General features: G+C 45.5%; 41 protein-coding genes and 3 pseudogenes. 35 read left to right on the top strand and 9 right to left on the bottom strand.

Features of this window, described 5'->3' with window-relative positions; all coding sequences use genetic code 11:
* Positions 1–633: 633 nt before the first annotated feature.
* From G519_RS49125 to G519_RS53080, 6 genes are all read left to right on the top strand, one after another.
* Positions 634–834, top strand: coding sequence for a DUF1272 domain-containing protein (locus tag G519_RS49125; protein ID WP_084160268.1), 201 nt, complete (start codon positions 634–636; stop codon positions 832–834).
* Positions 835–1,059: 225 nt separating this feature from the next.
* Complete coding sequence (locus G519_RS0122190) at positions 1,060–1,275, top strand: hypothetical protein (protein WP_029196574.1); 216 nt, start codon at positions 1,060–1,062, stop codon at positions 1,273–1,275.
* 206 nt (positions 1,276–1,481) lie between these two features.
* Positions 1,482–1,763 (top strand): hypothetical protein, encoded by a 282-nt coding sequence (locus G519_RS0122185; RefSeq protein WP_127527986.1) that lies wholly within the window; start codon positions 1,482–1,484, stop codon positions 1,761–1,763.
* 702 nt (positions 1,764–2,465) lie between these two features.
* Positions 2,466–2,954 carry a GNAT family N-acetyltransferase gene (locus G519_RS0122180; RefSeq protein ID WP_084160267.1) on the top strand — a complete coding sequence of 163 codons (489 nt, stop codon included), beginning with the start codon at positions 2,466–2,468 and terminating at the stop codon, positions 2,952–2,954.
* Between the two features lie 105 nt (positions 2,955–3,059).
* Positions 3,060–3,542 carry an HIT family protein gene (locus G519_RS0122175; RefSeq protein WP_029196571.1) on the top strand — a complete coding sequence of 161 codons (483 nt, stop codon included), beginning with the start codon at positions 3,060–3,062 and terminating at the stop codon, positions 3,540–3,542.
* A gap of 488 nt (positions 3,543–4,030) precedes the next feature.
* Positions 4,031–4,165 carry a hypothetical protein gene (locus G519_RS53080; RefSeq protein ID WP_268633695.1) on the top strand — a complete coding sequence of 45 codons (135 nt, stop codon included), beginning with the start codon at positions 4,031–4,033 and terminating at the stop codon, positions 4,163–4,165.
* Between the two features lie 564 nt (positions 4,166–4,729).
* Here G519_RS53080 and G519_RS53610 read toward each other — a convergent pair.
* Complete coding sequence (locus G519_RS53610; RefSeq protein ID WP_051253579.1) at positions 4,730–4,960, bottom strand: RNA polymerase sigma factor; 231 nt, start codon at positions 4,958–4,960, stop codon at positions 4,730–4,732.
* A gap of 22 nt (positions 4,961–4,982) precedes the next feature.
* Positions 4,983–5,723, bottom strand: a pseudogene (locus G519_RS44000) (SDR family NAD(P)-dependent oxidoreductase).
* A 125-nt stretch (positions 5,724–5,848) separates the two neighbouring features.
* On the opposite strand from G519_RS44000, the gene G519_RS0122155 reads away from it, so the two are divergent.
* Positions 5,849–6,742, top strand: a complete 894-nt coding sequence (locus G519_RS0122155; RefSeq protein ID WP_029196570.1) for a LysR family transcriptional regulator — start codon at positions 5,849–5,851, stop codon at positions 6,740–6,742.
* Between the two features lie 162 nt (positions 6,743–6,904).
* Complete coding sequence (locus G519_RS47730; protein WP_051253578.1) at positions 6,905–11,026, top strand: carbohydrate-binding protein; 4,122 nt, start codon at positions 6,905–6,907, stop codon at positions 11,024–11,026.
* 113 nt (positions 11,027–11,139) lie between these two features.
* On the opposite strand, the gene G519_RS0122145 is transcribed toward G519_RS47730, so the two are convergent.
* Positions 11,140–12,894, bottom strand: a complete 1,755-nt coding sequence (locus tag G519_RS0122145) for a sensor histidine kinase (RefSeq protein ID WP_036633594.1) — start codon at positions 12,892–12,894, stop codon at positions 11,140–11,142.
* Positions 12,895–12,911: 17 nt separating this feature from the next.
* Complete coding sequence (locus G519_RS0122140; protein ID WP_029196568.1) at positions 12,912–14,450, bottom strand: response regulator transcription factor; 1,539 nt, start codon at positions 14,448–14,450, stop codon at positions 12,912–12,914.
* 229 nt (positions 14,451–14,679) lie between these two features.
* Here G519_RS0122140 and G519_RS0122135 point away from each other — a divergent pair, with 229 nt between their 5' ends.
* The 4 genes from G519_RS0122135 to G519_RS43990 all read left to right on the top strand — a co-directional run bounded on the left by G519_RS0122135 (position 14,680) and on the right by G519_RS43990 (position 20,390).
* Positions 14,680–15,603 carry an ABC transporter permease gene (locus tag G519_RS0122135; RefSeq protein ID WP_036633587.1) on the top strand — a complete coding sequence of 308 codons (924 nt, stop codon included), beginning with the start codon at positions 14,680–14,682 and terminating at the stop codon, positions 15,601–15,603.
* 29 nt (positions 15,604–15,632) lie between these two features.
* Positions 15,633–16,523 carry a carbohydrate ABC transporter permease gene (locus G519_RS0122130; RefSeq protein ID WP_036633586.1) on the top strand — a complete coding sequence of 297 codons (891 nt, stop codon included), beginning with the start codon at positions 15,633–15,635 and terminating at the stop codon, positions 16,521–16,523.
* A 122-nt stretch (positions 16,524–16,645) separates the two neighbouring features.
* Positions 16,646–18,265 (top strand): extracellular solute-binding protein, encoded by a 1,620-nt coding sequence (locus tag G519_RS0122125; RefSeq protein ID WP_029196565.1) that lies wholly within the window; start codon positions 16,646–16,648, stop codon positions 18,263–18,265.
* A 76-nt stretch (positions 18,266–18,341) separates the two neighbouring features.
* A complete protein-coding gene (locus tag G519_RS43990) occupies positions 18,342–20,390 on the top strand; it encodes an alpha-galactosidase (protein ID WP_036633584.1) in 2,049 nt (682 codons plus the stop codon).
* A 300-nt stretch (positions 20,391–20,690) separates the two neighbouring features.
* Here G519_RS43990 and G519_RS0122115 read toward each other — a convergent pair whose 3' ends face one another.
* A complete protein-coding gene (locus tag G519_RS0122115) occupies positions 20,691–21,542 on the bottom strand; it encodes a sugar phosphate isomerase/epimerase family protein (RefSeq protein WP_036633583.1) in 852 nt (283 codons plus the stop codon).
* 263 nt (positions 21,543–21,805) lie between these two features.
* On the opposite strand from G519_RS0122115, the gene G519_RS43985 reads away from it, so the two are divergent.
* The 8 genes and pseudogenes from G519_RS43985 to G519_RS43975 form a co-directional block, all read left to right on the top strand.
* Entirely contained in the window at positions 21,806–22,711 is a 906-nt protein-coding gene (locus G519_RS43985; RefSeq protein WP_051253576.1) for an aldo/keto reductase, read from the top strand.
* Between the two features lie 17 nt (positions 22,712–22,728).
* Entirely contained in the window at positions 22,729–23,874 is a 1,146-nt protein-coding gene (locus G519_RS0122100) for a glycoside hydrolase family 88 protein (RefSeq protein WP_036633581.1), read from the top strand.
* A 13-nt stretch (positions 23,875–23,887) separates the two neighbouring features.
* Entirely contained in the window at positions 23,888–25,816 is a 1,929-nt protein-coding gene (locus G519_RS0122095) for a hypothetical protein (RefSeq protein WP_029196562.1), read from the top strand.
* Between the two features lie 29 nt (positions 25,817–25,845).
* Positions 25,846–26,730 (top strand): amidohydrolase family protein, encoded by an 885-nt coding sequence (locus G519_RS0122090; protein ID WP_051253575.1) that lies wholly within the window; start codon positions 25,846–25,848, stop codon positions 26,728–26,730.
* The gene (locus G519_RS47725; protein ID WP_051253574.1) at positions 26,727–27,398 is read left to right on the top strand and encodes a hypothetical protein; all 672 of its coding nucleotides are present in this window, start codon (positions 26,727–26,729) and stop codon (positions 27,396–27,398) included. The genes G519_RS0122090 and G519_RS47725 overlap by 4 nt, the downstream gene beginning before the upstream one ends.
* A gap of 39 nt (positions 27,399–27,437) precedes the next feature.
* Entirely contained in the window at positions 27,438–29,507 is a 2,070-nt protein-coding gene (locus G519_RS0122080; protein WP_029196560.1) for a hypothetical protein, read from the top strand.
* A pseudogene (locus G519_RS50385) lies at positions 29,504–29,611 on the top strand (Fe-S oxidoreductase); the annotation flags it as partial. The gene G519_RS0122080 and the pseudogene G519_RS50385, both read left to right, overlap by 4 nt.
* A 7-nt stretch (positions 29,612–29,618) precedes the next feature.
* Positions 29,619–29,915, top strand: a pseudogene (locus G519_RS43975) (LutC/YkgG family protein); the annotation flags it as partial.
* A gap of 72 nt (positions 29,916–29,987) precedes the next feature.
* Here the strand turns inward: G519_RS43975 and G519_RS0122065 are convergent.
* The gene (locus G519_RS0122065) at positions 29,988–30,860 is read right to left on the bottom strand and encodes an AraC family transcriptional regulator (protein WP_029196558.1); all 873 of its coding nucleotides are present in this window, start codon (positions 30,858–30,860) and stop codon (positions 29,988–29,990) included.
* Between the two features lie 100 nt (positions 30,861–30,960).
* Entirely contained in the window at positions 30,961–31,851 is an 891-nt protein-coding gene (locus tag G519_RS0122060; RefSeq protein ID WP_029196557.1) for an AraC family transcriptional regulator, read from the bottom strand.
* A gap of 117 nt (positions 31,852–31,968) precedes the next feature.
* On the opposite strand from G519_RS0122060, the gene G519_RS0122055 reads away from it, so the two are divergent.
* Both G519_RS0122055 and G519_RS0122050 read left to right on the top strand, forming a co-directional pair.
* Positions 31,969–35,334, top strand: a complete 3,366-nt coding sequence (locus tag G519_RS0122055; RefSeq protein WP_244280173.1) for a DUF5107 domain-containing protein — start codon at positions 31,969–31,971, stop codon at positions 35,332–35,334.
* Between the two features lie 56 nt (positions 35,335–35,390).
* A complete protein-coding gene (locus G519_RS0122050; protein ID WP_036633579.1) occupies positions 35,391–36,329 on the top strand; it encodes an aldose epimerase family protein in 939 nt (312 codons plus the stop codon).
* A 294-nt stretch (positions 36,330–36,623) separates the two neighbouring features.
* On the opposite strand, the gene G519_RS0122045 is transcribed toward G519_RS0122050, so the two are convergent.
* Positions 36,624–38,201: a HEAT repeat domain-containing protein gene (locus G519_RS0122045; protein WP_029196554.1), complete on the bottom strand. Its 1,578-nt coding sequence runs from the start codon at positions 38,199–38,201 to the stop codon at positions 36,624–36,626.
* 143 nt (positions 38,202–38,344) lie between these two features.
* Between G519_RS0122045 and G519_RS0122040 the strand changes: the two genes are divergently transcribed.
* Entirely contained in the window at positions 38,345–39,217 is an 873-nt protein-coding gene (locus G519_RS0122040) for a helix-turn-helix domain-containing protein (protein WP_029196553.1), read from the top strand.
* Positions 39,218–39,423: 206 nt separating this feature from the next.
* Positions 39,424–41,430: a glutaminase family protein gene (locus G519_RS0122035; RefSeq protein WP_029196552.1), complete on the top strand. Its 2,007-nt coding sequence runs from the start codon at positions 39,424–39,426 to the stop codon at positions 41,428–41,430.
* Between the two features lie 13 nt (positions 41,431–41,443).
* On the opposite strand, the gene G519_RS43970 is transcribed toward G519_RS0122035, so the two are convergent.
* Positions 41,444–42,079, bottom strand: a complete 636-nt coding sequence (locus G519_RS43970) for a hypothetical protein (protein ID WP_064743506.1) — start codon at positions 42,077–42,079, stop codon at positions 41,444–41,446.
* 681 nt (positions 42,080–42,760) lie between these two features.
* Between G519_RS43970 and G519_RS0122025 the strand changes: the two genes are divergently transcribed.
* The 11 genes from G519_RS0122025 (at position 42,761) to G519_RS0121975 (ending at position 56,519) form a co-directional block, all read left to right on the top strand.
* Positions 42,761–44,092 carry an MFS transporter gene (locus tag G519_RS0122025; RefSeq protein ID WP_029196551.1) on the top strand — a complete coding sequence of 444 codons (1,332 nt, stop codon included), beginning with the start codon at positions 42,761–42,763 and terminating at the stop codon, positions 44,090–44,092.
* Between the two features lie 97 nt (positions 44,093–44,189).
* Complete coding sequence (gene hutH / locus G519_RS0122020) at positions 44,190–45,749, top strand: histidine ammonia-lyase (protein ID WP_029196550.1); 1,560 nt, start codon at positions 44,190–44,192, stop codon at positions 45,747–45,749.
* A gap of 78 nt (positions 45,750–45,827) precedes the next feature.
* Positions 45,828–47,021 carry a helix-turn-helix domain-containing protein gene (locus tag G519_RS0122015; protein WP_029196549.1) on the top strand — a complete coding sequence of 398 codons (1,194 nt, stop codon included), beginning with the start codon at positions 45,828–45,830 and terminating at the stop codon, positions 47,019–47,021.
* A 205-nt stretch (positions 47,022–47,226) separates the two neighbouring features.
* Complete coding sequence (locus tag G519_RS0122010) at positions 47,227–48,195, top strand: agmatinase family protein (RefSeq protein WP_029196548.1); 969 nt, start codon at positions 47,227–47,229, stop codon at positions 48,193–48,195.
* A 30-nt stretch (positions 48,196–48,225) separates the two neighbouring features.
* Entirely contained in the window at positions 48,226–49,890 is a 1,665-nt protein-coding gene (gene hutU / locus G519_RS0122005; RefSeq protein WP_029196547.1) for a urocanate hydratase, read from the top strand.
* An 82-nt stretch (positions 49,891–49,972) separates the two neighbouring features.
* Positions 49,973–51,256 (top strand): imidazolonepropionase, encoded by a 1,284-nt coding sequence (gene hutI / locus G519_RS0122000; RefSeq protein WP_029196546.1) that lies wholly within the window; start codon positions 49,973–49,975, stop codon positions 51,254–51,256.
* 31 nt (positions 51,257–51,287) lie between these two features.
* On the top strand, positions 51,288–52,568 hold the full coding sequence (locus G519_RS0121995; protein ID WP_029196545.1) for a Glu/Leu/Phe/Val family dehydrogenase: 1,281 nt from the start codon (positions 51,288–51,290) through the stop codon (positions 52,566–52,568).
* 39 nt (positions 52,569–52,607) lie between these two features.
* Positions 52,608–53,891, top strand: a complete 1,284-nt coding sequence (locus tag G519_RS43965) for an NAD(P)-dependent malic enzyme (RefSeq protein WP_051253573.1) — start codon at positions 52,608–52,610, stop codon at positions 53,889–53,891.
* A gap of 85 nt (positions 53,892–53,976) precedes the next feature.
* Positions 53,977–54,600: a HutD family protein gene (locus G519_RS0121985; protein ID WP_029196544.1), complete on the top strand. Its 624-nt coding sequence runs from the start codon at positions 53,977–53,979 to the stop codon at positions 54,598–54,600.
* A gap of 25 nt (positions 54,601–54,625) precedes the next feature.
* Complete coding sequence (gene solA, locus G519_RS0121980) at positions 54,626–55,759, top strand: N-methyl-L-tryptophan oxidase (RefSeq protein WP_036633578.1); 1,134 nt, start codon at positions 54,626–54,628, stop codon at positions 55,757–55,759.
* 157 nt (positions 55,760–55,916) lie between these two features.
* Positions 55,917–56,519, top strand: coding sequence for a reverse transcriptase domain-containing protein (locus G519_RS0121975; protein WP_084160265.1), 603 nt, complete (start codon positions 55,917–55,919; stop codon positions 56,517–56,519).
* Positions 56,520–56,760: the final 241 nt, after the last annotated feature.

Genomic DNA, 56,760 nt, shown 5'->3' with positions numbered 1-56,760 from the left:
GATGAATACCTTAACTTCTCCAGTCGCATTCCTACAGATTCGCCTTCGACTACCAATAACCTTAAGTCCTTCGCCACAACAGGGGCAAGGCACGATTTCCACACACCTAACAAAAAACGCCGGTGACCTTCTCAACCAGCTCATAATTTGATACAATGACCATGTTATTTTTTGTGAGAGGATGTCTCCGGTGTACCTGCGCTAACAGGTACACGTTTTATGGAGGCGTCCTTTTCCTTTACTGTGATACGGTCATTATATTCGTCAATCCCTGGACAGGCAATTCCGTCAGCTTTTGGGCATTATGATTCAGCGGCAACAGTCATAGATCTAAAATTTACGAACTGGTATTACAGGGAAGCATATAATGAACCAGATGATAGATAATTAAATGAAGCTATAGATGTTGAGAAAACAACAATGGCTAATATCTTAGTAAAGGAGATGTTGATAGCGTAGGGGAAATAGTAAGTAAAGCGCTAACGGACACGGAAATAAAAGCATTTATTAATATAATAAAAAAGTGACTCTTTTCTGATCGTTGATTTATTGTTACAAGCACAGGTACTTAGTGTTATCTGGGGTTACGGATGAACAAAATAATAAAGTAGTAGTTAAGGGGAGGAATTATTTTTGGCTATAGAAATGAGAGGTAACTGTGAAAACTGTACAAAAGAACTTCATAAAAATTCGGTAGCTTATATTTGTACACATGAATGTACATTTTGTCATGAATGTACGGAAAGTACGAATTATGTATGTCCTAATTGTCGAGGAGAACTTGTGAAGAGGCCTAGAAGTAGGGAATCGTCAAGTTGTCCGATAAAATCGTAAAAATTTAGGGAATCTCTTCTATTATTCTTAACTACTAGAAGCACACAACGATAATCAAAGCAAAGGAAGGACAGCACGACTAATTAAATCATCACACCGGTTAGTATAAATGAGAATTTTTGATTATTTTAAAGCAAAGTTTAGTTAGAAGAAAACGTTAAGCCAATATGCACATTCGCGGCTTTTTTCAATAAGTTGGTTAAGGAAGCGAGTCCCGAAGAATCAATGGCAGACTGTCACAACCAGATGCCGATGGAGATTGTCCGGCTGATCAAAAAAGATTGGAAAAAATTGAACGAGTTGTATAGGACGGTTTCTTCGGATCTCAAAAAAGATGGCGTGTGCCAGTGGGACTGGTTCTATCCGAACCGTTTCGTCATCGGAGGCGACGTGAAGCGAGGAACCGTGTATGGTATTCGTGATTCGGGCCTGATTATTTGAACGGTCGTCGTTGACCGTTGCCAGAGTGGGAGAAACGAAAAAGGATTAAAACAAGCAGGTGAGCTTGTAGGCGTACATATTCATCCACATCAACTAAGAAATAATTTTGCTAAATATTACATACAAAACGATATTTTTCAACGTACATAATACAATACCGACAGTCGGTATTGTAAATACGATATTTGGAAGGATTTGATACTCAGGTGAAACAAAATATGATTTTTCTGTTGAACGGATTTCTATTATTGCTGACAACTGGTATAGTCACTGGATTAGGCTTTGGTGTGTTTATTTTTATTGCCAAAATCATCATGCCACTCTTATCAGGGATTTTTCATACTACGAACAATGGATATAACCTCCCAATGTCTATCATGTTTGTTACATTAGTGATTGTACTTGCATTGGCTCAAATGTGGTTAAGTGGTAAGTATATCCTTCCTTATTTAAGCAAAAGTTCAGTTCCACAAAACAACAACCTATAAGCAAATATATCGTTTTCAATATAACTTACAACAAAAAGATCTATCTGGGTCATGTCCCAGGGATGTCGTATGTCGGATTTATTACGTTTGTTTTTGCAACAAAGTTCCCGACAACCATCGGTAAGGGATATCAGATCAATGAAACTTTGAGAAGCCAATTCATTATGGGCATGCAGAATCCTTTGCCAAAAATATACTTCCAAGTAACATGAAGGATGATGAACTGAAAGCCATTTAATGCCTGATTCTCCTGCAGATCGGAGATCAAAATATTCAGTATAATCCTCAAAAACGATAGCCAGAGCCAATCACTTAGTTCCGAACGACCGGCGCTATAAATTCATTGATGATTTCGTTTTTTCAGTACCTCGGTAAATCAATAGGGAGATGTAGAATGACTGCTACATTATCCGAACATTTAGGCGGATTATCATTGTCATATCCGGTGTGCTACTTTTTCTAGCTCATATTCTGAATCTTGAAGCACAGCAATGGATACCTAACGCAAATCATCATCTTTTGTTAATGGAACAAGCGGACCTGGTTAACCGTTATATGATTTACTTTTTGATAAAATAGTATAGAAGAATGTGGGAGCGCTTCTGCGATTGACTTCAACTACCGGAAAACGAGAACACAAGAATACAAATCACAGGTAGGATTTTACTTTTATTAATAATAACATGAGGAGCCCTATCAATAATGGAGATATTGGCATGGTCTTACCGGCGTATCGCCCTTTTAGATGTTCCCGTCATGCTGGACTGGTATAATAACCGCGAGTTGCATGAAACTGCGAACGCCAAAACGTTTCACCCCTACACGATCAAAGAATTGACCAAATACTGGCAAAAAAAGATTAACCGTACCGACGCTAGTTATTACGCCATAATTATAAACGAGCGGATGATTGGCCGTGTGAGTCTGAAAGGCATGGACTCGACAGGTGAGGGTATTGAATACGCCATCGTGATAGGCGATCCATCCCTGTACTCACGTGGGCTTGGTACCGAGATTACGATATGTATGTTGGAGAAAGCCTTTTCCGATCCGCGAGTGCGATATGTACAGCTTGACGTGCGGCTGGATAATAAAAGGGCCATCCGCTGCTACGAAAAAACGGGCTTTCGCAACATAGATTCCTTTCTGGAAAATGGCGTTTCTATGCGCCGAATGAGAGTTACAAAGTAGAAAGATTAAAGAATCGTTAGGATGTTTCGGAATTAGCTATATTGGGATTAAAGAGCATATGGATGTTAAAATGAACAAAAACTTATGTTTCAAAAGGAGAAAGAGATGAGAGAAATTACACTTGCCAATGGGATGACAGTAGAAGTTGAATGCTTAAGTTGTGCTTTAACTGGTGGATTAGTTGAACTAACTGGTGGTGTAGTTTATGAAGATGAGTTCTTCCATGCTCATCAGGATGTGGCGTATCCTATCCCTGGATTAGTTATCCTTGCGTCTAAAAGGCATTTTTATTGTATGGATGAACTAACTGATGATGAATCTTTTCGTTATATAGAGTTGGTAAAAAAGATTCGTGATGCCCAAAGAAAAGAGTTAGGGATTGATTATGTTTATTATTTTTACAATGAAGATACTACACATCATTTTCACCTTTGGATAGTCCCAAGATTTGAGTGGATGAAACAATTCGGGAAGTCTGTTGAATCGTTAAGACCAGCACTGTTATATGCAAGAAATGAAATGAATAATGAAGAGAATATGAAATATGTAATCGAAAGTATAAACAAATTAAGAAAAGTTTTAACCTAACGGAGACCGGTGCACTGGGGAGAGGGCTGTCAGCGACCGTACGTGGCAGGTTGTCTCTCGGATCTTCCTGCTAACGTAAGATGAGTACGTCCAAATCCAAGTTAGTTATCCTTTGGGGGGACAAAAGAGAATCTCGACTTTCTGCATGCATCACGAAAAATTCCAAAATAGTATAAGGGAGTAGAACGTTATATCTTGCGCAGCTACCCCTCGAATACGGCTTTTAATATGAGGAGCTTGGTGCAACAACTAAAATAGGATAGTTTGATGTACCGTGGTCGGTGGAGTCAGACTAAACAGATGGGCTCTAAGGGCAACATAGTTGATCGACTTTCAAGCTTTCTCACCCAGCCGTAGTAGAAGTATTGAGGGATTTCATTATTTTCATCCTCTGTGGTGCAGCGCTGTGACGAAAAGAACTGTCCGTATATTGCGCCATGGATCTTTTAGAGACATAAACAGGCACTGGACGCGAGGATACGCTGCATTTGATTATCGAAGTTGCAAGAGGTTTACGCGTCGGTTTTGCCATTGTGCTAGGAACGGCGTCTTCCCATGACACAGTCGACCTGTTACGCCTCGTCTTAACGGATAAAGGGAAAGGATTCGGGAAATGGACGTGACACGTCAAGCGTTTTGTCGCCCCGGCGTATAACAGGAACGCAAATGCGGTTTCGCGAACTGGATCCATGGTTGTTGTTGGAGTGTGATCGAGAGTTGCTTGCTCAAGATGTTCTGTTAGCGTTGTACGCTAGAATTGCAACATGTCTTAAACACGGGATGGACATAACCGAATATATACGAGTATGGATGTATTGGAAGTTAGTTACGGACTTACGGTAATTTACAAATAGTCAAATAGAATGTTGAAGTCCGCTGTGAAGCCGTCTAGAGGATTAACCGATGCTAAATTTAACTGTATAGCCTAAGAAATGAGCTTTGTCAAAAAGGAGCGCCTCAGTATGTTTTTCCACGGGTTCGATGCCCCCGATGCATCCTTAAGAGATACAACAGTTGTCGAATCAAGTTTGTCATATAATCAGGATCTTTTTGCAAATTCCCTTTAGGTTGAAATTGGCGGTCCGGAGAATAGTCTTGAGGAAGACTACCGAGCTGTAGGTATTTTTAGTGTATTAGCCGATATTATTCAAAAACTAAGTAAAGAGAGGTCGTTGACTGCTGAACAGTCATTCGATCTCTCTTTTTAAATTATGCTTCCGAAGAAAATTTCTGCACGTATTCATTGCAATGTTTAACATCCAGGGCTTTAGGTTAGCAATTGTTTGATAATCCTGTTGAAAGATTTTGATAAAAACTTCTTGGCAGACATCTTCAGCATCATGTTGGTTTTTAAGCATATAGTAACACGTTCGATAAACATCCATGTGGAATTGTTCAAACAGTTCTTTATCTGTCATTGATCAAACTATATGAATCTCATTATAACGTTTGTCCACTATCAATCGTAATGATTTGACCTGTCATAGCTTCTTGTTCCAAGGCGGCACAGATAAATTTAGCAATATCTTCAGGTGTTGAAATACGCTGCAGCAGAAGGTTAGGAGCTAATCTCTGCATTTATTCTTCCCTTCCAGCCCACCATCTTGTCGCGACGGCTCCCGGTACAACGCAGTTGACTCTAATATCCGGTGCTAAGGCACGGGCTAACGATTTCGTAAGACCGTTAACTGCTGCTTTGGATACGGCGTATGGAAGCGAGGAGCCTAATCCTGTTTGTCCCGCTATACTGCCGAGATTGACGATTGCTCCTTGTTTATTCATTTTCATGAAAGGTGCAACAGCTCGCGCGCAGTAGTACATGCCTTTGACATTTACATCAAAAAGTTCGTCCCAAACTTCTTCTGTTGCCGCTTCCAGATCATCAAGTGGGATATGCCGGGTAATGCTGGCATTATTCACAAGCAAATCTATCGTTCCGAATTGTTGTACCAATGTATCAACCATTTCCCTGACTTCCTTGTCTTGAGAGACATCAGCTTGCACGGCAATTGCGCGTCCGCCATTTACATTAATGATTTGTGCTGTTTCCTCCGCATCGGCTTTGGAGCGCGAATAGTTCACGGCGACGGTTGCCCCCCGCTCGGCTAGTGTCAGGCAAGTAGCCCTTCCGATCCCAGTACCACCTCCAGTAACAAGAGCCACTTTGTCTTTTAAATCCATAATGAGTCATCTCCTTTTGCTGTACAATGATATTAATGATTGTATATTGCTATTTGCAATTTGTATAATTGAATTAATTGAACATTGAGTTCAAAAAAAATGAACTTGTAGCTAGGGGCAATGTGATGGATCTTAAAACATTAAAAACGTTTCAACTGATCGTAAAGTACGGTAGTTTTAACCGTGCAGCGGATGAAATGAATTATGTACAATCGACCGTTACGATGCAAATTCAAAAGCTTGAATCCGAATTGGGCGTTCAGCTTATCGAAAGAGGAAAGAAAATCCGGTTAACAGAAGCCGGAAAACTATTCTACGAACAGAGTTTGCAAATTGTAAAGAATGTAGATCAATTACAAACGAACTTGTCGGATTTTCAACTAGGCGAGAGGGGGAATATCCGTTTAGGTGTGACGGAGCCAACTGCCAGTTATCGATTACCGGTTATCTTAGAGAGGTTTTTATCACAATTTCCGAAAATTCGCATCTCTTTGGAATTTGGCAACACGCCAACATTGAGCGAGCGGCTTCTGAAAGGGGATATTGACTTAGCTCTTTGTTCGGCGCCTGATCTCGGTTCTGAGCTTTATTTTGAACCCTTATTTAGGGAAAAGTTTGAGGTCTTGATGCCGGAGAACCATCCACTTGCCCAAAAAGCGGTTATTGCGCCAGAGGATATATGTGGACATCGTCTGTTAATCACGTCAGCAACCTGTCCGTACCGTAGAAAACTTGAGATGGTATTGCAGGAATCGGGGAACATTCCGATCGATACGATGGAGATTGGCAGTATGACTGCTCTAAAACATTATGTCGAAAGCGGATTAGGTATTGCCCTGGTGCCAGAGATTATTTTAAAACCAATGCCTTTAGGTACTACGACTCGGCCAATGAGCGGCAGTCTGATAGACATGCCTTTCGGTATTCTCTCCAAGCCAGCGGAATATCCGTTGAAGCTGGCTAGCTCAAAGCTTTACCCATTTCTCAAGCAAGAACTTCTTGAACATGTCCCCAATTGACTCAAAACGTAGACCCGCAGCCCGCTGCTGTGGGTTTTTTGCTTGTGAATTACAAAGATCGTTAATTATTGTTATATTTCTGAAAATTATCGTGTAGAGATCTCTTTGATTTCATTCCTATAATGGACATGAATGTAATTACATTGTACAAGGAGAGATTTTATGCGAGAAAGGATTGCGAAATGGGTAGCTTTGTTCATGCTTTTGTTTATGGCGGTCCCATCCAACGCGGGTATTGGCATTCAAACCGCGTATGCGGAAAGTCAAACCTATGAAGCCGAAGCCTCGGTTAATGTTTTAAGTGGTAACGCATCCGTGACCGATTGCACCGTATGCTCGGGAGGAAAGAAGGTAGGCGGCCTCTATCAAGGAAGCTCACTGCAATTCAACGGAGTTACCGTGAACGAAGCTGGAAGCTACAAGGTGTCGGTTTCTTACATATCCGGCGATCCTCGTTCGGTGAACATCCGTGTAAATGGAGGGAGTGCGGAAAATTTCGATTTTCCCAAAACGGCTGATTGGAGCACGGTTGGCACTTTTGATGTCACGCTGCAATTAAATGCCGGTACGAATACAATCGTGTTCGACGACGGTAACTGGTATTCACCCGACATTGACAAGATCGTTATAGCGCCGACAACAACTCCCGGTGGTGGAGGCGGAAGCGAACCGCAGCCGACATTTGCACAATATTACGAGGCTGAGTCTGCTGTAAATATGCTCACTGGCAAAGCTTCCGTGTCCAATTGCGGCACGTGTTCAGGAGGCAAGAAAGTCGGCAATTTGTATCAAGGAAGCTCGTTGCGATTCAATCAAATCCAAGTGAATGCACCCGGTATCTACACAGTGAAACTGTCCTATATTTCCGGCGATCCCAGGTCTGTTCAAGTCAGCGCGAACGGAGGAGCGTCAGAGCTCTTTGATTTACCGAAAACGACGGATTGGAGTACGGTCGGCACGTTTGACGTTGATCTTTCTTTAGCAGCGGGCAGCAACACGATTCTCTTGTCTGACGGCAATGGTTACTCCCCTGATATCGATAAGATCGCAGTATCGCCTAAAATTGTTACGTATGAAGCGGAATCTTCTTCTAACACACTGGCCGGCAAGGCAAGCATTTCGAGTTGCAGCAGCTGTTCCGGGGGCAAAATAGTCGGCAATTTATATCAAGGCAGCTCCTTGCAATTTAATGGGGTTGAGGCGGGTTCAACCGGAAATTATCAAGTAACGGTTTCTTATATATCCGGTGATCCTCGTTCCGTGCAAGTCAGTGTAAACGGCGGAGCTGCTGAAACCTTTGACTTTCCGAAAACACCTGACTGGAACACGGTGAATACGTACGTTATTCCTTTAGCTTTAGTAGCTGGAAGCAATACGATCCAGTTTGCTGACGGCAATGGCTACTCACCGGATTTGGATAAAATCGTGGTCGGTCCGAAGATTGAACCGAATCCTAGCGAAGATGATAACGTCGGCGGCAGCCTTGGCGATCCCGTCCAGTTGAAACAGTACGGTTCCATTACCGTAACGCATTATACGTATGGCGCGACTTTTTCGAACGGTGAAACGACCATTTCGTACCATACAGACAGCGGTCTGGCGGATTATTCCTGGAAGGACGCCAAAATTGTAAAAGGCGTATACGGCAGCTTACAATTGGGCGAGCTCGTCACCAGCAAAAGTTACACCCGTCATACCCTATCGGATGCTGCGATTGTCCCGGTTCATGACGGTTTCGGTACTGGGCTTCGGTTTACTGTCATCAACGAAACGCCTGGTAAACCTGCGCTTCATCAAATCTATACCTTATATGAAGGAAAAAGCTTTTTCCTAACTCAATTAAAAGCGGTTAACGCTTCACCTATGACCACCAATAATATGGCTCCTGTTGTTGTGAAGAATAGCAGCGGCGTTGATCTTGGAAGCTATACGGATAACAGAGCGCTTTTCGTCCCATTTGATAACGATAATTGGATTCGGTATAAGGCCCAATCGATCAACACTTCGAACACGGGTTATGAAGTAACAGCTATTTATGATAACGCGAATCGGAATGGTCTCGTGATCGGCTCTGTCACTCATGATACGTGGAAGACGGGTATTTCCTGGAACGGGTTTAATAATAAAATGAATAGCCTCACAGTGTATGGCGGAGCATCCTCCAACATAACGCACGACGCCGAGCTTCATGGAAGCATTTCTGGTACTGAATTAACATCACCAACCGTTTTTGTCGGCTATTTTGCGGATTACCGTGCCGGTCTCGAGGAATATGGACGTGCGAACGCTGTGTTCACTCCGCCTTTAAGCTTTCATGGCTCTGTAGCCCAAGAAGTTCCGGTAGGATGGAACAGTTGGGGGGCCTTCGGCAGCAATCTCACCTATCAAGATGTTATAGATACGTCGAATTACTTCAAGACGCATCTTCAAAACAATAATTTTAACAACAAAGGTGCACTCTACATTAACTTGGACTCCTATTGGGACAATTTAACGGATACCCAGCTGCAAAGTGCGGTGGCAACCATCCGTCAAAATGGTCAACAAGCCGGTATTTATTGGGGACCCTTCGTTTACTGGGGCAATAATATGAGTCAAACTGTCGAGGGTACGAACAATCAATATACGTACGGAGACATTGTATTGAAGGATAGCACGGGAAAAATTTTGCCTACGCTGGACGGCGCCTATGCGCTTGATCCGACTCATCCGGGTACGAAGGCACGAATGGATTATTATTTGGGCAAATTTAAGGCATTAGGTTTCACTTATATCAAATTAGATTTCTTAACACATGGTTCTTTGGAAGGAAAGCATGCGGACCCAGCTGTGACCACCGGTATTCAAGCTTATAATCAAGGGATGGCTTATGTGAACAGAGTCATTGACGGCAGCATGTTCATTAGTGAATCGATTGCGCCGTTATTCCCCAGCCAATATGCACACAGCCGTCGAATCTCTTGCGATGTGTATGGCAAAATCAGTGAAACCGAATATGAGCTGAACGCGCTTACTTATGGTTGGTGGCAGAATGGTACGATTTACCCGTACACCGACCCAGATCATATGGCATTGTCGAGGGCAAGTTCCTTGGACGAAGCGCGCAGCAGAGTGAATTCTGCCGTTATTTCCGGCACAGTTTTCTTGGATTCCGATGACGTTCATAATGCGAGTGCCCAAGCCTACATGAACGAATTGTTGACGAACAAGGAAGTCAACCGAGTTGCTTTACTAAGTAAAGCTTTCCAAGCGGTGGAAGGGAACACCGGTGCGGGTGCGGCCGATACGTTCGTACTGAATGACAATGGAACTTATTATTTGGCTGTCTTCAATTACAACGGTGCTTCCGCTTCTACTAAGTCCGTCGATCTGGCCCGTGCGGGATTGAATGGCATCAGCAATTATCTACGAACGGATATATGGTCGGGAGCTGAGGATAAAGTGAGCGGTAAGCTGGACGTAACCCTGAAACCAGCCGAGTCTAAACTGTTTAAGCTTCAGTTTGATTCAATTGCCCCTACGACGAGTGTCGTCTTCGATGGGATTAGCGGTTCCGGAACCTTTACCAACAAAGACATTACTATGACGTTCAAAGCAGTGGATCAACCGGGAGGCACAGGCATACTGTTGACTGAATATCAGCTGAACGGCGGAAATTGGGTAACGGTTAACGGACCTGTAACGCTATCCGAGGAAGGTGTTTTCAACATTCATTATCGTTCGAAGGATCGGTACGGTAATGTGGAGGCAGCTAAACAAGTAACTGTAGGTATCGATCGCACAGCACCCGTTGTCCGAATAACCGATCCATTAACCATCTGGCAAACAGATTCGTTGAGCCTGCCTGTTCAGATCACGGATGCACTAAGCGGCGTAAGCAATAGCACCGTCCAACTGGATAAGAAAATTGTGGGCAATCCAATCAAAGCTGCCCCTGCAACATTAGCCATTGGAAACCACGCGATCGAGATCACGGGGACGGATCTGGCTGGCAATGTAACGGCCAATACGTATACGCTTCAGGTACAGATCGATGCCAATCATTTCATTGATCTCATCAACATCGGTGTTGCGAACGGTTCGATCACGATTTCAGACAAAGGCAAAGAGTTGCTTGCCAAAGTGGAAGCGATTATTCGTAGCAACAATAAAGAAGCGACTGTCCACCAATTAAAGGCACTGCGCATCTTTGTGGAAGCTCTAACCGGCAAAAAGATCACCAAAGAATTCTCAGTGATCCTCATCGCCGACATCGATTACTTGATCCAAAATGCCAGTAAATAGCTGTAAGGCAAAGGGGCTCTTGCAAGAGCCCCTTTGGCGTCGTTCAGCAGTCATGGAGGTAGAGAGGCTATCGTGGTAGCGGACGGCGTAAGCCATTTATTTTCAAATCATACCTATGAACTAATACCATGCAGCGGAATTCGAATTTGCGCCTTCGTCCCGATGCCGAATTTACTATAAAGCGTAACACCGTATTCATCGCCAAAGGCTAATTTGATCCGCTGGTCCACATTGGTGATCCCATACCCCGAGACGTTGTCGGTTTTATTCAGAGCACGTTCCAGTGTTTCCGTCCGCATGCCCATCCCGTCGTCGATCACTTCGAGATAAATATCGCGATCATCTTTGTACACCTTGATGATGATATTAATTCCTACTTCATCGTCCCAAACAGCATGATTGATCGCATTTTCGACAAATGGCTGTAATGCCAGCTTGACCGTCTGATAGACGAGTACAGAATCGTCAATCGCATAATGGAGTCGAAGCAGTCCCTCGAACCGGTGCTGTTGGATGGCAATATAATACTTGGTGAGTTTGATTTCTTCACTAATGGGCAATATCATTTTTCCTTTATTTAAGGAGATCCGATAAAACTTGGCAAGGTGTGAAACCATTTCATTAATGGTGTTATCTCTGTGCTTAACGGCTAATGCGGAGATGGACGCCAACGTGTTATATAAAAAATGCGGATTAATTTGGGCTTGCAGCATGTTCATTTCCGCTTCTTTCTTCGATATTTCCTTCTTGTAGACCTCATTGATCAGTTCTTTCAGGCGACCTGTCATTTTTTTGAAGGCAAAGGATAATTGGCCGATTTCGTCATTCCCCATAAACGTCATATTGGTATTAAAATCTTCCCTTTCAATCCGCCGGATGACTTGAAGCAGAGACTCGATCCGTTTGGTGAAGAACCGTGCGGTGATATAAATCAAAACAACGGAGATCGCTATACTGCTCAAAGCCAAGATTAGAATTCGCTTCGAGGTGATTTGAGCGTTCGTAATAAAGCTCTTGTAGGGGATGACGGAAATCGTTTTCCAGCCATTCTTGATTGTGTTGTAAACGACGAGTGATTTCTCGCCGTTGTACATGCTGTCGAAACTTCCTGAGTTGTTCTCGCCGAAAGTACCGGGGATCAATGTGCCGATATTTTGGTTCAGAAGCGCTTTGTTGCGGTTAGATAAGATATTTCCGTTTTCGTTAACGATATAAATATCTTTTTGCTTATCTTCCTTTTCCATGAGCCGATAAATGTCGGCTTCGGCGATATCGAACGTTAGAATTCCGTAAGGAAAGTTAAGGCTATTGTTATTGAGCAAACGTGCCAGCTTGAAGACAGGTTCTGTGACAGCCGAAGATGAGGATACGCTGTAAGTCACATTTCCGTAAGAGTGGGCGATCGACTCGTACCAATTGGTTGATTTTGCCGCATCATCAATTCGCTTAATATATACGCTGTCCGCAGGAAATGTCGTATTGCTCGTGTAGATGGATACCGCCCGAATGTCGGGATTCGTGGCCAGTACATTATTAATTACATTATTGAAATAAATGTACGAATCCAGGTAATCTGTACTGTTTTCGGTGTAATCTTTGGTCAGCAGCAGGCGCAGCGTATTATCCAAATAAATGGATGCGGATATTTGCGAATAGGAATCCAGCTTCGTTTCCAAATTGGCGTTAATTTGATCTGTCGTTGCAATCATGTTGGTATAGATTTGTCTGGTTAGCTCCCGAGTCGTCGTATCATAAGAATATTTCACAAAAAACAACAACGGTAAGATCGAAACGATACAAAAGACGGCGAACAGCTTGCTGCGCAAACTTAGGTTAAGAAACGTTTTGACTACAAACCGGAGTGGCATGGGCAATCGTCCTTGTATCATAAAAGTTTTTTCCGGTATTCGTTGGGTGTCGTTCCTTTGAACTTCTGAAACACAGAGCAAAAATAAGAAACGTTTTCGTAGCCAACGGATGCAGCGATCTCATGGATTTTTTTGGATTTGTCTTTCAACAGTTCAGCAGCATGATGGATGCGAACACGTGTCAAATATTCCAATATCGTTTCTCCAGTTTTGTCCTTAAAAATGGTTCGCACGTAATTGGGTGACAGATACACCTGTTTAGCGATATCCTCAATGGTCAATTGTCTGCTGAAGCTGCGGTCGATGAGACTAGCGATTTGATGAATAATATGAAGATTCTTGTCCTTGTTCTTTTCCTTCATAAGGGAGAGGATGGCACGACAGACATCCAGAATGTGATCTTCGATTTCATTTATGGTTGAATAATTGGCGATACGCTTCCAATCGTCGACATACATCGAATTGACGGAGTCATCCCCGATTAAATGGGCAAAATGTTGCTCTATGGCCGTAATAAGGCGCAAAGAGCTTGAGCATACCAGATCCCTGTCGACCTTCGAGGTGCGCATAGTGTCAAAGAAGTCTTGAATCACGGTAATAGCTGCAGATTCCTGCAGGTGGGAAATGGCATGACAAAGTGAGGCAATTGCCGGCTCAGGGTTCACTTCTATGTAGGCCGGATCGACGGCTTGATCGGCCTTTGTACACAATCCCAAGCCGAAATAAAATTTGCTTTCATTCGCTCGTTTAGCGCCTGCGCATAAATCGTATAAGCTTTCGAGGCCCATGCCAACGTCGGATACACCGATGGAAATGATGGCGTCGTTTCTGTCGTTGACATACCGAATCAGCTGCTCCGCTGCATGGCTAAGCTCTATCGACGGAGTATCAAGCTTGTGATAGAGAAGAACGAAGGTTCCTTCTTTGATTTGACAGAGAAAGGAACGAGGTATTTCCGTCAGCGCGAAATTGCGGATAGTTGTCACGATCTCTACACCATAATGGCTGACAGGGTCAACCGTTAAATATAAAATTTGATAAAAACCGTTAGAAGGCATCATGGATGGAAGCAGTAACAATTTCTCAATCCATTGTGATCTAACCAGGGGACTGCTTTCCGAGATCAGCTCCCTCAGATAGGTTTCCTTTAGTACTTCCGAGGTTTGGGAAGAAATCCGGAATTCCTCGCATTTCTGTTTGACTTTCTCCATTAAATGCTGAAGTTCCCCCATGTCGAGGGGCTTTAACAAATAGCCGATTGCTTCGACGGAAAGTGCCGCTTTAATATATTGAAACTCATCGTGACCGCTTAGGAATACGATCTGGACATTGCGATTGATCTGTTTGGCCCTTCTGCTGAATTCCAGTCCATCCATAATCGGCATACGGACGTCCGTTAATATGATATCGGGACGAAGCTCTTCCATGCGCTGTAGCGCTTCTCTGCCGTTCTTCGCTGTTCCAGCGACACGAATACCCATGTCTCCCCAACGAACGTAATCGGCTAGCATTTCGAGTTCCATTTTTTCATCGTCTACAAGCAGTATACTGTACATTGAAAGCGCTGCCACCTTTCCGGACGCTTGATATAACCAATTTTATTGTAAAACGTATACCTCAAATAAACAATGACTTCGCAAAAGGATCGTTCATTTGGAATATGTTTCTGAAAATGCTTGTATAGAATTGTTTACTGCTCATTCCTATAATGAGAATATACAAAATGATTATGGTTGTGACTGAGCGGCATCAGCCGCCGCAGCCTGGAAAAGGCGGGTTATACATATGGAAGCGCGACTCAGAAGGATGAAAGGACAAAAATATTTATACTTAATGATCCTGCCCGCCTTCATCTCTACCATCTTATTTTCCTATGGTCCGATGTTCGGTTTGTACATGGCGTTCATCAACTACTCGCCCGGCGGAGGTTCCTTTATCCACCAATTTTTTGCGAGCAAGTTTGTCGGTTTCGAGTGGTTTCGATACTTCTTTACCAGTGGTGATTTTTATATCATCATGCGCAATACGATTGCGCAAAGCTTCTTATCGCTGTTGATTGGATTTCCGGCTCCGATTGTGCTGGCCTTAATGATCAATGAGGTGAAGAGCGGCTTATTCAAAAAAGTGGTACAAACGGTATCGTATCTGCCTCACTTTATATCTTGGGTCATAGCGGCAAACATCATCATAACGCTGCTATCCTCGCAGGGGCTGATCAACAAATTACTGATGCTTTTGCACATCACGGAGGAACCGGTACAATTTTTCCAAAATGGCCGTTACTTCTGGGGGATCATTGCTGTCTCCAATATGTGGAAGGATATGGGATTTAACGCAATCATGTATTTGGCTGCAATTGCCGCTATTAATCCCGAACTATATGAAGCAGCAAGAGTTGACGGTGCCAGCCGATTGCGCCAAATGTTTCACGTCACACTTCCGTCTTTACGCCCAACGATCGTAATTCTGGCTATTTTGTCAATTGGCGGTATCTTGAACGCAGGTTTCGATCAGCAGTATTTGTTGCAAAACAACACCATCTTGAAATATTCGGACGTCATCGATACCTATACATACCGATACGGACTGCAGAACGGCATGTTCTCTTATGGCGCTGCGGTTGGGTTGTTCAAATCGGTCATTGCCTTCATTTTGGTTATCAGCGTTAATACATTGTCCAAGCGAATGAATCAACAATCTTTGTTCTAAAACGAAAAGATAGGAAAGGGTGGGTATTAATGAGAACAAGATCGCGTGGCGATATCGTCTTCGCCGGGTTCGTTTATGTGTTCCTCCTTCTGGTATTTATCGCAACGTTCTACCCCTTCTGGAACATTCTCGTGCTGTCTGTAAACAGTGCAGATGATACGATCCGTGGTGGCATTTATTTCTGGCCGAGGGAGTTTTCCTTTACAAGCTATACGCAAATATTATCCGATCAAGAAATCCTCAATGGGGTCAAAGTGACATTAGCACGCACACTGATCGGCACACCCCTCGCCGTTCTGGTAATCAGTCTGCTTTCTTACCCGCTCAGCAAGCGTGATTTGGTCGGCGGGAAGTTCATCACACTTTTCTTCATCTTTACGATGTATTTCGGCGGCGGCTTAATCCCTTACTATATGATCTTAAAGAGTCTTCACCTGATAGATACCTTCTGGGTGTATATTGCGCCAGGTCTTATGAATGTGTTTTTTATGATATTGGTACGTACATTTATTCAGCAACTTCCTGGGGAATTAGATGAATCTGCAAAGATGGACGGCGCGAACGATCTGCAAATTTTCATCAAGATCGTATTGCCGCTGACGACTCCGGTACTTGCTACGATTGGGTTGTTTACGGCGATCGGCCATTGGAATTCTTGGTTCGATTCCTATGTATTCACCTATAAGCCTGAACTTAAGACGCTGCAGGCCGTTCTCGTCAAAATTTTGAATCAGTATCAGACGTCAAATATGGTGTCAGATGCGCAGCAGATGGCGAATTCTGCCAAACGACTCTCCGTATCGTCGGATTCGATCCGCATGGCTGCAACGATCGTCGCAACGCTGCCTATTGTCATTGTGTATCCGTTCCTGCAAAAGTATTTTGTCAAAGGCATGACCGTGGGAGCAGTTAAATCCTAGTCCAGTATTCTCATTCTTGAAAGGCGGTGGTAGGAGCACAATCCACAGCGGATAGGACGAAATCACATCAAGCAATGCAATCAGCTGTTATCCATACAATTAGTCAAGGGGGAATGTATGCCATGTTCACGACCAAGAAAACGTTCAAGGTGTTGCTTTCAACGGTTCTTATGGGTTCCGTCATCGCCGGTTGCTCTACGAAGGAAAATACGGCTTCGCCAAGCGATAAGCCGGCTGCTACAACCGATAGCAAAGCTAACGATATGACTCCTATTAAAATGACGTTCTTTGATAAAAATACAGGTGATGCCTTCACGAACGAGGTTGCCAAGGAAATTACGAAACGGACAGGCGTTACGATTGAAATTCAGCAACCAACGGGCAATCCTTCAGAAAAGTTGAATCTGATGCTCGCCAGCAGCGATCTACCGGATATTGTGCTAATGGACCGCGGGGGAGATATCGTCAACAAGTACATCGCTGCAGGGGCGATTATTCCGCTGGATGATCTGATTGCGAAATATGGTCCCAATGTGAAGAAAATGTACGGGGACACTCTGAAAAAGACACGGTACACCGACGGGAAAAACTACTATCTTTCTAACTGGTACGGCCCTGGGAACGAACCCGTATTCGGCATGAATATGCGCATGGATTGGCTTAAACAGCTTGCTCCGGACAAAGTTGAAGGCGGAAAGCCGTTCTCAGCAGATGAATTCGAAGCGCTGCTGAAGGACTTCAAAGCAAAGTTTGGCAAAGCGGACGGCAAAGACGTATTTCCGATGACTTTCAATGGTGAAAATATCGGCGCTGTGCTCGGAACATTCAAAGGCATGTGGGGGATGAAGTCCTTCTTTGAAGATAACGGAACGCTGAAGTACGATGTGAAGGACCCGAAATACAAGGACATGCTGTTGTACTTGAACAAGCTGTACCGTGAGGGCTTGATCGATCCGGAATGGCCGGTCAATAAGAAGCAAACGTGGGAGCAAAAGATTTCTAATGGGCTCGTATTTGCAACGCCAGGTGCTTACTGGGATCTCGGGACTTCTAACGGCGTGCTCAAGAAGGCAGGCGGACCTGAAAAGCAGCTGTACTCTTATAAGCTTGTAGGACCAGGAGTTGATCCGGCCAAGACGACATTAGGGCCGAGTAGCACGCTCGGTTGGGATGCGATTGCGATCACGAAGACGAACAAAAATCCAGAAAGAACAATGAAGCTCATCGATTTCTTGGCTAGCGAAGAAGGTCAATATCTGCTCATGTGGGGCATAGAGGGCGTGCACTGGGATATGAAGGACGGCAAGCATGTGCCGCGTCCGGAAGTGCTCCAAGGCTTTAAAGACGACTGGGATAACTACGTGAAGAAAACCGGTATTCGCAAATGGACTTGGTTCATCAAGAGCGGCAAAGGCTCCGACGGTACGGTGTACGATATGCCGGTCCGTTACCAGCGCGGCGAGATCGACCAAATGGCGCTGAAGAACTTGTCCGATTCGACGTGGGATACAACGGTATATGATAACCTCGGCCCTGCCGGCGGCACCCCGGATGCGCTCGTCAGCCAGAAGGTTTCAGATATTATGAGCCAAACGATTACGAAAGTAATTATCTCCAAGACCGATACGGATGCATCCGCTCTGTTCGATAAAATGCTTGCCGATATGAAGGCGGCAGGTGACGAGAAGGTAGAGAAAATCATTAACGACAACTACAAGAAACGTTTGGATCTTTGGAAATAAGAGATGATCAGATCAGGAAGCCGAGGCACTGTTCCGGCTTCCTTCTTCATTTAAAAGGCATGAAGGGAGCAGGATAATGATGACATCTAATACGGTGATCTTTCGAGAGTTTAATGGGCAAGTGGTTGGAGAAAATGGGTTATGCCGAATTATCGTCGATCTGACGAGCGGATTAACCAATTACGAATGGTTCACCGGCGGTCGCTTGAACGGTGCTTACAGCACAGCGCGGATTGGAGGAGTCGAAGGAGGCAAATACGTTGCTTCGACCGAATATTCGGAGCACAAACTGGCCGCTGGAGGCGCTCAAATGATCCGTGATGATTTCGGCACGGGCTGCCGTTTCTCTGTGATTCATTCAGGTGAGTCGCTTCCGGTTATGACGCAGACGTTTTGGCTGTATGAAAAAGTGCCATACTTTTTCGTTCAAGTCGAGTTGGAAGGCGAATCGGAAGCATTGGAGACCAACTATATTTCGCCATTAACGGTGAATGCAGTTAAGGGAACATCAGCTTTGGAAATGGCGGCAGAGGAACTGCGCGCGTTGTTGGTGCCTTTCGATAACGACAAGTGGGTACGTTACGAATCAACCGCCATGCCGAATCAGCTTGAAAGCTATGAGGTAACGGCTATTTTCGAACCTGTATCGAGAAAAGGGCTAGTAGTTGGTTCGGTTACACATGATACTTGGAAAACGGGTTTGAAAGTAGTCGGACACGAAGGAGCGGCTGTTTACCAGCTTGAGGTATACGGTGGAGCAGCAGGCGAGTATACACGCGATACGATTCCTCACGGTACGCTGATCGGCAAAAGGATTGCTTCACCCCGTATCTTTGTGGGCATGTATGCGGATTACAGGACCGGACTGGAGGAATACGGAAAGGCCAATGCTGTAATAGCTCCGCCTCTCCAATGGGAACTTGGCGTTCCGTTCGGATGGAATAGCTGGTCGGCGGCAGGGGGAGAGCTCGACTACGAGCTTTACACTCATACGTCGGACTTCTTAAAGAGCTTGCGCGATGGCGGGTTTCATCATCAGGGGACGGTCTATATAAATTTTGATTCCTTCTGGACGAATCTAACGCAGGAACAGCTCGAAGACGCCGTTCGTCACGTTCGTGACAATGGCCAAAAGCCTGGCATTTATTGGACACCGTTTGCCTTTTGGGGGAACGATTTCGATCGGGTTGTGGAAGGCACGGACGGCAAGTATACGTACCGAGATCTCCTGCTACGCGATGAGCAGGGGCAAATTTTACCCGATTTGGACGGCGGATTTGCGATTGACCCTTCGCACCCTGGCAATCTAATGCGGACGGAGTGGCATCTTGAACGTTTTGTCAGGTGGGGCTTCGAGTACATTAAACTCGACTTCCTTGGACACGGTGCTTTGGAAGGCGTGCACTTCAATAAGGAAGTGCGTACAGGGCTTCAAGCTTACAACCTTGGCATGGCGTTGATCAAGAATAGGCTTGATCCCAAGGTTATCGGACGTCCATTCTTTATCAACTTGTCCATCGCGCCAATGTTTCCACATCAATACGCCCATAGCAGGCGCATCTCTTGTGATGCTTTCGGTACACTGAAAGATACGGAGTACATGTTGAATTCACTCACATATGGTTGGTGGATGAATGGGACTATTTATCCTTTCAATGACCCTGACCATACCGTTCTGTATAAGAGTTTTAACCAAGAACCGACGATGCCGCAGGAAGGTAGGAGTCGTTTAAACGCCTCCCTTATTGCTGGAACAGTTCTTCTCATGGGTGACGATTTCCGTAAAGAGGAAGCAAGGACCAGAGCAGAGGACTGGTTGGCCCGACCGGAGCTGTTGAAAATTGCACAGACAGGAAAAAGCTTTATTCCGCTTGAGGGTAATACCGATGCTGCGTCTGATGATGTGTTTTTCTTAATATCAGAAGACGACTGCTACATAGCCGTTTTTAACTATAATCAAGATGAAACCGTTGAGAAACGTATAGCCTTTGAGCGTTTGGGTCTGCCCCAAAATGCGACGTACGAGCTGCATGATCTTTGGGAGAAAACCGCCCATCAGTCGTCAGGAGACATCAGCGTTCGCTTGGAGCCGGCTGAGTCGAAGATTTTTAAGTTGATTTTTTAGAGGGAAGAGCTGCTTCGGCAGCTCTTTTTTAACCATAAGAACGTATAAGTTTTCGGATTCCGAAAACCACGCCCAACCAGTCCCATATCTTAAACCGCTCAACCGTCCATTTCGTATCGATTCTCCAATATAGCCGCTCTTTCTGCCAAGTAGCCAAATAATTAATGTTCACCCACCTGTGAACATATTCTTGATAATCTACCTGCACTCGTACCAAACTTTTAACTGTACACTCCAATAACGGCACGTCACATGGTTAACGAAAAACAAGAACTCCTTTTATCAATTTTTACTTCAAAATTAGGGTGTGATCGTGCTCCAAAGTTCTTTTACTACACGTTTTAAATACAGAGACTGCTGCCATCGGTCACTAATCTCTTTGTTCCTCCCGCTTGCTTCATTCGTTGTTATTGCATAAGGGGGAGGACCTAGTTCAATTACGACCGGGAAAACATCATTTGTATTAGCCTGAAGCTGCCAATTTGTCATTCCCAATTGCCACCATTTCTTAAAATGGGAGAACATAGGATGATTTTGATCTTCGCCTGGGTCAATCTGTATCTGCTCTCCGTTCGATATTCGTGTGTGTATGCTAGAAGTGTTCGAAAGTAATGCAAGCAGTAGCTCGTCCGCTTCTTGAGAAACCGTATGCATTTCCCCAGCTACGATATAATGGGAAAAGTCAATTGTTAAAGGCAGAGACTTTAGTTCTCTAACGTATTCAACGGCACGTATCAAATCTTGGGTAATCGTGCCCCTATGTGTTTCAACGAAAACAGGAATTCCTGCATCCTTTGACAGTTGCTGTATGCCCTTTAAGAGCTGAATGGCAGATTCTCCCGTCATGAACGGTTGCATGACTTGTGCATTAATAAATCCAATACCACCAAAGGCTCTTGCTCTTTCTAGGAAATCAGCCAAATCCTCAACCGATTTTGGGTAAGCGTTTACACTGAACGAAAGGTGATATTTGTCTAATAGATGCTTCCAATGATCAGCTTTCTCGGGTGAAGGAAGGAATCCATTAATACCGTCATAACCATTGCTAGCGATCAAGGCTATCTTCTCTTCGTCAGACAATGTGTTTCCTTCAAAAACATCCAGATTATCCATCGCCCACCATGACATTTGAACTTCTAATTGATTGTTCATGTTTCTCACCCCTTATCTAGAAGTAATGGGATGGTAAGTGACATCCATCTCACAATCTTTAGTGTAAGTTGAATTTTAAATAGGATGAAGTAATTATCTTGCTTTTTTATCATGTAATCCTGCTATTATGAACATTATTTTTGGTGCTAATTGTAAGGTTGTGCAAAATAACAACATTTCGGTGTCAACCAGCAAAACTAAAAGCTGAGTTTGTGCAATATAATAGGGGTATCTCTTACGAAAAAAATAAGGATGTGAACATAGTGGAATATACTACATTTGGCAAAACGGGAGTTCGGGTTTCGAAGCTAGGTCTCGGGGGCGCTCCGCTTGGCGGGGATTACGGTCCAGTCACAGATGAGCAAGTAACAGAGGTGATCGATCAGGCCTTGGAGCTCGGGATCAACTTTATCGATACAGCACCGTTATATGGAAGAGGAGAAAGCGAACGCCGAATTGGGAAAGCGCTTCATGGCAAAAGGGATCAAGTATTTCTTGCGAGTAAGGCTGTTATGCGGGGTGAGCCTTATACGTACGACAATACGATTCGTTCTGTTGAGGACAGTCTTAAGCGCCTAGGGACGGATTATTTGGATCTCATTCAAATGCACGAACTTAGTGATTCAAACTCGGAAATAGGTATGAAAGAAACCATTCCCGCCTTTCTGAAGCTGAAGGAGCAGGGAAAGGTACGAGCCATAGGAGTAAATGCTTTTAATCCATCGCTGCTGCTGCCTTTTATTCGGTCAGGACATATCGACTCCGTGCAGACGTTCTGTCGTTATATGCTCATCGACTATTCGGCCATGGATGAACTTTTACCGACGGCCAGAGAGCATGGCGTTTCTGTCATTAATGGAAGCGTTCTCGGAATGGGCCTGCTTGCTGAGGCTCCAGCGCCATTTATGAATCAGGATTCACCCATGTTTACCGAAGCGCAGCGTCGAATCCAAGAGATAGCCTTCCTTCGTAAGTCGGAACCCAAAGGGTTGATTGAGCCTGCTATGCGGTTTAGCCTTTCTAGTCCGGACATTACAGTAACATTAACTGGAACGACTTCGTTACGCTCACTTGCCCTTAATGCAAGCTATAGTGATGGAGTTGGCTTACCTCAGGATGAATTGGATCGGCTGCTTACTTTATTTCCAGGTCAGCCAATAACATGGTAATAGGGGGATGTTGAAGAATGTCTAACGTAAATGCAAGCATTGAAACGGATGCATCGCGTGCACCGTGGGTAGACGAAGTTTGGGATAAAATCATCGGCAAAGTGGAACGAATGAGCCAGTCCACTGGCGATGATTTTCCATATATATCATATAATGGAAAATATAAAAGTGAGGAAGCAGATTGGTGGACGAATGGGTTCTGGCCGGGCTTGATGTGGCTGGTGTATCGTGAGAATAAGGTTGAAGAACTCAAAGATACAGCTGCACAGATCGAGGCCTTAATGGACCCGGTACTTACCGACTTTTACCCGCTGCATCATGACGTAGGCTTTATGTGGAGCTTATCTTCCGTGGCGCAGTACAAGCTGCTTGGTGGTGAAATTTCGAAACGGCGGGCCATGACGGCAGCCAGTCATCTGGTTGGGCGTTACAATGCGAGAGGCCAGTTTATTCGCGCCTGGAACCAGCCGGAGCGGGTTGGTTGGGCGATCATTGACTGCATGATGAATCTGCCGCTGCTATATTGGGCTAGTGAGGAATCTGGCGATCCACGTTTTAAACACGTGGCGGCTCTTCATGCGGATACGACGTTGCGTGAATTTCTTCGTCCGGATGGCTCTTCTCACCATATTGTGTGCTTCGATCCTGAGACTGGAGAGAGACAAGAAGCGCTGGGGGGACAAGGCTACTCGCCGGATTCAGCATGGTCGCGCGGTACCGCGTGGGCGTTATATGGCATGGCACTTAGCGCTCGCTACACGGGAGATCAACGCTATATCGATGCAGCCAAACGGGCAGCGCATTTTTTCCTGGCCAATGTTCCTGAAGATGGTTTACCGCCATGGGATTTCCGAGCCCCTTGGGAAGAAGGAATGGCAATGGACTCAAGCGCGTCAGCTTGCGCAGCCAGCGGCATGCTGGAGTTGAGTTTATTGGTGCCGAAGAGCGAGTCTGAGCTATATCGAAGTGCTGCTGAGAAGCTGATTTTTAAATTAAATGAAAAATACACAGCTTGGGATGATCCGAACGAGGAAGCGATTCTACGGATGGGAACTGCCAACCGTCCGAAACAAGCACATGTTAACAACCCAATGATCTATGGCGACTATTTCTTCGCAGAAGCAGTCTGCAAGCTGCGCGGCGTACATGACACGTTCTGGTAGGAGGAAGCATCCAATGACACCAACTAACAAAACCACAAGCGCTGCCATCTATGCGCGGGAATCCTGGACAGCGCCAACTTGGGCGCTCACGGAGCGGAAGTTAATCGATACACTGAACGAGGCCGCGGTGGAATATGTGCGTCGCTATACGCGGGAGGACGGAACGATCGTATGGAGAGACGAGTGGCCAGGTATGGATGGCTCGGATGATCCTTATGAGGCGTTCATGAATTTATCCCTCCTTTACGTACTCGGGGGCAATGAGGAGATTCTACGCTTGTCCCGCCTTATGTATGATGCGATTACTTGGCAATGGACGGAATATGGTCAGATTCATAACGAATTTGATGCTTACTATGACTGGATGCACCATGGCGAGGGCTCCTTATTTCTCTATTTCCTTGGCTTGTCCGATCCGCATTTGCTAAAGAATAGTCAGCGAGCAGTCAAGTTTGCCGAGCTATATACCGGTAAGAATCCGGAAATACCGAACTATGATGCAGAACGAAAGCTGATGCGCTCGCCAATTACGGGGAGTAAGGGACCACGCTTCCAAATGACGGAAGAGGACTGGGTAACACATCGAGGTGTGCTCGATGATTATTTGGCACCATTCGAGGATATTCCTGGTGTTGACTTCGCCAGCGGTAAGTGTAAGTGGTCAGACGATGCCATTTACGGAGAAATCATAAGCAGAATGAATGAACGGAAAGCTAAGGGAGATGTCCCGCTGAATTTGAACGCAACGGGGTTGATCACGAATGCGTTTATGTACACGGGCGATGAATCCTATCGGCAGTGGGTATTAGACTATTTGAACGCTTGGGAAGAGCGTACGCTTCGTAACGGCGGGTTAATTCCAGACAACGTTGGATTAAACGATATCATTGGTGAGTACAACGATGGCAAATGGTGGGGTGGTTACTACGGCTACCGTTGGCCGCACGGTTTCATGTCCATCATTGAACCGCTAACCAATGCTGGCATGAACGCTGTGCTCCTTTCTGGTGATAGGAGCAAATTAGATTTGGCACGTTCGCAATTGGACCGAAACTGGGATCTAGGTAAAGAAATCAATGGGAAATGGCACGTTCCGAATAAGCATTTTGATGCCGGGTGGACGGACTACCGAATCCAAGTTCCAACCTACCCCATTTATTTATGGACGATCTCGATGGCTGAGGAAGATGCGGCACGTGTAGACCGGATTCCCTATGAAGATCATTTCCGATTGATCGATATGCCCACTATTTCTGGCAGAAATCCTGTAACTCGTAAGGAAACCAAGCATTATATTGCAAATACGGTGCCATGGTATTTATATATGCGAGGTCAATTCCCTGACTATCCAGAGCGTATTTTACAGCAAAATCTGGATCTAATCGCTAACCAATTGGAAAAGCTTCGCTCTCCTAAGGGAGATCCAACCAGCTGGGATTGGGATCATCCCTACAGTATTCATGAGTGGCAGGAATATTCGCCTGTCTATTTTGAAGGATTACTGCAAATGATGCTAGGCGCCCCTATGCACATCTCCCATGGCGGGTTACAGCATGCGAGAGTACGTTATTTCGACGCAGACCGTAAACGATGCGGCCTTCCAGAGGACATCGGTGCTTTGGTAGAAGCGCTGGGTGATGAGTTTGTAACCCTAACACTTGTGAACCTATCAGCGTTCAAAGAACGTGAGTTGATCGTACAAGCGGGCAGTTTCGGTGAGCACCAGTTTACTTATATGGAGAGCTTTAATCAAAGTGGTCAGAAGGTTGGCGATGGAGAGCTCGATGGCAAATGGTTACCGGTTACACTTGCTCCAGGAGCAGGAATTCAATTGAAGCTTCATATGAAACGCTACGTGAATCAACCGACCTATGAGACGCCATGGAGTGCAGAAGTGGCAGGAGGAACGGCGAAACTTATCCGAGGTCGTAACCAAGTATAGGGAGTAAGAATGAGGAGAGTATGTAATCCATGACATCTATTCGTCAATCATTTACTAGAAATGTTAGCCATGCCTATCTCGATAGCCATGTCCACTTCTGGAAGCTGGAGCGTGGCGATTATCATTGGCTTACACCTAGCAATCCAGTTCTTTACCAAAATTATGTGCCATCAGATCTGTTTGGTCTTGAAGATGCTAATGCTTTACGAGGAATTATCGCCGTACAGGCGGCACCGACAATTGCTGAGACGGAATATTTACTTGAGCTAGCAGGTAAAAATGAGCGAATCCTCGGTGTTGTTGGTTGGCTTGATCCTTTTGCAGATTCATTCGCTGACGAATATAGTCGTTTACGTAACAACCCACAATTCGTTGGGATTAGGCTGGACCGTTCCGTCTTCGTGCCGAACACAGAGCAAGTGTCGGATCGCTTGCTAAAGCATCTTCGTCTATTGGAGGAAGATGCTTTTCCCATCGACCTGCTGATCGGACCGGAAAATATGCCAACCGTAATTAAATGCTTAAAGTCCGTACCTAACTTAAAGGCGGTTATTAACCATCTAGGCGGTCCGCCTATTCGTACTGGTGAAATCGAGCCTTGGTCGGCATACATCGGTGAGTTATCCGCATTTCCTAATTTGTATTGTAAATGGTCGGGTATGATCACACCGGCTGGCGGAATGAATCCACATCTGTTAGCACCTTATATCCGTCACACTGCGGAACGATTTGGGCCAAATCGCATCATGTTTGGTAGTGATTGGCCGGTAGCTTTGATGGCAGGTACCTATAACGATGTTGTTCAATTATTCGAGCAACTGCTGCCTGAAGAGTGGAACGACATGGCGCGTGCAAGCGTACGCATTCACAATGCCAGGGCATTTTATTTGAGGATTGGGGATAGCGAAGCATGATACATAGACTCCTCTACTACTCTCAACTTCGCAAAGGGATAGTAAGCGAATTTCAGCAAATCGTTAAAGAAGATGCAAACGCGCTTCGTGAAGAATGGGCAGCGTTAGGGCTATCGAATGTCTCCGTGTTTTCTTGTGATCTATACGTTTGTGTGTATGCCGAGGTATCAGGTGATCAGAGTGTTCCAATCTGGGATTGGCCGATATCTTTTGAGCGATACTTAGAGAAGTGGCCAACCGAACCTGATCTTGACGTCAATTCTAGTGGGACGCTGCACAGGCTTGCGATCCCAATGATAGACGTTTTTCACGACGGGTTGCCAGAAAACACGGATTTCTGGAACGGCAGCCGATCGGTCGAGGAGCGAGTAGGCTCAATAGCAAGATTGAAACCAGATAAGGTTTCGAGCTATATCTATTATCATTATCAGAAGCAGGAAGAGTCACCAGACAGCTTTAATTCAACTTATTTGATTGGCTCTATTGGCAGGTTGTTATTCTCCTATCATGAGTTACCATCTAGAGTCAGCACAAGGAAACGCCAAGGATTATTAGCAACCAAGCATTCTCCGGACAATTGGCATGAGGTGATGCTGCCGCATTTCGAGCTATGGGAAGAAGCACCAGAAGGGCAGCGGCTGTGGCGTAAAATGGAGTGTTTAATGTAACAACAACCGGTTGACAGGACATATAATCGGAGGTACAGCATGTTTACAGCAAACGAACTGGACTATTTAGAAAGCTTATCCGGGGTAAACCCTATTCAGCAAGATATCGACGCGTTTAAACAAAAAGGCAAGTTAGATGATCTTGAAGAAACCGGGTTAAATCGTGACAAATATTTGGACTTTTCCGAAGCGCGAGTTCGTCAATTCGCCCCATGTTTAAGTGAATACGGGGGGATTCTGGATCCAGACGATGGGAAAGAGCACGAATATGCAACCGCTGTATTTGTAAAAGCCGGAGCTATTCTACTTGCAAATGATCGCTGCAAGGATCTCAAAAATCAGATTTTACTCGCGATGGATTGGGCTAGTACCTGTTTGGGGGAGAATAAAGTCCCTGACGATCATGCCGATTTCACGACGCACATGCTGGTTCGGGCGTATCAGCTTTTGGCGCCGATTGTAGATAAGGAGCGGAGCGATAGCTGGAAAGCGAGTTTGTCCAACGTTGAGCCTGAGGTAACGTATTGCCAAACGGTTCGAAGTTTTCCAGATATTCGTACCATCCGTAACTGGGCTACTTATGCCATGCATGGCGAAATGATGAGGCTAAATGAAGGGTTCACGGACTCTATGGCTTTCATTGATAAGTATTTGAAACCGCAAATGCCGCGTTTTACGCGTGAAGGGCTATACCGCGATCCGAATATTCCGGTCGCCTATGATTTGGCTGCGCGTCAACAGCTTAGCGGGTTAATAGATGCTGGATATAACGGCGAATGGAAGACATTTCTAGAAAAGCAGCTTCGCAAAGGTGCCCAAACGATGCTGTTTATGCAGTCTACCACCGGGGGAACGAGCTGCGGAGGCAGGAGTAACCAGATTATTTGGAATGAACTGACCTTTGCCAATCTATGTGAACGGGAAGCCTCGCTTTATGCTAAAGAAGGAGATCAAGAATGGGCAGGTATATTTAAACGAGCTGCACGCAAAGCACTACAATCCATTCTGCGCTGGATAGAGGATCCCACCCAATTTCGGTTGTTGAAAAATAGGTTTGATAGCGGGCTACGAAACGGTTGGGAGTTCTATGCCTATTATTCGACATACAGCTTGTATGCTGCTCAAATTGCTGCTTCGTGCTTTGAAAGTGCTGACGATAGCATTTCCGAAAAGGCAACACCGGCCGATTTGGGCGGATATGTAGTGCCAATTAAATCCTTCAATCGTATCTATGCCACTTCGAGACCTCAGCAAGGTGGTTATCACCTCATGATGGATACGGCAGCGCAAATGGGTCATGACGCAACTGGCTGGGTGCGGCTCCATAAAGCAGATTATCTAGAGGAAACGGCGCTCTCGATGGGGATTGGTGGGCTCAACGGCAATATTTACTTGAATTATTTTGTGGCCAAACAAATCATTCCGCGTCCCCATACGCCAGCAGCTATTGGCTTGACATGGAGGGATGCACACGGTACGTGGCACAGGTTAGCTAACTATGGCAGAAGAAAGCACGAAACGTTTCATTCCTTGAATGAGGACGGGGCGCCAACCCATCCTGAAAAGCTGCATTGGCATGCTTTGCTTGAAAGTGGGGAGGAAAATGGCGATGCGCTATCTTTCAAACTACGCTACGAGTCTACGGGACTTCAGCTAATAAACGACATGGATTTGCGTTCACCGGATGAGGATCAACACCCAGCTATTTTACGAGCTATCGGTGATTTGATGCCAAGGCCTGGCATCGAGGGTGTAGCGGCGATCACAGAATCTTATCGCATTGCACACGATGGCGTGACAACGGCATGGTCGGTGGAGGCTGCAGAGGATACGGAATTATCCGCAATTGGTGTAACGGTTCCGGTGCTCGTGACGAACGGAACCGATGAGACGGTCATCCGTGTGGATGGGAATAAGCTTTTCGTCTTGTATTCGAATGCCATCTATGCTATTCAGCCTGAAGGTGAAACTGGCGATGTCGAACTTGAGCTTCTTCCTGGGTTGATGCCGAATCGAAATGGCAACTATCGTCTCGCGCAATGGATTAGAAAGGATGCTCAGAAGGAAATCAAGCTTCATTTCTCATTAGAGCAGGCAGAGATCTTATGAAAGTTTCTTTATTCATCACATGTTTAAGCGACCTTGTATATCCAGTTGTCGGTGAATCCATGGTTCAGCTGTTGGCTAGATACGGAGTGAAATTGGATTTTCCTGGGGATTGGTGTTATAGCGGCTGAGCATGCAATTGCTTATACAGGTTCGCTTGTTATTACTTCAGCCCCGACTAGGGGAAGAAGTGTCAGCTTGCTGCTCACAACGCTTATCGCTATCATTCCTGTGGAACGACTAAAGACAAGTTTGGGTGAAGTGCTGCGGCCTTTCGATGATTTGGAAATGGCGGACATGCCCGCAGGTATTCATTTTATCTCTGGTCCCAGTCGTTCCGCTGATATTGAGAATGATTTAACCATCGGAGTTCATGGTCCAGGTATTGTATATGCACTTATAATTGAATAGTAGGGGGCACAAAATAAACGGAGTCACGCGAATTTGCGGGCTCCGTTTTACATTTATTTATGAAACTTCGTATTACTTTTTCAAAATCGGTATCCATATTTCACTTTTAAAAGTTGGTGAGGTTACATCTTTGTTCTCATTCCACAGGATTTCTGGACCTTCTATGGCTTCATAGTTTGAGGATGGAAACCATTCGGAATAAATGCGTCCCCATACATTTTGCAGTGTATCAGGGAAGGGTCCGATTGCTTCGAATACAGCCCATGTTGAGGCAGATACATCAAGCTGTGTTAGGTGATCTGGACACTCCGTCGTTGTTGCGACGCCAATATAGTGATCGAGCTTCCCTTTTTCCTCCATCCTGCCCTCAGAAAAGTTTGTAGATGCACTAAGTAGTCCCATAGGCTCGACATTAGAAAGATTTTTAAGGTTATTGATCGTTTCGCCATCTAAACTTTTCCACATAGAAGCAATCTCCGGATTTACCCCGTTGAATTGGATAGGAATTCGTATCTTAATGCCAACAATGCGAAATGCCTCTTTTTCCTCAATTCGGTAGATCATTTCATTTCCTCCTTTGATGGATAACTGGAAGGTCATTGGTGGGTAGGCTTTAAGTGAATGGCCATTATTTCTGGCTTCTGACGGTGTTATGCCATGCAAACTTTGAAAAGCTCTTGCAAAAGAATCGGATGAGTTATACCCGTATTTCACAGCTACATCAATTACCTTTACCTTGCTGGCTTTAAGCTCAAATGCTGCAAGAGTAAGGCGTCTCCGGCGGATGTATTCGGACAGCGAAATACCTGCAAGGAAGGAGAACATCCTTTTAAAATGGTATTCAGAACAGAAAGCGCATCTTGCTACTTCTTTAAAATCAATATCGTTTGCAAGATTATCTTCAATGTACCTTAAAGCACCATTCATGTTTGTAAGCAAATCCATTTATCTGACCTCCTTTATCCAAAGAATAGCAAGAATTGCATGTATCCATCCGACTATTTCGTGCACAATTATGCAGGGTCTATTCTTAGGTGAATCATCGCTACCCTTTCGGAATTTTGCGATATTCGGTTGGGGAAACTCCCATCATTTTCTTAAAAAGTCTGGAGAAGTAGTAGGCATCGGATATGCCGATCGCGCTTCCGATTTCCTTGATCGTGAGGGCGGTCAGGTCGAGCATTTGGCTCGCTTTTTGTATTTTGAGACGTAAAAAGTACTCCACTGGCGGAAAGCCGGTTTCCTTCTTGAATAAAAAAATCAAATGCTGTTTCGATACCCCAGTATGCTTGGCTAGATCGGAGAGTGTAATGGAAACCTCCAAATGGTCGTTCATGTACTGGATGGCGCTTTCCATAAAGTTCTCCCTTTTTTTGTCTTGCGAAGACCCCGCTGAACTCATGCCAATATCGCTCAAAAGCTCCCGAAACACATTAGAAACATGTACTTGTATCGCCATGGAATATGCCTTGTTCGAAAGCAATTCATAGCAGTGTTCGAATTCCGTCAGAAACTTGGTGTTAATGCTATGCGGAAGATAAATGGAGCCTTCGTACAAATTGTACATTTTGAATAATGGAGCGGCATGATCACCGTGTAAATGAAACCAGTGAATACTCCAGGGTAAATGGGAAGATGCCCCGTAACGGTGCGGAATGCCTGCAGGTATTACGGTCAAATGCCGTGCGGTTAATTGCAGTGGCTTCCGATTTTCAAGCTCGATCCATCCTTCGCCATCTGTGCAATAGATAACAATATGGGCGTTGCAGCCGTCGGAACGTTCCCGATAATGGTACTGGGCTCGCGGAAATACGCCGATATCGCTGATATATAGGTGCTTGGTCAATTCCGATTGCTCTAATTCTTTCACAATATATTCGGGCATGACATGAAGCAATTCCTCTTGGAAGCCCTCCGGCTTCATAATCGTTTCCATAAATCTCACACCTCTAGTTGAAATAAGAATATCATCCATCATAAACCGCATTTCGTCAATTGGCAGAACGAAATCCTAGAAGTAAATTAGAGATATCATCTAGCAGGAGGTCATCCAATGAGAAATGAAAAGACAGATACAATGGATCAACAAAACGCTCAAGCGGTTCGAGTATGGGAAGAAGCAGTGGAAATTCCCACCTACGGAATTGGATTGCCCAATCCAAATCCAATGTTTTTGGAAAAACGGGTGTATCAAGGCAGCTCCGGCCGCGTCTATCCGCATCCTGTCATTGATAAAATAGAAGACGAGAAAGTGATGAAAAGCTATCGACTGGTTATTCTTGAAAACGAATATGTTCGAATTGAAATGATGCCGGAGCTCGGAGGACGGATCTATCGCGCGCTGGACAAAACGAATGATTACGATTTCGTTTATTACAACAGAGTGATCAAGCCTGCGCTTGTTGGTCTCGCCGGACCGTGGATATCAGGAGGGATCGAGTTCAACTGGCCGCAGCATCACCGTCCCAACACGTTCGGCCCCGTAGAATATCGTTATGCGGTGAATGAGGATGGCAGCGCAACTGCATGGGTGAGCGAAATTGATCGCATGTACGGCACGAAGGTAACCGCCGGTTTTACGCTGTATCCAGGCAAAGCGTACTTGGAGATCTCGGCGCAGCTCTACAACCGTACGCCAGAACCACAAACCTTCCTGTGGTGGGCGAATCCGGCGGTTGCCGTAAACGAACATACGCAATCCGTATTTCCGCAGGACGTGACGGCCGTATTCGATCACGGCAAGCGGGATGTGTCCCGATTCCCGATTGCAACCGGCACCTACTACAAAATGGACTATTCCGCCGGCGTTGATATCTCACGGTACAAGAATATTCCAGTTCCAACTTCTTATATGGCGTACAAATCGGATTACAACTTTGTTGGCGGTTATGATCACGGCGTACAGGCAGGGCTTTTGCACGTCGCTAACCACCACATCTCCCCGGGGAAAAAGCAGTGGACTTGGGGGAATGGCGAGTTCGGGCAAGCATGGGACCGCAATTTGACCGATGAAGACGGGCCGTATATCGAATTGATGACCGGCGTATATACCGACAATCAACCGGATTTTACTTGGCTGCAGCCCTATGAAGAGAAATCCTTTAAGCAGTACTTTATGCCGTACAAAAATATTGGGGTCGTTAAAAATGCGACGATTGATGCCACAGTTAATCTAGAAGTCGACGAAGCAACCCGTGAAGCTGTTGTGCATGTTTATGCAACTTCAATTTTCCCGGATGCCGTTGTGGAGCTTAAAAGCCGTCAGCGCACCTATCTAAAGGAAAAGCTTGAATTATCGCCAGTCTCCACGTATAAATCGGTGATTATACTTGATGAAGCCGATAAACCGCATGATTTGCTCGTGCAAGTTTGGGATCAAAAAGGCAATTTGCTTGTATCCTATCGTCCAGTTAAACACTCGATTGAGCAAGCGCCAGATGCAGCCAAACCGCTTCCCGAACCTCAGGAACTGATGTCGAACGAGCAGCTATACTTGGCAGGATTGCACTTGGAGCAGTATCGCCATGCCACATTCGAGCCGGAAGATTATTATTTGGAGGGGCTCAAGCGCGATCCGAACGATATTCGCATTAATGTCGCGTATGGAACGCTGCTGTTACGCCGCTGTTTGTTCCGCGACGCCGAAGGGCATTTCCGCACGGCGGTGAAGTCGCTCACATGGCGCAATCCGAATTCGTACGACAGTGAAGCCTATTATCAGTTGGGTGTATCTCTGAAAATGCAGGGTCGTTTGGATGAAGCCTTCGCCGCCTTTTATAAAGCAGTCTGGTCTGCTGCTTGGCAGGACAGCGGCTACTTTTCACTCGCTCAGATCGCCTGCGAAAAAGGAAATTATGAAGAGGCGCTTGAATTGGCTGAACGTTCTCTCATCCGTAATGCGCATAATTATAAGGCGCGCCATTTGAAAACGGTGCTGCTGCGTAAATTAGGATTCCACAAGGACGCGCTCGCTTTTGCCCAAGAAACACTTAAGCTTGATATTACCGATTTTGCAGCTTATAACGAATGCTATCTAGTGAATGTAGCCCAAGGAAACCGAGATAGCGCCGATCGGGTGCTCGGAGAGTTAGTCCTGCTCATGCGCGGCGATGCTCATAATTACTTGAACCTCGTATCGGACTATGCCGGGAGCGGTTTATACGCCGAGGCGATTGAAGTGCTGAATCGAATCGTTCAGAACGATAGCACGGATGCATATCCGATGCTGCACTACACTCTTGGTTACTTACATGAAAAAGCGGGCCACCCGGATGTCGCAGCGAAACATCGGCAACAAGGAAATGCAGCGTCGCCGGATTACTGCTTCCCGAACAACTGGTTCGATCTGCTTATATTGGAAAGCGCCATTGCTTCCAATGCCAATGATGATAAAGCGCATTACTATTTAGGTAACTTACTGTATGACAAGAGACGCTACGGGGACGCAATCGGCCATTGGGAGTCGTCCAGAGATATTCGCTGCGATTTCGCGACCGTTCACCGCAACTTAGCGCTGGCTTATTTCAATAAACGCGGCGACGCTCAAGCGGCGCTTGTGTCCTTGGAAACAGCGTTTGAATGCCAGCAAAGTGATGCAAGAGTGTTTTATGAGCTTGATCAGCTATACAAAAAGCTGGGTTATTCGCCAGAAAGTCGTTTTGAAAAACTTGAAAAGCACAAGACTCTAGTTGTTCAGCGCGACGATCTCTATTTGGAATACGTTACACTGCTCAATTCTCAAGGCAAACACGAGCAGGCTGCAGCCGCTCTAGCCTCACGGAAGTTCCATCCATGGGAAGGCGGGGAAGGCAAAGTCACCGGTCAATACGTCTATTCACATGTAGAGCTCGCCAAACGCGCTTTGGATGAAGCGAAATACGAGAAAGCACTTGAACTTTTGCATAAGGCGCTTCATTTTCCAGAAAACCTCGGTGAAGGAAAGCTAGCAGGCGCGCAAGAGAACCATATCTATTACTATTTAGGCTGTGCGTTTGAGGGTCTGAAAATGACAGCCAACGCGATAGCGTCGTTCGAAAAGGCGTCCTTTGGCTTGGATGAGCCGGCCAGCGTGATGTACTATAACGATCAGCCGCCGGATATGATTTTTTACCAAGGCTTAGCATGGTTGAAGCTGCAAAATGAAAAAGAAGCTAAGCGCCGATTCAACAAGCTCATTGATTATTCCGAAAAGCATATTTTCGATCAAGTAAAATTCGATTATTTCGCCGTCTCGCTGCCGGATTTCCTTGTGTTCGAGGATGATCTTAACAAGCGCAACGAAATTCATTGCAACTACATGATGGCGCTCGGCTTCATTGGAATAGGCAAGCTTGAACAAGCCAAATGGCAATTGGAAGAAGTGCTCCGTTTAGATAAAAATCATCAAGGGGCAAGTACTCACCTTCGTTTGTGCAAATAAGCAGATGAGCTATCCTATTTGCAGGGTTATCAAAAAGGATGAAGTGAGGGATAGACTTGGGAAGTTGGACACAAATCGAAAGTGAAGGTTATTTATCTTGGGTTGGACAAACAAACGGGATCTCGTTAACCGTGATTCCTGCGCTTGGCAGCAAGGTAGCCTCGCTGGTGAATCGAAAGACGAATCGGGAGTGGCTCTGGCGAAGCGGTAAACCGCTGGGAAACACAGGTTATGGTTCATCCTTTACAACTGGAGACGAGAGCGGATGGGATGAAATGTTTCCAAGCATTAACCAGTGCTTCTATCCGGAAAAACCGTGGCAGAACCAGATGATTCCAGACCATGGGGAAGTATGGTCCTTAGAATGGAGCAGTCAATGTGTGGAGGATGAGCTATACTGCCGAGTGAATGGTGTGCATTTTCCACATACGTTGGAAAAGGTGTATTCTTTTGCAGAGGAAGACACCTTGCGAATTGATTATTGTGTAAAGAATCATTCCTTATCGCCTTTTTCCTTTCTTTGGGCGGCACATCCCTTATTTCAAGTCCGAGAAGGAATGATTTTGCACGTTCCAAACGACATGACACAAATTGAGATCTCTTATTCTGAACAGCAGCGTCTTGGCGTTTTTAATGACAGGAAATCTTGGCCGCTCATTCAAACGGATAACGGAAGCGTAGATCTTAGTCTGATCGAACCAGCGAAAGGGAAATTTGCAGAGAAATATTATTTCGCTGATAAGGTTAAGCACGGTTGGGCCCAGCTTAGCGATCCTGCGACAGGCGAAGCGGTTACGCTCCGGTTTCCTCCGGAACAAGTACCTTATCTAGCCATTTGGGCTAATTACGGTGGATATGGCGGTCATTATCATTTTGCAATCGAGCCTGCGACAGGAAAGATGGATGATCTTGCCCATGCAATGGGACAAAACGAAACGGCTACTGTTGAAGCTCTTGGGGAGTACAGGTGGTTTATAGAAGTATCCATAAAATAGCAAGAAAACAACAAATCAGTCGATGGCTGAATGCTACTTCCATTGGATAAAATCCAGTGGAAGTAGGGAATGGACAACCTGAAAGCCAATTCCATTGGAACATTTCCAATATAAATGAGAATTTCGAAGCATGAGAGTCGATTCCATTGGAAAATGTCCAATGGAAGTATTCATTTCAAGCTGAATACGATTCGAGCGTTCCATCAGCTCAAAAGAACTTAAGGGCTATCCTCAAGTAGATTTATCTACTTATAAGATAGCCCCGCTTTTGTTTTGAGTTCGTAAAAAGGCAGTCTAGAAAGTACTGGCTTTACTTGTATCCGGACACCAGCGTGAAGTGCGGTAATATCGGATCAAGATATCAACCGCATCGTCCGTTCTTAGATGGGTGAGTGTTTCCGCAGCATAGGCTCTAACGTAACGGTCCTTGCTGTAAAGCGCTTGTTCCAAAGAGCGGACAGCATCTTTGACATCGCCAGATTTACCCGTGCGCAGCAGTGAAAGTGCCGCCGTATAGCCGACCTTATTGGTGATGTAGGGCTGATCGCTTTCATACGACTTTTTCGATTCCGGTTGATCCGATTCTGAAGCATCGTCAGTCTCATATCGTAGAGCGTCCTTCAATACTTTCGCTAATGCCGAAACAACCTGATCACCGGCTTGTTTAAGCATGCCTAATGATTCAACCGCATTCCGACGAACCCACTCGCTCTGATCTTGCAAGCTGGAGATCAATGAAGGTACCACTTCACCTTCGGAAGATCCTATCATCCCGAGTACGAAAACCGCCAACGCCCTGCGCTTCTCATTTTCATGCTTCATAACACGGAGAAGCTCGGGAATCGCCTCACTGCCTGCTCCTTGCAATCCGTATGCGGCCCGTTCCGCTATCAGGTTCGACCCCTCCGTAATTTGCTTGATCAGCATGTCGATCCCTTGAGTTCCAAGGTGTCCAAGCGCATAGGCTGCATTCAAAGCGGTCGTTTCCACCGGATCGTTTAATAGAAGCCCTAGTGAAGGAGCACAAGAAGCCGCTTCTGCTCCGATGCGTCCCAATTCATCCGCCGCCCGCCCGCGATCGGCCGCATTCTCTGCCTCAAGCTCTTGCCGTAATGCCAATACTCGCTCCTCGTTCTTTGGACTGCCAACCTGCTTAGCCGTAGGTTCTCCGCGTAGCCAATCCCATACGTCTTGCCATAGATTCAAATGGATAGCTGGCGTTCCTTCCGGCACAATCATCTCCTTGCTTTGATGATTCCAGCTCGGATACTCCGGTGCGCTCAATCTGAGAAATTGAAATTTGAGCATATACCGATCTAGTTCAGATACATTAAGCGAAGCTTTATGCCACAAATCGAAATGCACAAGTACCATCGTGCCGGCTTTGCCTGTGGGCAGCAGCATCTCACCTTGGTCGCCGAGGAATTTTTCGTAGTATTGGGTGCCTGGCATGATCGCAGTAGGCCCTAAATCTTCGGTAATATCTTGGGTGTAGTAGAAAATCATCGCCCACCACGGTCGATGGCTGCGCATGGAAGACCAATAGCCGTCTTTGTGCCATTTTCCGCCGCCTGGCGTCTGATTGCCTGGTTGGTTGTAATGACAGTGGCGATGTGGATGCATGTAATAGTCTGGACCAAGAACACTGCTTAAGGCTCCCTTGACGACAGGTGTATCGAACAGCTGCTGAATGTCCGGGACACGGGGCAGAATGTTGTTCCCAGGGTTGCCTTCATTATGCATAACGTGATGGATCTGGTTCATGATGCTCAAATGAAGCTGATGAGGCATGTCGTTCTGAAGTACCAGATATCCTTTGGTAATAAACTGCATCATTTGCTCATCCGTCAACAAATATTTGCTATCTAACATGTTAAATCCTCCTTAGAAATCTTCGTCCTTACTTAGAAATATTACAGTATTCGGTTTATTTTGTATTTGCATAATCGTCAATTATTTGTACAATCGTCATATCAATTACAAATTAATTTTTACGAATAAGGTGGTGATCGTGATTGGATTTCGCCGACTTACATCCTTACGTGTACTTTGCAACCCGGTATCCATTCTCCAAAGGACAGACAAGCAACAATCGGATCTGTTATGCCTCCTCCCTATATTTGATCAGCGAGGGAAGAGGTATCATTCACACGAATGGTCGCACTTATGAAACAGTTGTCGGCTCTCTCGTGTACATACCAGCAGGGCAACCTCACCATTGGGTTGCAGACAGCCAAGACCCGATGGTCCACGTCTGCTGTTATTTCGATTGGTCATACGTTGATCGTCGGGCCGAGTTCAGCCACCCGAGCACGATCTGTTATGATGCAGCGACTCTGGTTCCTGATCTGATCGGACCTGCATTTCCGTATTCGTTACCTGAGCATGTGAAAGTGGAGAAGCTGCGGCTGTGGATGGATTTATTCGAGAAGTTTTATACCGAAAATTACTATACAAACCAACGGACGTACGTTCGCAGCCTAAAGATCCAGAGCAGCTTCCAGCAATTTATCGAGTTTTTTCTAACCTTTGCCCTGAAAGAGGAGCATATCCCCAATCTCCGCATGTCCAAGCTGCTCGAGCGATTGGATCAGGATTTGGTACAAGGTAATCTGCAGCCTTTGGAAATCTATTACAGAGAGCTGCGCATAAGCCGTGGTTACTTCTTTGATTTGTTCAAAGATGCAACCGGATTGCCGCCAACCCAGTATGTCATCCAATTCAGGATCAACCGGGCGAAGGACGACCTCCTCTTTACGAATCTGAATATCACCGAGATCGCAGACAAGCACGGATTTTCATCTTTGCATTATTTTTCGAAGCTATTCCGCAAGTTAAACGGCAAATCACCACGGGAGTTTCGTGAAGAGAACAGAGACGCTCCATGACGATAGAAGACAAATGAAGTACCAGAAGGGCAGCATTTGAGGCGTAAATGAAGCGAATGATGTGACAAAAGCCGGTTAAGAGTCAAGCGACTCTTAATCGGCTTTTGCCTTTTCAAAGACTACGAAAACTATTATTGACATATAAGCATAAACATATTTATTATATTATATATAACTATTAATGTGCATAGAAAGGGTGTTGTCTCATGACTGAGGGTACGTTTCGACCGTCGGCTGTTCCGCTTGTAACCGTAGATCCTTATTTCAGCGTATGGTCTTCAGCTGATCGACTTACGGATGATTTCACGCGCCATTGGACGGGTCAAAGGCAAGCCATGACCGGATTAATCCGAATCGACGGGACGACTTGGCGTTTTGCTGGACGAGTAGAATCTAGCGTCGAACGATATTTCACGGAGCCGCCGGCAATGGAACAAACCCGTTTGTCCGTCTCTCCGCTATGCAGCGCGTATTCCTTCGAAGCTGCCGGTGTAGCGCTGGATGTTCGATTTATTACACCTTTGCTTTTGGATGATTTGGATGTTTTATCTCGGCCAGCTTCCTATGTTTCGTTGGAGGTCCGTTCGACAGATGGGAAATCTCATGACGTGCAGATCTATTTCGACGTAACGGGCGAATGGTGTGTTGACCACCCGCGGCAATCTGTCGTTTGGGGAAAAGGGGAGAATGAAGGAATCGTTTGGCAGCGAATGAGCCATGCCGAGCAGAACTATTTGAACAAGTCGGGAGACGATTTGCGTATCGACTGGGGCGATTTCTATCTATGCACGCAGAGTTCGGACCGTGTTAGGACCTATGTGGATTCGGCCAATATTCGCAAAACATTCGCAAGAAACGGGGAAATCGTTGCTGGGAAATCACTTGGAATGCCTTTGGAGGTTGCGGACGGCAAGCCGGTGATGGCGGTTGTGTTCGAAGCAGGCGAGTTGGGCGCAGACCCGGTCAAAAGCTTGGTCGTGCTCGCCTACGACGACATCTATGCGGTGGAATATTTCGGCGATAAGCTGCAGGCCTATTGGAAAAGAAACGGCATGAGCACGATGGAGATGATTGCCGAAGCTTTCTCGGATTACGAACAATTAATGGTGCGATGCACGGAGTTTGACCGGCAATTACTTGATGATGCCCTTGAGGCGGGTGGCGAGAAATATGCGGATATACTCGCTCTATCTTACCGGCAGGCTATCGCCGCCCATAAACTCGTGATCGATTTGAACGGGGATCCGTTGTTTCTCTCAAAAGAGTGCTATAGCAATGGCTGCATGGCCACTGTGGATGTAAGCTACCCTTCCGTTCCGTTATTCCTTCTGTATAACCCTGAACTCGTTGAAGCGATGATCCGGCCGATCTGTCAATATGCTAGAACTGACGCTTGGACTTTTGAGTTCGCTCCCCATGATATTGGACAATATCCGCTAGGCAATGGCCAGGTATATAGCGAGAATGCAAGGGAAGGGCAAATGCCCGTTGAGGAATGCGGCAATATGCTGATCATGGCGGCTGCCGTTTGTTTAGCAGGTGGCAAAGTAAGCTTCGCGAGAGAGAATTTGGATTTGCTGGAACAATGGACTCATTATTTATTGGAATTCGGTCTAGACCCGGACAACCAACTATGCACGGATGATTTTGCCGGACATTTGGAACGTAACGCCAACCTGTCTGTCAAAGCCATTATGGGGGTAGCGAGCTACTCCATACTTATGGCCTATATGGATAATGATGTGGAGTCGGAGCGTTATTTAAGCTTGGCAAGGGAAATGGCGAGTAAATGGAAAATACTTGCGGACGACGGGGATCACTCTAAGCTTGCGTTCGGTCAAGAAGGTACTTGGAGCTTGAAGTACAACTTAATATGGGATTTAATATTCGGCACGGACTTATTCGACGAAGAGATCATCCATAGGGAAGTGGAATGGTATTTGAAGCAGCGAAATGAATACGGTACTCCGCTGGATAGCCGGGAAACCTATACGAAAGCGGATTGGCTCATATGGTCAGCTTCGCTCGCGACGGATCGGGACGATTTTATCAAGCTAGTGGAACCGTTATGGAAAATGATAAATGATACTCCCGACCGTGTGGCTTTCTCCGATTGGACGGATACAATTACCGCACGGCAGCTGAATTTCCAGCATCGCAGCGTCGTGGGAGGATTTTACATGAAACTGCTTAAAGAGAAAGGAATAAAGTAAGTTTGCTGCTATGTTACTTAGCTTTTACTTTTTTAAGGAAAAGCTTTTTTATTGATATTTTTTGTTCGGATGTTGGCTCTTTTTGGCTTTCTTGTTGAATATGCAGGAATAGGTTGGTCATCCATTTGGATAAAAAAGAGACACTCAAAAAAATTAGGAAGATGTAAAAATAATTCATTCCTTTATATAAACGGAATAATCCAAAAGTTACCAAAGCGGGTTTGAACAAAAAGGAAAGAAAGACAGAGTACGCCGTAGCATATAGGTAGTAATTTCTATGGTTATTTAAAGTCCATTGGTAAAGCAACAAAAAAGTCACTGGGATTAAAGATGTGTCGAGAGAAACGCTTGCAGGCAGTAAAGGAATAAACTTATAAGGATAAGTCACAAATCCGTTTGTTACGCAAAAGATATCAGCATAATGAAACCACATATGAATATTAAAACCAAAGAACCCAATAAGAATAGCCTTTTTTCTGTCGATTAAGAAATAAAGGGCAATTAAAGGAAGAATAAATACACCTAAAATAATCCAAAATTCCCAAGTGTTAATATTTGAATATTTAAACCAATAATTGATGGATGTACTTGAAACTTTTTCGTGGAGTTTTCTAATTTGTTCCAACTGATTAGTTTGGTCAGTACCCAAATCTATCTCCCCCTTTCGGAATGTATTTACCCTATTTTGTCCAGACACGTAGTACTTTATTAAAAGTTGATTTGAAGTCTTATAAAATAACCATTCAGCAGCTGCTGGATGGTTATTTTTATTGTGTAATTGGGTATGCTGTATGAATTATGACCGCTCCAAAATTTTTCATATACTTTGTCATCTGCACTTCTTAAAGCAATATTGTGCTAGTAATCCGAATTATTATCTAGAGCACAATCCCGTGATGAGCGATTATAATTGATTTACACCAGCCGATTCAAAAGAACACCGATAATTTGAAAACGCTTTAAAACGCAGTGAAACGTAGAAAAGCAATGGAATGTTTCTCTTTATTAACCACATTCAATAACGATCAGATCATTCTGGTTCTAAAATGGAAAGCAAAATCGTGCTAGTGTTTGGCAATATTGTTTAGTTCCATCTATCTGGTTTGAATGTATTCTAATGTTAATAAACTTGACATTTGTATTCAATTTAATGATTCTATTCATTTATTGTTAAGTTACTTGACATTACAGAGGAGGCGTATTGACTCTTAACCTGATAAATTTGCAGGAAAAGATGTACCATTTATTCATGTTAAAAAGAGGTTACTTGCCTCTGGGGACTTAGTCACATAGGTTATAAAATCGATTTTCATAAACGGGGGTTACTGCTATGTCCGTACAACTATCCATGAAACCTTATAAGATTGATGACGCTCCACTCAATAAATTTCATCTTAAAATTACAGCGCTTACATTTGGGTCTAATTTTTCCGATGGTTATGCTCTTGGTATTATAGGAATGGCACTGACTTTGATTGGACCTCAAATGAACCTTAGCCCGATTTGGAGTGGACTAATCGGAAGTTCAGCGTTGATCGGACTTTTTTTCGGCAGTTTGCTACTCGGAGGATTGGCCGACCGTATAGGTAGACAGAAAATCTTCCTTGGTAACTTCGTAGTCATTGCTTTAGCATCTTTCTTGCAATTCTTTGTGCAAGATCCTACGATTCTGTTCATCCTGCGTATATTGATTGGTTTTGCTTTGGGTGGCGATTACGCGATTGGGTCGACGCTGCTTGCTGAGTTCGCGCCTAGAAAACATCGAGGTTTTCTACTTTCTTTCTTAAATGTCATGTGGACCGTCGGTTATGTAGTCTCCAACATTGTCGGTTATTATCTGCTAAAGACCGGCCCAGATTCCTGGCGGTGGATGCTTGCAAGTGCAGCCATTCCAGCGGTTATCGTCCTGCTGCTTCGGATTGGAACACCTGAATCACCTAGATGGCTCATTAGCATGGGGCGTGTGGAGGAAGCAAGGGAAATCGTGAAGAAGCATATCGGTCCACTTGCGGAGCTTGATGAAACGCGTTTGGAGCATACCTCCAAAACGTACCGGTTTCAAGACCTTTTCGGAAAGCAGCTTTGGAAGCGTACGGCATTTGGCGGTCTCTTCTATGTCTGTCAAGTGCTTCCCTACTTCGCAATTTATACGTTCCTACCGGATATTTTAGCTAAAATGGGATTTGAAGAGACGTTCCTTATGGACACGATTTTAAATTTATTCCTGCTTGTCGGTTCGATTGCCGGTCTGTGGTTTACCGAGAAATATTCGCGCAGAAGCTTTACGATTAATACGTTTATTATCCTTACAATATCCTTGCTTGCGCTTACTCTTTTACCTGCTGGTTCACATATCGTGGCTATTACGATCTTTTGTTTATTTACCTTCGTCATGTCAGCTGCTTCAAATCTTACCTTAGTATATCCAGCCGAGCTCTTTCCTACTGAAATCCGGGGATCTGGTGTCGGTGTCGTGACTGCAATAAGCCGAATCGGTTCGGCGGTTGGAACATTTTTGTTGCCGGTAACAATTAATTCCATGGGACTAACCCCTTCTATGATTGGTATGACAATAGTTCTGCTGATCGGGACCATTGTTTCCATTGCCTGGGCGCCGGAGACGAAATCGCTTGCCCTGGATGATGACATCCATTATCATTAAAAAACTTTGACAAGAGATGTCTTCCGGCATTTCTTGTATGAATATTTAACTGACAACTATTGTATAGTATTTATTGGTTTTAAAAGGAGATGTTTTCATGAAAATTACTTCTGCTTCCACTCATCCTAAAGACATCAATCAAGTAATTCTTGGCGATCATCAGGTCTCTATTGCCGAATTTGTCGCTGTAGCCCGTTACGGGGCTAAGGTATCATTTTCGCCGAGTTATTGTGATCGCGTTAATCATTCCAGAAGTCTTATCGAGAAATTTTTAAACGAAAACCGCATCATTTATGGCGTAACGACCGGTTTCGGGAGCAATGTGACCGAGATCATCTCTACCGAAGATGCTGAAGCTCTGCAGCGCAATATCGTTAGATCTCATGCGGTTTCCGTAGGCGATCCTCTGGAGAAAGAAGTTGTCAGAGCGATTCAACTGATGATGCTCATTCATTTGGGGCGTGGCTATTCCGGCGTCCGATTGGAACTGCTAGAGCTTATAGCATCACTCTTAAATCAAGGAGTCACGCCTTTTGCTCCAGGCGATGGATCCGTCGGTTATCTTGCCCCGGAAGCACATATGGCGTTAGTACTAATTGGGGAGGGCAAAGCTTGGCACATGGAGGAACTCCTTCCAGGCAGAGAGGCGCTTGAAAGAGCAGGGTTAACCCCTACGACATTAAGTTGTAAAGAAGGACTGGCGCTGACCAACGGATCGTCATCCGTCACAGCCATGGCCATATTAACCCTATTTAATGCCATTCAAGCGGTGAAAACAGCTGATATTGCGGGCGCAATGTCATTCGAAGCTTTAAAAGGTACGATTCATGCCTTCGATCCAAGGCTCCATGCTTTAAAACAACATGAGGAGCAGGCGAAGACGGCACAAAATTTATTGCGAATCCTTAAAGACAGTGAAATTGCCGAAACGTATAAAAACTATCGCGTGCAGGATGCTTTAAGTTTAAGATGCATCCCTCAGGTTCATGGAGCTTCTAAAAGAAATTTGAAGGATGCCGCCTACACCATTCATAATGAGCTTAACTCTGTAAGTGATAATCCTGTTATTGTTCTCGAGGAAGACGACGGGGTTGCCTTAATGGGGGGTAATTTTGACGGCACTTATGTCGGTATCCAGGCAGATATCATGTGTATAGCCATGGGTAATTTGGGAAAAATAGCGGAGAGACGAATCGATCGATTAGTAAATTTTCACCTGAGCGAGATGCCTAGTTATTTAGTGAGAAATCCGGGATTAAACAATGGATATATGATCCCTCAATATACAGCTGTTGGGCTGCTGGGGGAAATCAGGATTCTTTCTCATCCAGCCTCCGTAGAAAGTGTTCCCACTAGCGCCAATCAAGAAGATGTTGTCAGTTTCGCATATGCGGCCTCGAAGAAAGCCTATCAGATTTCGAAGAAGCTTTCGTATATGTTGGCGATTGAATTAATGACTGCTGTACAAGCTCTCGATTTTCATCGGCCGATGAAATCTTCTCCGGTTATTGAGCAAGTCTATAACCTGATACGAACACAAGTGCCAACGGTGGAGGAAGATCGCTTTTTCTATCCGGACATCGTAACGATCTATCATCAAATTCATGAGGGCGACATCGTTAAGGTTGTTGAAGACATGATAGGTGAAATAGAATAAAATAAAATGGAAGCAGTTTTCTCTGAAGTTTAGGAGCAAAACGGCTTCCTTTTTTAAGGTAGGGGAGGTGAATAGACATTGAAATTGGATACAGCCCAAGCATCCTTTTCGCAGCTTCTCATTTCGGGGACGTTAATCCATGAAGCGGATTTTGAAGAAATGCGTGAGCGGCTTGGCATCGAACCGCGGCCCCAAGTCGTTATCGTTTTGTCCATAGACCGTTATACCGATTTGGCTTTGGACAAGTCATTGCAATGGAGTATTGAGATCGGGCAGGTGCTGGTGGAAGCCATTCTCGAGAGTATTACCTTGCCTTTCTTGTGGGTATGGGTGGGAGAAGGCGTGTTAGCCGTATTATTGGAACTCCAATCGATTCAGCCCGTAGAACCGACCTACAAGCAAGTTACGTATGGCATGGTCCGGAAAATTCAAAACTTCGTAGATACGAAGGGCTTTTCCGTTTCAGCCGGAATAGGCACCTATTACGAAGATCCTTACAAACTTCATCTTTCCTACAATGAAGCCAAAGAATCATTAATCGACCGTTTCTTCCAAGGAAACCGGATGATTTTTCAATATGAAGGACAAAGAAGCATTCAGGAAGACCGTGCAAAGCCGGTGACCCAAGAAGAGAAAATCGAATTGTTGTCACGTGTCCGGATCGGCGATGAAGAAGGCTCGATTGCTTATTTGGTCGAGCTATTAGAAAATCTTTCCCAATCGTATAAGCATAATATTGATCTATTTAAGTCGGAAGCCTATGATCTAGTACTTTCTTTGTCAAGAATGGTTGTGGACTTAGGCGGTAATGCTTCTGAAATTTTATCTGAAAATGCAAGAATGCTCCAAGACTTGTACAGTACCATTCGATATGACAAATTTGTTAAAAAGCTGTGCGCATACTGGAGGAAGCTGGCCAAGCAAGTGTCGGACGATCATGCCTTAGAGGTGTCCCCCATTGTGCGATCCGCCATTGTCTATATAAGAGAGCATCATCAAGACAAAATGTTATTGAAGGAAATTGCCCAGCATTGTTACTTGAGCACCCATTATTTTGCCCATGTATTCAAAAAAGAAGCAGGTGTAAGCTTTGTCGACTTTCTAAATAAAGTTCGTATTGAGAAGGCGGTTTATTTGTTAGAGAAAACGGAATTGACCATGCAAGAGATTGCCGCGCGAGTCGGTTTTCAGGATGCGAACTATTTTGCAAGGAAATTTAAAATGATTATGGGGTGCAGCCCGACAGACTATCGGTCAACAGCCCAGTGCTAGTATTATAGATATAATCACATGAAGCCAATCCGCTTAGGGGTTGGCTTTTAAGCGTTTTCATAAGAAATTTCAATTCTAGATTAAACCGTAAAATTGTGCTACCTTTCCGCAAATTCGACTAGATTCAGATGCCCCATTTTTAAGTATGATGGATACATAGAAACAAACAAACTTTGTTTCATCAACCAACAGGAGGGAAGCAGCTTTGAGACAAATTGAACTGCTGAATCCGCCAGAATTCGTACGAAAGTCCAATTGGCGGGATCGATTCGAGACCAAGGTATCCCAGTGGCTGATCCCTTGGGGTGGCGAGGAAGAAGTCCAAGTCGGTTTCATCGGCATTCCGCTTTCTAAGACGTCAATCAGTATTTCAGGCGCTTCGATGACACCGAATGCTTTGCGGGAATTGTTTGCAAATGTCACGACGTACAGTATCGACCATGGTGTCGATTTGCAGGAATTGCAGGCACGTGATCTTGGTGATATTCAAATGCATGTGACGGATCTGCTGCGCTGTCATGCCAATATCGAACAAGGGCTGAAGAACATTTATGCAGAAATGCCCCATTTGTTCCCGATTATTGCTGGCGGCGATCATTCCATTACTTGCCCCTCTGTGAAAGCGTTTAAGCACCATGTCGGAGGAAAGATAGGCATCGTTCAGCTTGACTCCCATATGGACGTCCGGAATCTGGAGGACGGAGGTCCTTCCAATGGAACGCCAATCCGCGGGTTGATCGAATCGGGGACGGTTGAAGGCCGCCATATAGCGCAAATCGGACTTCACAGCTTCGCCAATTCAAGAGCGTATCATGAATATGCCATGGAGCAAGGAATTACCCTATATACGGCGCGTCAGGTAGCCAAAGAAGGAATCGAAGCTTTGGTGGAAAAGGCGCTGGAGGTTGCCGGTGACGGGACGGATGCTATTTATGTAACCGTTGACATGGATGTACTGGATCAAGCTTATGCGCCAGGTGTGCCAGCGCTCGTTCCAGCCGGAATGACCTCATGGCAGTTGTTGGAAGCTGTATTCCTATTAGGACAGCATCCAAAGGTGCGAGGCTTTGATATTGTTTGTGTGGATCCTATGCAAGATCCCCGCAGAGCGACGGTCAGGACCGCCTTGCATGTCATCTTGACTTTCTTGACGGGATATATGAAACGAAACTAAATCGAACACAACATAGAGGAGTGACTATTCATGGAACAAACAATCAAACGTACGATTCGAGCAGCACACGGAACGAAGTTAACGGCAAAAGGCTGGCAGCAGGAAGCTGTCCTGCGTATGTTGATGAACAATCTAGACCCAGACGTAGCAGAACGTCCGGAAGATCTCGTCGTCTACGGCGGAATCGGCAAGGCTGCACGGAACTGGGAGTCTTATGACAAGATCGTAGAATGTTTAACAAACCTGGAAGCGGATGAAACGCTGCTTGTACAATCCGGGAAACCGGTTGGCGTATTCAGAACGCATTCGCATGCGCCGCGTGTTCTCATCTCCAACTCGGTGATTGTTCCGGCCTATGCCAACTGGGAGACGTTCCATGAACTCGATAAACAGGGACTTATGATGTACGGTCAAATGACGGCTGGCAGCTGGATTTATATCGGTACGCAAGGCATTTTGCAAGGAACGTATGAAACCTTCGCTGAGGCAGCAAGACAGCATTCGGGTGGCACTTTAAGAGGTACGATAACATTAACAGCTGGACTTGGCGGTATGGGCGGCGCTCAACCTCTCGCTGTAACGATGAACGATGGCGTCGTCATCGGTGTAGACGTAGATCCGACTCGTATTCAACGAAGAATCGATACTCGTTATTGTGACGTCATGGTTTACGATCTGGATGAAGCGTTGAAGCTTGCGAACGAAGCGAAAGCAGAGGGGAAAGCACTCGCTATTGGGCTTGTTGGAAACGCTGCAGAGGTGTTCGCGGAATTTGTGAAACGCGGAATTGTGCCTGATTTCGTAACCGATCAAACTTCGGCTCATGATCCGCTTAACGGCTATGTGCCGGTCGGTTATTCTTTGGAAGCTGCGGCTGACTTGCGTAAAAACGATCCAGCGCAGTATGTGAAGCTATCCAAAAAATCGATGGCTGACCATGTTCAGGCGATGCTTGATCTTCAAAAACTGGGTTCAACCGTATTTGATTATGGCAACAACATCCGTCAAGTGGCTCTTGATGAAGGGGTTAAGGATGCCTTTAATTTCCCTGGATTTGTTCCGGCTTACATTCGTCCGCTCTTCTGCGAAGGGAAAGGACCGTTCCGTTGGGCAGCATTGTCCGGTAATCCAGAGGATATCTATAAAACGGATGAGCTTGCTTTGAAACTGTTCCCAGAAAATGCGCATCTGCGTAAATGGATCGAAATGGCCAGAGAAAAAGTCGCGTTCCAAGGTTTGCCAGCTCGTATTTGCTGGTTGGGATATGGGGAACGCGCCAAAATGGGTCTGGCGATTAACGAAATGGTGCGCAATGGAGAATTATCTGCGCCGATCGTTATCGGACGTGATCACCTGGATTGCGGTTCCGTGGCTTCGCCTAACCGTGAAACCGAGTCCATGAAGGACGGCAGCGATGTAGTTGGCGACTGGGCCATCTTGAATGCGCTTGTGAATACAGCATCCGGTGCGAGCTGGGTTTCCGTTCATCACGGCGGCGGCGTAGGCATGGGTTACTCCCTGCACGCAGGTATGGTTGTCGTTGCGGACGGTTCCAAAGAAGCGGATGAAAGATTAGCGCGCGTCTTGAACACGGACCCTGGAATGGGCGTCATCCGTCACGCTGATGCAGGTTATGACATTGCCATTCAAACGGCGAAGGAACGCGGCGTTCGCGTACCGATGATGGGTATCTAATCGTTACTGAATATATATAAAAGAATGAAGATAACTTGCAGCAAGCCCGATCGGGCTTGCTGTATTTCGAGGGGGAGAAACGATGGAGAACAATCGGATTGACCTGCTGATCCATAATATTGGCACACTGATCACCATGCAAGGAACTCAGGAACCGCGCCGAGGCGATGAAATGTCAGAGGTTGCAGCAGTTCGAAGAGGAGCTGTGGCAATCATAGACGGTATCATTGTTGCAGTAGGAACGGAAGAAGAAGTTTTGGCACAAATCGGTGAACGGCCGATAACGCATAAGCATGATGCTGAGGGTAAGCTTGTTACCCCTGGACTTATCGACCCTCATACGCATTTGGTTCACGGCGGCTCTCGCGAGAATGAATTAGCCTTAAAGCTGAAAGGCGCTTCTTATTTAGAAATTTTAGCCCAAGGCGGCGGGATTCTCAGTACAGTCCGTTCAACCCGTCAGGCATCGGAGGATGAGCTGTACGTAAAGGCTAAAAAAAGCTTGGATACGATGCTTTCTTATGGGGTTACCACAGCAGAAGCCAAGAGCGGTTATGGTTTAACGCTGGAGGATGAGCTTAAGCAGCTCCGGGTCACCCGCAAACTCAATCAGGAACTTCCGGTAGATCTGGTGTCTACGTTCATGGGTGCTCATATGGTGCCGGAAGAATATAAGGGCCGGTCACAAGAATTCGTTCAGCTGCTCATTGAAGAAATGCTCCCCGAAGTGAAGCGTCAGGGACTTGCTGAATTTTGTGATGTGTTCTGTGAGCACGGCGTATTCTCCGTAGAAGAATCGGAGCAAATCCTATTGGCTGCAAAAGCGATGGGCTTCGGTCTGAAAATACATGCGGATGAGATCGAGCCGATGGGCGGCGCACAGCTTGCCGGCAAACTCGGCTGCATCTCTGCTGAACATTTGCTTGCCGCATCCGATGAAGGGTTGGAAGCGATGCAGCGGGCGGGCGTCATTGCTGTCTGTCTGCCAGCTACCTCCTTTAATTTAAGGCTGAAGCATCACGCCCGTGCGCGTAGGATGATTGAAATAGGACTCCCCGTTGCTTTATCCACGGATTATAATCCGGGAAGCTCGCCAACGGAATCTATACAGCTCGTCATGACGCTGGGCTGTCTGAATTTAGGGATGTCGCCGGAAGAAGTCCTGACGGCCGTGACGATCAATGCGGCTCACGCGATCGGAAAAGCGGATACCATAGGCAGTTTGGAAGCGGGTAAACAGGCCGATTTGGTTATTTTCAATGCGGATAACTTGGCCTATCTGCCTTATCACTTTGGGATCAACCATGTTCATTCCGTATTCAAGCAAGGAAAAATGGTAGTCTCGGACGGCAATCGGATTCATTAAAAAGGTGTACTAAATCTCAAGGGGGATCATCATGGAAGCTCCGACGGAAGTAAAAGAGAAGCCTATGCAAGCGGAAAGCTTGAATGTTTTGAGCAGAACGCAGCTTGTTATCCAAGCTGCTCTAGATAAAATGGGATGCGCAGAATCCCTATACGAATTGCTAAAGGAACCGCTTCGATTGCTAACTGTACGCATTCCTGTGAAAATGGACGACGGTTCGGTAAAGGTGTTCACAGGGTACCGTGCGCAGCATAATGATGCGGTCGGACCGACCAAGGGGGGCATTCGCTTCCATCCCGGGGTCACCGAAGACGAAGTGAAGGCTCTTTCCATGTGGATGACCATCAAATGCGGCATTGCCGATCTGCCTTATGGCGGAGGCAAAGGCGGGATCCAGTGCGATCCGCGCACGTTATCCTTCGGAGAGCTGGAGCGCTTAAGCCGTGGTTACGTACGGGCAATCAGCCAGCTTGTCGGACCGACCAAGGATATTCCGGCGCCGGACGTATTCACGAATTCACAAATCATGGCGTGGATGATGGATGAATACAGCCGAATTCGGGAATTCGATTCGCCAGGTTTTATTACCGGCAAGCCGCTGGTTTTAGGCGGATCGATTGGAAGAGAATCGTCCACCGCCATGGGCGTAGTGCTGTTGCTTAGAGAAGCGGCTCAAGTCGCTGGGATTCCGATTAAGGGTGCGCGCGTCATTATCCAAGGCTTTGGTAATGCAGGCAGCTTTCTTGCTCAGTTCCTTCACGAGGCTGGAGCCAAAGTAGTAGGCATTTCGGATGCTCAAGGGGCTCTTTATGATCCTGAAGGCTTGGACGTGCAGTATTTATTAGATCGACGGGATTCTTTCGGAACGGTGACGAATTTGTTCCCGAATACGATTTCGAACCAAGAGCTGTTAATCCAAGACTGTGATATTTTAGTGCCGGCTGCGATTGAAAATCAGATCACTGAAGACAATGCGGCTGACATTAAGGCAAAGATTTTGGTCGAAGCGGCCAACGGACCGACGACTTTGAAAGCAACTGAAATATTGACGGACAAAGGCGTTTTAATCGTTCCAGACGTGCTTGCCAGCTCGGGCGGGGTCATCGTATCTTACTTTGAATGGGTCCAAAACAATCAAGGATATTATTGGAATGAAGAAGAAGTGAATGAAAAGCTGCAACAAATATTGAAAAAATCGTTTTATAACGTCTATCAGTTATCCTTGCAGAAGCAAATAGATATGAGATTAGCGGCCTATATCGTTGGTTTAAAGCGAATGGTCGAAGCGATAAAATGGCGCGGATGGGTCTAATGTATGCTCTGATCAAAATGCCTTGGAAGGTGATGAATCATGAACAATTTACGTGAAGATGCTCTTCACATGCATAAAAAGTATACCGGAAAACTGGAGATTCTTGCCAAGGTTCCGGTAGGCACTGTCCGTGATTTGAGCCTTGCCTACTCACCGGGAGTTGCAGAGCCTTGTAAGGAGATTTTTATTGAAGAAGATAAAGTATACGAGTATACGATGAAAGGAAACCTGGTTGCTGTCGTGACCAATGGAACGGCTGTGCTCGGTTTGGGAAATATCGGTCCGCATGCGGCTATGCCGGTGATGGAAGGAAAGGCTTTACTTTTCAAAGTATTCGCCGGGGTAGATGCGATTCCGATCTGTTTAGATGCGTTGGATAAAGAGAATGTGATTGAGACGGTTAAGCAGCTTTCGCCTTCGTTCGGCGGGATTAATTTAGAAGATATCGCCGCCCCGGATTGTTTTGAAATTGAAGAGAGGTTGAAAAAGGAATGCGATATTCCTGTTTTCCATGATGACCAGCATGGTACGGCTATTGTCATTGCGGCTGGATTAATCAATGCTCTCCAATTAGTCGACAAAACGATGGACCAAATTCGTGTGGTTATTAATGGGGCAGGCGCAGCTGGCATAGCGGCCATGAAGCTTCTAGGCCATATGGGTGCTAAGGATATCATCGTATGCGATACGAAGGGCATTATCCATGAACACAGACAAGAAGGCATGAATCCATTCAAGCTGGAAATAGCACGGATGACGAATAAAGATCATCTGACAGGTAAGCTCGCCGATGCGGTGAGAGGAGCCGATGTTTTCATTGGTGTTTCTGCGGCTGGCGCGCTTTCGAAAGAAATGGTAAGCACCATGAACCGTGATTCCATCATATTTGCATTGGCGAATCCAGTACCGGAGATTATGCCGGAGGAAGCGAAAGCCGCAGGTGCAGCAATCGTTGGCACGGGTCGATCCGATTTTCCAAACCAAATCAACAATGTGTTGGCGTTTCCAGGCATTTTTCGCGGCGTCCTAGATGTACGTGCTAGAGAGATTAATGAGGCAATGAAACAAGCCGCTGTTTACGCGATTGCCGGTTTGGTTCCAGCAGATAAGTTAAATCGAGACTATGTTATTCCTCATCCGTTTGATCCGATGATTGCGCCGAATGTGGCTGCTGCCGTTGCTCAAGCAGCCATGGATACGGGGAGCGCACGTTTAACCATCAAAGCGGAAGAGGTTAAGGATCGAACAAAGAAACTGATCCGCAAAAACGATGCGGTTGGTTCGTATTTTTCATGGTACGCTGACATGACAAAGGAAGAGTAGCATTGTTCGGACGAGTATACGGGACTTGGTATTTCCAGGTCCTTTTTTACATTCGTTTAGGGAATAAATTCAAGGAGATGCTTACATGTCTTATTCGATCAAAGTCATTAAAAAGCATATGCAAATAACGTCCGCTTGGTCAGGCGGAACGACAACGCAGCTAGCCATATTTCCTGAACACGCGGAGTATAATAAACGAAATTTTTTATGGAGAATCAGCACGGCCCGCATTCAAGATGAGCAGTCTTTGTTTACCAGCCTTCCTGACTTTTGGAGAAAGCTTATGGTTATAGAAGGAGAAGTGATTCTAGAATATGAAGGCTCACATCAGGTAGGGTTAAAGCCCTACGAGCAGGATAGCTTCAGCGGAGGAACGGTCACCCGAAGTATGGGGAAGGTGACAGACTTCAATCTCATCACAGCGGCGGGATGCCAGGGAGAATTAGAAGCTTTATTTATTAAAGATGGAACTACACATGAAATAGAATGTCACAAGGAAGATGTGGAATTTTCACTAGTAACGGAAGCTTTTTATTGTACAGAGGGCCGAGTAAGATATAGTATAAATGAAGATCAAACTCTAGTGTTAGAGAAAGGCGACTTCTGCGTATTATCCTGGAGAGCTTCATTGGATAAGGTTACTATTAAAATAAGCCATTTTCGCAATGAATCTTCAGCATATGTCATTCGAGCTAGTATTGTAAGTTGAAACTTTTTTCCGGGGAAGTGATGAAATGATGAACTATGACGTAATTATTGTTGGTGCAGGTTCGATGGGAATGGCTGCTGGCTATTATTTGACCCTTGAAGGGAAAAGCGTTTTGCTGTTGGATTCATTCAACCCTCCGCACGATCGGGGGGCACATCATGGCGATACCCGCATCATCCGGCATGCCTATGGCGAAGGGACGAGTTATGTCCCGTTAGCCCTCAGAGCCCAAAAGCTCTGGTTCGATCTGGAACGAGAGTCGGGAAGAAAACTTTTCTACCAAACCGGGGTGCTGAATGTAGGGACTCGTGATTCAACCTTTATCCAACAAGTAGTTGCAAGTTCCGAAGCCTATTCACTTCCGCTGCAAACCGTGGATTCCAGTAATATTCATACACGATGGCCTGGGATGTCGCTCCCAGAGGGCTATGTGGGCTGCTTCGAATCGGATTCAGGTGTGCTTAAAAGCGAGGAGTGTATTCGTGCTTATCGGGAACTGTTGGAACATCATCAAGTTACCATCTTAACAAATTCATCGGTACAAGAGTTGTCTATTGATTCAGCCGGGGTGACAGTCCAAACAGCCGATGAAAGTTATCAAGGACGCGCCCTAATCGTTACAGCAGGGGCTTGGTCTTCTAAGCTGCTTCCTATTATGAATATCCATCCACCGCTTGTTACCAAAAGAAAGACGTTTGCCTGGTTTGAAGCGGATGATTTTTTATTCGGAGAGGATCGCTTTCCGGCGTTTACGTTTGAAACCTCCTTGGGGCATTATTACGGTTTTCCCAGCATGGGGGGAGTTGGTCTTAAGGTAGGGCGTCATGATGGGGGACTTCGGATCCATCCGGATGAAGCCATTTCCGAGTTTGGGGCACTGCAGGAGGATGAAGAAGACTTAAGAATGTTTTTAAGTCGGTTTATACCTCTTGCCAATACGAAGCTGCGCAAAGGAAAAACCTGCACGTACACCCTCACTCCCGATGAGAACTTCATTATAGATTCACATCCAGAGTATCCGCATATCGCCTTTGCAGCTGGATTTTCCGGGCACGGGTTTAAATTCAGCAGTGTAGTCGGCGAAATCTTATGCCAGCTTATTACAACAGGCAGAAGTGAGCATGACATTTCGTTATTTTCAATGAACCGCTTCAATTAAAAGGATGAGTCCTCGCTAGTTTTGTGCTAGCGAAGGCTCATTTTTGATTTGAACATTTTGTTCAGTATTGATTTTAACGTAACTACAAGCCGCGAGCGACCAATGGTAAAGTCGTGTAATTTAGCAGGTGGAACTCCTGCTTGGAAAGGCAAAAGCCATGCCACCAATAGCGAGTCTTGGGCTGCCGCCAGTAATGTCGGGTGCTAAGCGTAGACAGTTAGGTAGTAGGCCTGAAAGTGATGGAGCCTCGAAATTAGTAACAATGGGAAGGCCGACAGTCTGCGTCTACTGGAAGGCAACACTTGGTTTAGCGAAGAAAAAAGCTATTTACGAGCAGGATTTCATGGAATGTTCGTTTGGATTTCGACCTGGAAGAAGCCAGCATGACGCAATTAGAGCGCTGGACCAGATCATCATGAAAGAACCCATACGTTATGTGGTGGACGCAGATATTCGCGGCTTTTTCAATCACATGGATCATGAGTGGATGATGACATTTCTGGAACACCGCATAGCCGATTCCAATCTCTTAAGACTGATTAAGAAGTTCCTGAAAGCAGGAATTCAGGAAGATGGAGAGTTTAAACCAACAGATGAAGGAGCACCGCAAGGGGGACTGATTTCGCCGATTTTATCTAACATCTATCTGAATTATGCACTAGACCTATGGTTCGAGACGACAGTGAAGAGAGAATGTGTAGGAAGAGCAGAAATGGTGCGTTACGCGGATGATTGTGCGCTACGAATGCATGGCGCGTAAGAAGCCAAAGCAATGCTGAACAGAAGATGAAGGCAGGCCCTTCGGAGCCGCTGTGCAGGCGGAGGCTTCAAACCACCTTAAGCTGCTGCGGTCAAAAGCCGTCGGTGGTGAGCGTTAAGGAAAAGGCAGAGCAAGACTCTGTCAGGTGAGTGTTACGGAGACGAACACAAGTCAATGGCTGATAAAGTGTCGAAAGCGTAGGGATGTCATCAAAACCAGGAGGGAGTCGTTGGCCTGGGAT

This window comes from Paenibacillus alginolyticus DSM 5050 = NBRC 15375, assembly GCF_000422905.1.
GTDB classification, from domain to species: Bacteria; Bacillota; Bacilli; order Paenibacillales; family NBRC-103111; genus Paenibacillus_E; species Paenibacillus_E alginolyticus.
Note: the sequence above shows the minus strand (reverse complement) of the source record. Positions and strands in the feature narration are given on the sequence as shown.

Excerpts from the sequence above, each read along its gene's own strand:
- G519_RS0122190 (WP_029196574.1), top strand. The coding sequence starts at position 1,060 with ATGGCAGACTGTCACAACCAGATGCCGATGGAGATTGTCCGGCTGATC.
- G519_RS0121995 (WP_029196545.1), top strand. The coding sequence starts at position 51,288 with ATGGAAGCTCCGACGGAAGTAAAAGAGAAGCCTATGCAAGCGGAAAGC.
- G519_RS0122140 (WP_029196568.1), bottom strand. The coding sequence starts at position 14,450 with ATGTACAGTATACTGCTTGTAGACGATGAAAAAATGGAACTCGAAATG.
- G519_RS0122180 (WP_084160267.1), top strand. The coding sequence starts at position 2,466 with ATGGAGATATTGGCATGGTCTTACCGGCGTATCGCCCTTTTAGATGTT.
- G519_RS0121985 (WP_029196544.1), top strand. The coding sequence starts at position 53,977 with ATGTCTTATTCGATCAAAGTCATTAAAAAGCATATGCAAATAACGTCC.
- G519_RS0122080 (WP_029196560.1), top strand. The coding sequence starts at position 27,438 with ATGTTTACAGCAAACGAACTGGACTATTTAGAAAGCTTATCCGGGGTA.
- hutU (WP_029196547.1), top strand. The coding sequence starts at position 48,226 with ATGGAACAAACAATCAAACGTACGATTCGAGCAGCACACGGAACGAAG.
- G519_RS47730 (WP_051253578.1), top strand. The coding sequence starts at position 6,905 with ATGCGAGAAAGGATTGCGAAATGGGTAGCTTTGTTCATGCTTTTGTTT.
- G519_RS0122135 (WP_036633587.1), top strand. The coding sequence starts at position 14,680 with ATGGAAGCGCGACTCAGAAGGATGAAAGGACAAAAATATTTATACTTA.
- G519_RS0122115 (WP_036633583.1), bottom strand. The coding sequence starts at position 21,542 with ATGAACAATCAATTAGAAGTTCAAATGTCATGGTGGGCGATGGATAAT.
- G519_RS0122155 (WP_029196570.1), top strand. The coding sequence starts at position 5,849 with ATGGATCTTAAAACATTAAAAACGTTTCAACTGATCGTAAAGTACGGT.
- G519_RS0122175 (WP_029196571.1), top strand. The coding sequence starts at position 3,060 with ATGAGAGAAATTACACTTGCCAATGGGATGACAGTAGAAGTTGAATGC.
- G519_RS0122095 (WP_029196562.1), top strand. The coding sequence starts at position 23,888 with ATGACACCAACTAACAAAACCACAAGCGCTGCCATCTATGCGCGGGAA.
- G519_RS0122045 (WP_029196554.1), bottom strand. The coding sequence starts at position 38,201 with ATGTTAGATAGCAAATATTTGTTGACGGATGAGCAAATGATGCAGTTT.
- G519_RS43990 (WP_036633584.1), top strand. The coding sequence starts at position 18,342 with ATGATGACATCTAATACGGTGATCTTTCGAGAGTTTAATGGGCAAGTG.
- G519_RS0122125 (WP_029196565.1), top strand. The coding sequence starts at position 16,646 with ATGTTCACGACCAAGAAAACGTTCAAGGTGTTGCTTTCAACGGTTCTT.
- G519_RS0122055 (WP_244280173.1), top strand. The coding sequence starts at position 31,969 with ATGAGAAATGAAAAGACAGATACAATGGATCAACAAAACGCTCAAGCG.
- G519_RS0122145 (WP_036633594.1), bottom strand. The coding sequence starts at position 12,894 with ATGCCACTCCGGTTTGTAGTCAAAACGTTTCTTAACCTAAGTTTGCGC.
- G519_RS0122130 (WP_036633586.1), top strand. The coding sequence starts at position 15,633 with ATGAGAACAAGATCGCGTGGCGATATCGTCTTCGCCGGGTTCGTTTAT.
- hutH (WP_029196550.1), top strand. The coding sequence starts at position 44,190 with ATGAAAATTACTTCTGCTTCCACTCATCCTAAAGACATCAATCAAGTA.
- G519_RS0122065 (WP_029196558.1), bottom strand. The coding sequence starts at position 30,860 with ATGGATTTGCTTACAAACATGAATGGTGCTTTAAGGTACATTGAAGAT.
- solA (WP_036633578.1), top strand. The coding sequence starts at position 54,626 with ATGATGAACTATGACGTAATTATTGTTGGTGCAGGTTCGATGGGAATG.
- G519_RS53610 (WP_051253579.1), bottom strand. The coding sequence starts at position 4,960 with ATGACAGATAAAGAACTGTTTGAACAATTCCACATGGATGTTTATCGA.
- G519_RS0121975 (WP_084160265.1), top strand. The coding sequence starts at position 55,917 with ATGCCACCAATAGCGAGTCTTGGGCTGCCGCCAGTAATGTCGGGTGCT.
- hutI (WP_029196546.1), top strand. The coding sequence starts at position 49,973 with ATGGAGAACAATCGGATTGACCTGCTGATCCATAATATTGGCACACTG.
- G519_RS0122060 (WP_029196557.1), bottom strand. The coding sequence starts at position 31,851 with ATGGAAACGATTATGAAGCCGGAGGGCTTCCAAGAGGAATTGCTTCAT.
- G519_RS0122100 (WP_036633581.1), top strand. The coding sequence starts at position 22,729 with ATGTCTAACGTAAATGCAAGCATTGAAACGGATGCATCGCGTGCACCG.
- G519_RS0122025 (WP_029196551.1), top strand. The coding sequence starts at position 42,761 with ATGTCCGTACAACTATCCATGAAACCTTATAAGATTGATGACGCTCCA.
- G519_RS0122090 (WP_051253575.1), top strand. The coding sequence starts at position 25,846 with ATGACATCTATTCGTCAATCATTTACTAGAAATGTTAGCCATGCCTAT.
- G519_RS43965 (WP_051253573.1), top strand. The coding sequence starts at position 52,608 with ATGAACAATTTACGTGAAGATGCTCTTCACATGCATAAAAAGTATACC.
- G519_RS0122035 (WP_029196552.1), top strand. The coding sequence starts at position 39,424 with ATGACTGAGGGTACGTTTCGACCGTCGGCTGTTCCGCTTGTAACCGTA.
- G519_RS47725 (WP_051253574.1), top strand. The coding sequence starts at position 26,727 with ATGATACATAGACTCCTCTACTACTCTCAACTTCGCAAAGGGATAGTA.